Raw genomic sequence first — 57,671 nt, 5'->3', positions numbered from 1 at the left:
GGTGCCCACAGGAGGTCGGCGGTGCCGGCTTGGAGGCGGCCTCGGTAGACGTCGATCTTGTGGTCGATCAGTTCGAGGTTGTCCTGGAGTTCGGCGAGTTTCGCGAGGACCTCGGCGCGGTGGGATTCGAGGAGTTCCAGGCGGTCCTTCTCGTTACCGCGGCCGGCCGAGACGAGTTCGGCGTACCGGCGGATGGTCCGGATCGGCATACCGGTGGCGCGCAGCCGGGTGCAGACCTTGATCCAGTCCAGGTCCAACTGCCGGTAGCGGCGGCGGTTGCCGGCCGTTCGGTCGACGGTGGTGACCACCAGCCCGGCGCGTTCGTAGTACCGCAGGGTGTGGACGCTCACGCCGGTACGACGGGCGGCCTCGGCGATGCTCATCCCGGTCCCGGCGGGTTCATTGACTTCGAGCACGCTCTAAATCCTAGCGTCGTGGACATGAGTGCTCCACCGCTTCCGACCACCGCCCCGCGTGAGCTCAGCCGGCGCCGTCGCCTCGGCGTGCTCGCGATCTGCTGCGCCAGCATCATCGTCGTGGTGATGGACATGTCCATCGTCAACGTCGCCCTGCCGTCGGTTCGCGCCGACTTCGATGCCTCGATCTCCGAGCTCCAGTGGACGGTGGACGCCTACACGCTGGTCCTCGCGAGCTTCCTGCTCCTGGCCGGTTCCACCGCCGACCGGATCGGTCGCCGCCGGGTGTTCCTGACCGGGCTCGTCGTGTTCGGTCTCGGCTCCCTGCTCTGCGGCCTCGCACCGGGTGTCGGCTGGCTGATCGGCGCACGGACGTTGCAGGCCGTCGGCGCGACGATGCTGAACCCGGTCGCGATGGCGATCGTCGCCACCACCTTCCCGGACCGGACCGAGCGAGCCAGGGCCATCGGGGTGTTCGGCGCGATGTCCGGTCTGGCCTTGGCCTTGGGCCCGATCCTCGGCGGTGCGCTGGTCGACGGCTTCGGGTGGCGCGCCGTGTTCTGGATCAACTTGCCGATCGTCGCGGCGGCGCTGGTCTGCACCGCCCTGTTCGTACCGGAGTCCCGCGCGGCCCGCGTCCGCCGGGCCGATCCGATCGGACAGGTTCTGGTGATCCTCGTCCTCGGCAGTGTCGTCTCCGCGATCATCGAGGCCGGCGGCCTGGGCTGGACCTCGCCGGTGATCCTCGGTCTGCTGCTGGTCGCCGTACTCGCCGCGGTCGGCATCGGTGTCTACGAGCCACGCAGAGCTGATCCGCTGCTGGAGTTGGGGTTGTTCCGCAGCGTCCCGTTCAGTTCTGCCATCTTGATGGCACTCTTCGCCCTCTGCGGATTCGGTGCCTTCCTGTTCGTCACGACGCTGTACCTGCAGAACATCCGCGGTCTCTCGGCGCTCACCGCCGGGCTCTGCCTGCTCCCGGTGGGAGAAGTGATCATGGTCCTGTCGCCGTTGACCGGCCGCGTGGTCGGTGCGCGAGGTCCCCGCGTTCCGTTGGTGATCGCCGGCGCTGCCCTGGCCCTGGGCGCCGCCGCATCACTCTGGATCGAGCCGACGACGCCGCTTCCCGCTGTGCTGGCGATCTACCTGTTCTTCGGCCTGTTCCTGAGCGCGGTCAACCCACCGATCACCAACACCGCGATCTCCGGAATGCCCACGTCCATGGCCGGCCTGGCCGCCTCCGTCGCCTCGTCCGCCCGCCAGACCGGCACCACGCTCGGGGTGGCTGTCGCCGGCACGATCGTGGGCTCGGCTGCCAACCGGCAGGCCTTCACGGCCGCCGAACACCGAGTGTGGTGGACAGTCCTCGCACTAGGCCTCGGCATCCTCGGTCTGGCGTTCCTGAGCTCCACCGGGACAGCTGAGCGGTAGCCCGAACTTGGCCACGAGGCCGGGCGTGCCGAAGACGTGGATGTGGGTGAGGCCGGTCGAGGTGGGGGTGAGCACAGCAAGCCCGAAGGCCTGGTAGGTCCCACCGGCGTCGCGGAGATAGGCGGCAGCCGCCGGCTGACCGTTGGCCACCGTGCCGATCATCCGCCAGTCGCCGGGGGAGCCGACCGCCGTCGCCAGGAGGCGCAGACACGTCACGCGGCCGGAGAACCAGGTCGAGGTGCCGACCAGTTCGATGGCCGCGTCGGCGCGGAGGGCTCGTTCGAGGGCCGCGATATCGGCATTCTCGAAGCCGGCGATGTACTCGGCGAGCAGCGCCCGGGCCTGTGGGTCTGTTGGCTCGATGACGTCCGAGCGTTCCGGAGCCGTCTCGTCGAGGCGAGCCCGGGCGCGCTGCAGGGTGCTCTTCACCGCCGCGACCGTGGTGTCGAGCATCGTGGCGACCTCAGCGGCGGGGAAGGCGAGCACCTCGCGCAGGATCAGTACAGCGCGCTGCTTCGGCGGGAGGTATTGCAGAGCGGCGATCAGCGCCAGCCGCAGACTTTCCCGGGTGGTCACGATCGTCGCCGGATCGGAAACGACCAGCGCATCCGGGATCGGCTCCACCCACCCGACCTCGGTCTCGGTGCCGGCCGCAGCAGGGTCGTCGCTGGGACCACCGAGACCGGACGGGAGCGCCCGCCTGCCGCGCTGCTCGAGCGCGGTCAGGCAGGCGTTGGTGGCGATGCGGTAGAGCCAGACCCGCAGCGAAGAGCGGCCTTCGAAGGCCGCGTACGAGCGCCACGCCCGCAGGTACGTCTCCTGCACCAGATCCTCGGCCTCGTCCACCGAGGCGAGCATCCGGTAGCAGTGCGCCAGCAGTTCCTTGCGGAATGGTTCGGTACGGCGCTCGAACTCGGCCTTCCCCGTCATCACGGCTCCCTGTGTAGCACCGGCCGCAGCCACGCGGCCATCCGCTGAATGGCGTCGTCGGCCTCGGGAGCGCGGCCGGCCGCCATCTGGAAGGTGTGCTGCATGTCGGGGAAGACATCGAGCCGCGCCTCGACACCTGCCTTACGGGCGTGTTCGTAGAGCAGTCGCGCGTCGTCGACCAGCACCTCGTCCCCGCCGACCTGGATGTAGATCGGGCCGAACCCGGTCAGATCGCCGTGCAGCGGGTTGACCAGCGGATCGCGGGGATCGCCTCCCGCGCCGACGTACATGGTGGCGAGGTCGCGGACGAGATCCCGGTGGAAGAAGGCATCCCGGTCCCGGTTGGCGTCGTACGAGTCGCCGGTGACCTCCATGTCGACCCAGGGGGAGAACGGCAGCGCGGCGGCCGGTAGTGGCAGGCCCTGCTCCCGGGCGCGCAGTTGGGTGGTGATGACGAGCCCGCCACCGCAGGAGTCGCCGGCGAACGCGATCCGGGCCGGATCGACGCCCTGATCGAGCAGCCAGCGGTAGACCGCGGTCGCATCGTCGACCTGAGCCGGGTGCGTGTGCTCAGGCGCCAGGCGGTAGTCGAAGACCAGAGCCCGCGCGCCGACCGCCTTGGCGAGGTGGCCGAACATCTTCCGGTGCGAGTAGATCGACCCGCTGAGGAACCCGCCGCCGTGCATGCACAGCAGCACCCGATCCGGTACGGCGTCCTTCGGCACGATCCACAACCCGGACACCTCGCTGACCGAGAGGTAGTCCACATCGCGAGGCTCGCCCGTCAGACCGGCCCAGGCGTGGTCGGCGGTCTCTCGGTCGGGTTGCTCCGCCACCGGCAGTTGACTGGTTCGGCGAGCCGCCGCCCAGTGCCGTACGACCGCCTCTGACTGCTTGCTCGGCATCCTTGCCGTCCCTTCCTCGATGAGCATTCCCCTGTACAGACCAGGGGCGGGGCGAAAAGGAATCGGTGACGAGGTGTGCCTGGCGTGCTTGACTGGAGTATGAGTGCGCCTGGTGCCGGGCCGCCGCTGTCGGCCTCGGAAGAGCGGACGTGGGGGATGGTGGCTCACGTCGGGGTGTTCGTCGCGGCCTGGTTCGCGATGGGGTTCCTGTGCCCGCTGGTGATCTGGCTGGTGTACCGGTACCGGTCCGATTTCGTCCGCCGGCATGCGCTGGAGTCGCTGAACTTCCAGCTGTCGCTGCTGATCTACACCGCGATCGCGGTGGTGCTGATCCTGATCACGTTCGGCCTGGGCGTGCTGATCATCATCCCGCTGGTGGTGATCGGGGCGATCGCGGCGCTGGTGGTGATCGTCCTGGCCACGATGGCGGCCTCCAGCGGCCACGAGTACCGCTACCCGCTGACGATCCGGCTGGTGCGTTAATCCGGTTGGACCGGCAGTCACCCTTTTGGCAGAGTTCCGGGCGTGGAGCTGATCGGCCAGGGGATGGAAGGTGCCGTCTACGACCTCGGTGACGGCCGGGTCCGCAAGATCTGGTTCGATCGGCGGCCCGACGACGTACGGCCGCTGAAGGCGTTCCTCGACGAGTTGCCGCCGCTCCCGTTCCGGACGCCGCGGATCCACGCAATCACCGCGGACGCCGACGGGCAGGCGGTCAGCGAGGAGGACCTGCTGACCGGCACCGCATTGCACGAGACCGACGTCAGCGAGGAGCAAGCGCTCGACGCGTTCGTCGCCGTGGTCGAGGCACTCGGCACGACCGTCGCGGGTCCGGCGAGCAAGGCGCTCCCGGTCCTGAACCAGCCGTTCTGGCGCGACGACCTGTCCTGGGGCGAGGCGCTGGCAGCCCTGGTACGACGACGTGCCGCCGAATCACACCGCCATCTTGAGCGCGATGTACCCGACTTCGACAACCTCCTCGAGACCCTGACCGCCCGGCTGGCGACGATCGAGCCGGACCGGCTGAGCGTCGTACACGGTGACATCTGCCCGCCCAACCTGCTGATGGACGGGCCGCGGACGGCCGCGGTGCTGGACTGGGGTTTCTACTCGACGGCCGGTGACAACACCTTCGACGCCGCGCTGGCCGCCGGGTTCTTCGACATGTACGGCCCGGACGCGCAGCGGCTCGACAATCTGCTGCTCGACCGGTTCGAGCGGCTCGGGCACGACCGGCAGCGGATGTACCTGTACCGGGCGGCCTACGCCATCACCACCGCGACGATCTACGACGCCGACGCCGACGACGGTCACTACGTCTGGTGCGTCGGCCACCTCAACAGACTGCCTAGATGATCGACTCTCCGTCACGCAGGTGGTGAAGCGTGGAAGGGTCGGCGAGGATCAGCGGCAGCCGGCGCACATTCAGCGGTGAGACCAGCCCTGCCAGCTCGTCCGGTGCATGCCACGCCACGCCACGGATCTCGAAGCCGTCGGGTTGCAGTGTGTCCACCAGCGACGGGTCGTGAACGCCACCGTCGTACAGGATCTCGACGGCGTCACCCCAGCCCTCCCAGCGGGGTAGCCAGTCGATCGCGAGGACGCCGACCAGCGGCAAGGCGACTCCCAGTTCCTCGTGCATCTCCCGGGACGCCCCGGTCGCGGGATCCTCGTCCGGCTCGACCACGCCGCCGGGCAGCTCCAGATCCTTCTTGTAGCTGACCTGACACAGCAACACCCGGCCAGACGTGTCCCGCACGATCACGTGCGCGATCACTCGCTTCTTGGGCAGCGCCGAGTCCATCAGGGCGGTCCAGCCCGTCAACGTGTCCGGGCGCGGGTCGTCCTTCCGCATCCCGTACACAGCGACGTCGCGGCGTTCGTCGTCCACCAGTGCGGCACCACGCAGCACGCCCTCGCGCCGGAAGCCGGACCGGATCGCGACTCGGGCGGACGCATGGAGCTCCGGGTCCACCTCGACCTGCAGCCGCTCCAGCCCGAGCTCACCGAAGGCGTACTCGGTCACCAGCCGGACGGCCCGCTGCGCGACCTCGGGCCCGCCGTCCATCGCCCACGTGACCACCCCGACACCGTGGGTGGTCCGCCGGATCTCGACCGTGCCGACCGATCCGCCGTGCTCGACGTCGAAGATCACCAGGTGCGGATCGTCTTGCGACGGTCGCAGGGTCAACTCACCATCGGTCAGTGGATGTACGGCGGTCACCCGGTGAACGCTACCCGGTGCCGCCGAACACTCAACCTCACGGGTTGTAGCGGAGGTAGACCGTGGACAGGGGTGGAACGGACAGTTCGGTGCTGGTTTCCATGCCGTGCCAGCCGGGGCCGTGGGCGTCGACCGCGCCGAAGTTACCGACACCCGAGCCGCCGTAGACGTCGGCGTCGGTGTTGACCGCCTCCTGCCACTGGCCGCGGTACGGCAGGCCGAGCCGGTAGCCGTGGTGCGGGATGGCCGAGAAGTTGGAGACGCAGGCGATGGCGGGTTCGCCGTCGTCGCCGTACCGGACGAAGGAGAACACGTTGTTACCGGCGTCGTTGGCGTCGATCCAGCTGAACTTCTCCGGCGAGTGGTCGGTCCGCCAGAGTGCCGCGGTGTCGCGGTAGACGCCGTTCAGGTCGCGGACCAGTTGCTGCAGGCCGCGGTGATCGGCGTGGTCCAGCAGCCACCAGTCGAGCTCGCCCTTCTCGGACCACTCCGACTCCTGGCCGAACTCACAGCCCATGAACAGCAACTGCTTGCCCGGGTGCGCCCACATCATCGCCAGGTACGCGCGCAGGTTGGCCAGCTGCTGCCAGCGGTCGCCCGGCATCTTGCGCAGCAGCGAACCCTTGCCGTGCACAACCTCGTCGTGGGACAGCGGCAGGACGAAGTTCTCCGAGTAGGCGTACATCATCGAGAACGTCAGCTCGTGGTGGTGGTACTGCCGGTGGACCGGCTCGTGCTCCAGGTAGCGCAGCGAGTCGTTCATCCAGCCCATGTTCCACTTGAAGCCGAACCCGAGTCCGCCCAGGTGCGTGTCCCGGGTGACGCCCGGCCACGAGGTGGACTCCTCGGCCACGGTGATGACCCCGGGCACCCGCTTGTAGAGGGTCGCGTTCATCTCCTGCAGGAACGACACCGCCTCCAGGTTCTCGCGGCCGCCGTACTGGTTCGGCACCCACTGGCCCTCGGAGCGGGAGTAGTCGAGGTAGAGCATCGACGCGACCGCGTCCACCCGGAGGCCGTCGATGTGGAACTCCTCGGCCCAGTAGATCGCGTTCGCGACCAGGAAGTTGCGCACCTGCGGCCGGCCGAAGTCGAAGACCAGCGTGCCCCAGTCCGGCTGCTCGCCGCGGCGCGGATCCGGGTGCTCGTACAGCGGCGTCCCGTCGAACCGGGCCAGCGCCCAGGCGTCCTTCGGGAAGTGCGCCGGCACCCAGTCGACGATGACGCCGATCCCGGACTGGTGCAGCCGGTCGACCAGGAAGCGGAAGTCGTCCGGGTCGCCGAAGCGCGAGGTCGGCGCGAAGTACGACGTCACCTGGTAGCCCCAGGAGCCGCCGAACGGGTGCTCCATCACCGGCATCAGCTCGACATGGGTGAAACCCATCTCGTTGACGTAGGCAACGAGCTCGTCGGCCAGCTCACGGTAGGACTTGCCCTTGCGCCACGAGCCGAGGTGCACCTCGTAGACGCTCATCGGCTCGGCGTAGGACTGCGACGCCGTGCGCCGCTCGATCCACTCGGCGTCGTCCCACTCGTACGACGACTCGTGCACGACGGACGCGTTCGCCGGGGGAGTCTCGGCCAGGTTCGCCATCGGGTCGGCCTTCTGCCGCCAGACGCCGTCGCGTCCGCAGATGTCGAACTTGTACCGCGTGCCCGGGCCGACACCCGGGACGAACAGTTCCCACACCCCGGACGAACCGAGTGAGCGCAATGGATGCGCACGGCCGTCCCAGAAGTTGAAGTCCGCGGTCAGGCGGATGCCCTGGGCGTTCGGAGCCCAGACGGCGAACGACGTACCGGTGATGGTTCCGGCTGGGCCGTCGTACCGGCGGACGTGAGCGCCGAGCACGGTCCACAGCAGCTCGTGCCGGCCCTCGCCGATCAGGTGCAGGTCGACCTCGCCGAGCGACGGCAGGTAGCGGTACGGGTCGTCCAGCTCGATCGCGGGACCGTCGGTGTAGGTCACCTCGAGGCGGTAGTCGGGCACCTTGTCGAGATCGAGGACGCCGACCCAGATGCCTTCGAACTCATGCCGCAGCTCGAGCCGCTGGTCGTCGTACAGCACGGTGACGGACAGGGCGAACGGGCGCAGCACGCGGACGGTGACACCGCTGTCGCCGAGATGCGGCCCGAGCACCTGATGAGGATCGTGGAACGTCCCGCCGACCAGTCGCTCCAGCGCCGTCCGATCAACCGGAACCGCTGTCACCACAGGCTCTTCGGCCGCCACCACCGGTGCCTCGAAAGCCCCGGTCGCCGGCCCGGAGTTCTGCTCGCTCGATCCCATAAACCCCATCCTGCCCGATCCGTCGGTCATCTACCGCACCCCCGTACCCGTCGATGCCGGACGTACACAAAGGACGTCCACGACAGGACGTGCACAAGGAGTCAGGAGCGCGGGGCCGCAGTCGACTCGCGGACGATCAGTTCGGGGCGGAACAGCAGCGACTGACCCTTGCTCGGGGAGGAGTCCTCGAGCCGGGCGCGGAGCAGTCCGAACGCCTCGGCAGCCATCTCCGGCATCGGCTGTCGGACGGTGGTCAGCGTGGGTGCGTAGAGGTCGGCGAGCACGATGTCGTCGAAACCGACCACGGACACGTCCCGGGCGACCTCCAGACCGCCGTCGCGAATGCCGCGGCAGACACCGAGCGCGCACATGTCGTTGATCGCCACGATCGCGGTCGGCGGCTCGTCCAGGGCGAGCAGCTCGGCCGCGGCCGCGCGGCCCAGCTCCGAGGCCTCGACATCACCGAAGGCATCCGCGCCGCTGCCGCTCGGCGCCAGCAACGCCTCGGCCGGGTCGAGGCCCGCACGTTCCAGACCGGCGACGAAACCGCGGTGCCGTTCCTTGCGGTTGATGCTGGCCAACGCCCCGGAGACGAAGGCGATCCGGCGGTGTCCCAGCTCGGTGAGGTGCCGGGTGGCCAGCTCGCTGCCGACGGCGTTGTCGACGCTGATGCTCACCAGGGACGCGGGGTCGCCCGCCTGCGCGGTCCGGTCGAAGGCGACCAGCTGAAGCCCTCGCTCGACGAGCGGCATGACGTGCTCGAGGGAGGGGAGTGACGAGCACAGTACGACGCCGTGCACGCCGTCGGCCCAGAGTTCTTCGATGTAGTCGCGCTCGCGGCGGGGATCGCGCTCGGAGTTGCACAGCAGCACGTGATAGCCCTCGGCCAGTGCGGCCGACTCCAGATGCCGGGCCAGCGCACCCCAGAACGGGTTGCCGACCGACGGGACGACCAGCCCGATGGTCTGGTTGCGGCCCGTCCGGAGCTGCCGGGCGGCCCGGTTCGGCCGGTAGCCGAGTGTGTCGATCGCCGTCTCGATCCGCTGCCGGGTCTCCGGCAGCATCCGGTGACTCCGCCCGTTCAGCAGATTCGACACCGTGCTCGGCGAAACGCCGGCCGCCGTCGCCACCTGCTGGATCGTCACCTCTCCCATGGTCACCCCGCGCATTCTTCCCTGAAGCTCACTGTCCTGCCACCGCCCTGCGGCGATCTGGTGTAACGATGCAGCAGATTTCCCTCCAAGTCTAGAACGAAGTCCGGTCATGGCGAGGCCTTGACGTTCATGAATCTCCATCTCTAGCATCGGTGCATCGTTGCACCAGCCGTCATCACCAGCGCCGGTATCGGCGGTAGATCGTTGCACCAATCCATCCCGGTCGCAGCACCACGAAAGGGCGCGCCATGGAGTACACCCGCAGATCAGTCCTGTCCGTCCTCGGCCTCGGCGCGCTCGGCGTCGCCACCGGGTGTGCCGCCTCGCCCGAAGGCGGGCAGGCCGCGGCCGACGGACCGGCCGAGGGCGAGATCACGCTGCTGACCCCGATCTACGAGGGCAGCACCGGCAAGCAGTTGCTGGAGGGCAAGCTGCTGCCGGCGTTCAAGCAGAAGAACCCGAACGTCACGGTCAAGGTCGACTACACGACGTACGCCGCGCTGAACGAGAAGCTCACCACCGGACTGGCCGGCGGCCTGATGCCGGACGTGGTGATGCTCGGCGTCGGCTGGATCCCGCCGTTCGCGCACAAGAAGGTGCTCGCCCCGTTGCCGGAGTCGCTGGCCACCCGGTTCCAGTACGAGCAGCGGGTGCTGGAGCCGTCCCGGTACGACGGGACGCTGTACGCGCTGCCGTTGGTGCTCGACACCCGGATCGTCACCTACCGCAAGGACATGTTCGCCGAGGCGGGGATCAAGCAGCCGCCCAAGGACTGGGCCGAACTGCGCGCGATGGCCAAGGAACTGGCCCGCACGGACGGTTCCGGCAAGCTGAGCCGGGTCGGGTTCGACCCGTTCTCGATCGATCTGCGGCAGTGCTGGGAGACGTTCCTGTTCGCCAACGACGGCAACCTGTTCGACGAGTCGGGCCAGCAGGTCCGGTTCAACGACGAGCGCGGCGTCGAGGCGTTGCAGCTGTTCCTGGACGTGGTGAAGGACAAGTCGGCCGACTTCTCGTTCAAGACCGCGGCCGGTCAGCCCAGCACGCTGGCCCAGGGCCGGTCCGCGATGATGATGGCGAACAACTCCCTGTGGGTGCAGTTGCAGCAGCAGAACCCGGAGTTGCTGAAGGAGGACAAGGTCGGCGCCTTCATCCTGGCCAACAAGGTGCCGGCGATGTTGCAGGGCGGGACCCTGGTGGCCCGCTCGGCCTCGACCAAGCACGCGGCCGCGGCCCAGGCGCTGGTGGAGTTCCTGGGCACGCCCGAGACGATCCTGCCGACCGCCCAGCAGCGCGGTTCGGTGCCCGGTGTGCAGGACCTGCGGACCTCGGACTACGTGAAGAACAACGGCTTCGTGAAGCTTGCCCTGGACAACATGAACAAGGCCAGGTCCGAGGGCGGTACGGCGGCCTGGATGGAGATCCGGGAGAAGATCAAGACCACCCTGGAGACCGCCGTGGTCGGCCAGCGGACCGCCAAGGAAGCCATCGACGAACTGGCGAACCTGAGCAAGGAAGCGATCTCCCGGCTGTGAGCGGAACCGTTGTCTCGATGCCGGAGCGGGTGCGCGAGGCCGCGCCCGGTCCGGCCACCACCCCACCGCGTCGCCGGTTGTCGCGGGGCCGGCGGCGGGCCGGGTTGCTGATGGTCGCGCCGGCGCTGCTGCACTCGACGATCTGGATCGGCATCCCCCTGGTCGCCGCGGTGGTACTGAGCTTCACGTCGTACGACGTGCTGACGCCGCCGCGGTTCGTCGGCCTGGAGAACTTCCGCGACCTGCTCGGCGACGACGTGTTCCGCCGCGCGGTGCTGAACACCAGCGTCTACACCTTCTTCACCGTTCCGGTGGCGATGGGAATCGCGCTGCTGATCGCGTTGATGCTGAACACCAGGCTGAAGGGCCGGGCGATCTTCCGGACCGCGATCTTCATCCCGCAGGTGACCGCGACCATCGCGGTGGCGCTGGTCTGGCTGTGGATCTACGACCCGCGCAGCGGCCTGGCGAACGGGGTGCTGTCGTTCCTGGGTCTGTCCGGGCCGAACTGGCTGTCCTCGACCAGCTGGGCGATGCCGGCGGTGATCGCGGTCGGCATCTGGCAGGGCATCGGCCTGAAGATGCTGATCTACCTGGCCGCGCTGCAGAGCCTGCCGGCCGAGCTGTACGAGGCGGCGTCGGTGGACGGCGCGTCGAAGGTCCGGCAGTTCTTCAGCCTGACCGTGCCGTTGCTGAAACCGGCCACCTTCTTCGTCTTCGTCACCTCGGTGATCGGTGCGTTCCAGTCCTTCGACCAGGTCTACATCCTGACCGACGGCGGCCCGGCCAACAGCACCACGATGATGACGTACGAGATCTACAAGTCCGCGTTCCGGGAGTTCCGGATGGGGTATGCCTGCGCGCAGAGCCTGGTGCTGTTCGCGCTGCTGCTCGTCCTGACGCTGGTGAACCGGCGGATCACCGGAGGCGACCGTGGCTCGCGGTGACATCGGCCGGCCGAGCCCGGGCCGGATCGCGCTCTACCTGACCCTGACCGTGATCTCCGCGGTGATGATCGTCCCGTTCGTCTGGATGCTGCTCACCTCGGTGAAGACCCCGGCCGACATCGCCGCCGCACCGCCCCGGCTGCTGCCGACCGAATGGGCCTTCGGCAACTATGCCGACGCGCTCGAGGCCGCTCCGTTCGCGACGTACGCGCGGAACAGTTTCGTCATCGCGGCCAGCCACACCATCCTCAACGTGGTGATCGCCTCGATGGCCGGGTACGCGCTGGCGCGGCTGCGGTTCCGGGGGAGCACGCTGATCTTCCTCGGTTTCGTCGGGGCGCTGATGATCCCGACGTACACCAAGATCCTGCCCGAGTTCCTGATCGTGCGGTTCATGCCGCTGTTCGGCGGGAACGACATCACCGGTCAGGGCGGCACCGGGTGGCTGGACACCTGGTGGGCCCTCATCATCCCCGGCGCGGTCAGCCCGTTCTCGGTGTTCCTGTTCCGGCAGTTCTACCTCGACCTGCCGGTGGAACTGGAGGAGGCGGCGCGGCTCGACGGTCTCGGTGAGCTGGGCATCTACGCCCGGATCATGACGCCGCTGGTGAAACCCGCGTTCATCACGGTCGCGCTGCTCACCTTCGAGGGGTCGTGGAACAACTTCCTCTGGCCGCTGCTGGTGACCAAGAGCGACAGTCTGCGGGTGATCCAGGTCGGGTTGTCGGTGTTCCGCACCGAGAACGACACGCAGTGGGCCTTCCTGATGGCCGGTACGACGCTGGCCACCGTTCCGATGGTGGTGCTGTTCCTGATCGGGCAGCGCTACTTCGTCCAAGGTTTCGCGACCGCGGGCATCAAATGACAATCATCGAAGGAGACACACCTATGCCGCAGGAACTGCAGGGATCGCGCGCACTCGTCACCGGGGCCGGGCACGGGATCGGCCGGGCGATCGCGCTCGGCCTGGCCGCGGCCGGCGCGGACGTGGTGGTCCACTACGGCACGTCCGCGGACGCCGCCGCCCAGACGGTCGCCGAGATCGAGGCGCTCGGCCGGAAGGCGATCGCGGTCGGTGCCGACGTCACCAGGACGGCGGATGTCGACCGGCTGCTGGACGAGACGATCGCGTTCCTCGGCGGCCTGGACATCCTGGTCTGCAACGCCGGTCACCTGATCGGCCGGGTGAAGGTCGAGGAGATGTCCGACGAGCACTTCCAGCAGGTCGTCGACGTGAACCTCGGCGCCACCTTCCGCACCACCCGGGCCGCGATCCCGCACCTGGCGCAGTCCGCGAACCCGCGGATCATCACGATGGCGTCGCTGGCCGCGCACAACGGCGGCGGCCCCGGCTCGGTGATCTACGCGGCCGCCAAGGCCGGGATCCGCGGTTTCACCAAGGGCCTGGCCAAGGAGCTCGGCGCCCGGGGGATCACGGTCAACTCGATCGCGCCGGGGTACATCGCCCAGACGGCGTTCCACCAGACCTTCTCCACCGAGCAGGCGCAGGCGGCGATGATCGCCGGTACGCCGATCGGCCGGGCCGGCTCGGTCGAGGACGTGGCGAACGCGGTCCGGTTCCTGGCGCTGCCCGCGTCGGGCTACCTGACCGGGATCACCATCGACATCGACGGTGGCACATGGCCTCGCTGACCGGACATCCGCCGGCCGAGCGCGGTGGCTGGTGGCACCAGTACGTCTGCCCGGCGCACGGTGTCGAGCTCGAGCACGTCGGGTTCGCGTCCGGTGAGTTCCCGGCCGGCGGCGTACCGTGCGCGTACGGCTGCCGGGTGGACTCCGAGGCGGTGCGCGGGGCCTGGACGGTGCTCGCGCACCACTGGTGGGCCCGCCGGATCCGGTTGCTCTCGTACGACGGTGAAGGCGCGGACCTGCTCACGTCGTACGCGAGCCTCTACCTGGAACTGACCAGGGAAGGTGAGCACGAGCAGGCGCAGGGGTGGATGCAGCGCGGCCGGCTGTTCCACCAGGCGCTGACCGACGCGGTGTGGGGTGTGCCGATCGCCCACGCGGTCCGGAACCTGGCCGGCAACACCGACCTCAGTGACGCTCTGCCGATGCTCGACGACATGGTCGCCGGTGCTCGGCGGGCCCGAGACGCGATGGTTGCCCAGGACAAGTTCTCCTCGAACTACACGGCCTGGTTCAACGCGCTGGGTGTCACCGCTGGTCAGGCCGCGGCGGCTGTGCGCGAGGAGCCCTGGGGCGGCGAGAAGGAGTGGCTCACCGGTGAGCACGGGCAGTTCGCTCATCTCGAGGTCTCGACCGGCGAGGACGGCTGGGAGTGGGAGGCGAGCACGTACTACCACGGCTTCGTCCTCCGCGCGTACCTGCTGAGCCTGCGCGGTCACGATCCGGCCGCCGTACCCGATCGGCTCGAAGCAATGATCGCGGCGCTGGCCGGGATCGCCACCGACGGCGGCATCCTGCCGGCGCTGCACGACGGGCCGTATCTCCGGGTGCCGCTGGCGCTCGAATGGCTGGAGATCGTTGCCCTGGCGCGGCAGTTCACTGCGAACCACGGTCTCGACGCCGTCGCAGTCCGTGCTCGCGCGGAAGTGGGACCGGAGTACGACGGGCTGGAGGACCGGTACGACGGCTGGTTCGCCGGACCGCCTCGACCTGGCAACCCACGACAGCATCCGGCAGTCGAGCTGACGAACTCGTACGCGGTCATCCGGGTCGGCGGCATCCAGGCGGTGCTCGACCACGGACCGCACGGCGGCTCGCACGGCCACCACGACAAGCTCGCCCTCTACCTGTACGGCGCGACGACACCGTGGCAGCCCGATCCCGGCCAGGTCCCGTACGGCCATGCGGAGTGGCGTCGGTACTACAAGTCGGCCGCCGCCCACCCGACGATCCGCATCGACGGGTCGGATCCGGAAGAAGCCACCGGGACCGTGACGCATGCCGACGAGCGTTCGGTGACGGCGGAGGTCAGCGGCTGGTACGACGGTGTTCGCGCGGTGCGGCACGTCGAAGCCGGCGACGGCTATCTGGTCGACGAGGTGCGCGTCGAGGCCGATCGCGAGCGCGAGATCGTGCTGCGGTTCCGGCCCGACGTCGACCTCGCGGTGCGGGTCGAGGGCGACGAGGTGCACACCACGTGGTCGGGTGCCGAAGTGCTGCACGGGCACCACGTTGCCGAGGGCAACGCCGTACCGGTGACGCGGCCGGTCCCTGGGCCGGCTGATGATCCGCAGCGGACGCGGGTCGGCCTGGATTGGACCGTCGTCGGCACCACCGTGACCTTCCGCTCGGTCTACAGGGTCGGAGGTCGCTGATGCTGATCGACCATCGGCTCGACGAACTGCGTCCTCAGTTGGACGGCCGGTACGCCGCACACTGGCGGCGACTGGTGGAACAGTGCGACTGGTATCGCACCCAGACCCCGCCGGCCGAGCACCCGTCCGCCAGCATCACCTACCTCGGCCCGGCCGCCGCGAACCTCGCGCTGGCCTACCGGCTGACCGGGCACGAGCACTACCGCGTGGAGGCCGCGCGCTGGATCTCGGCGGCGATCGGGTTCCCGCACTGGGGCAAGGCGCACATGCCCGACCACGACCTCGACGCGGGCTGGCTGCTGCACGGCTTGTCGCTCGCGTACGCGTGGCTTGGCGACGACTTCGAGTTGGCCGACGAGTTGCGCGCGAAGCTGGAGTTGCAGGGCACCCGGCTGTACGAGTTCGCCGTCGAGTCCGAGGGGTCGTGGTGGAGTTCGTCGTACTGGCAGAACCACAACTGGATCTGCTACACCGGCCTCGCCGCGGCCGGGTACGCGCTCGGCCGCAAGGACTGGACCGAGCGGGCGAAGGCGAACTTCGCGACCGTGATCGAGTTGCTGCCGGCCGACGGCTCGGACATGGAAGGGGTCGTCTACTGGCGGTACGGCGTGCCGTGGCTGGCGACGTACCTCGACCTTCTGCAGGACCAGGAGGGCCTGGACTGGTGGGACCGATGCCGCTTCCTCGCGAACACGTTCTCCTACCGGCTGCAGCAGTGCGCACCCGGCTTCGAGGAGAACATCGACCACGGCGACTGCCACGATCGGCGCAGTGGGCACAGCGTCGCGCTGTACTACAAGCTCGCGTCCGCCTATCGCATCGGCGAAGCGCAGTGGCTTGCGAGCCAGGTGGCCGAGCGGTTCTTCTGGCGCGAGGCGTACGCGAGTGGCGTGAAACCCGGCGTCATGCCGGAGGCCTACCTGGAGCTGCTCTGGTACGACGACTCCGTGCCGGCTGTGGCACCCGCCGAGTCGACGCCGTTGTCGGCGTACTTCCCGGACCTCGGCCTGGTCACCGCGCGAACCGGTTGGGACGACCAGGCGACGATGGTGTCGTTCAAGGCCTCACCCGGTGGCGGCCACCAGGCGTGGGAGACCTCGCACCGGCTGGACACCGAACGAGGCTGGGACACGTTGAGCGCCGGGCACCACCACCCGGACGCGGGGTCGTTCGTGCTCACCTCGCACGGTGCGTTCCTCGCGGTCGACGAGGGCTACAGCAACCGTAAGCGCGCCGGCGACCACAACCTGATCCTGGTGGACGGGCAGGGGTTCGCCGACGAGGACCGCTACCACGTGTACAAGGGCGCGCCGTACGAGCGTCAGGCGCGGATGGTGGACGTCCTGGCCGCGGACGGTGTCGCTCACGCGACTGCTCGGATCGCGGCGATGTACCCGGCCGAGTTGGAGGTCGAACGGCTGGACCGGACGCTGGTGTTCACCCCGGCCGGGCGCCTGGTGCTGCTGGATCGCTGTGCTGCGCGCTCGCCCCGGGAGTGGACGTTCTTGCTGCACGCCGACTGGCCGTTGGAGTTCGACGGCGACGACGTCGTACTGCGGTCGGGGTCGGCGCAGGCCTGGGTCCGGGCGCATTCCCCGGTGGCCGTCTCGTCCGCGGTCACAGAGGTCGAGGCGAATCCGACCTCGAGTACGCCGAGTCTGCGGCTCACCCGGACGATGCACACGCTGCGCGCGACCGCGGAACGCAGTACGACCGCGACCTTACTGACCACGATCGAGCCGACGTCCTCGCTGCGGCCCGAGAAGGCGAGCGGCCGGCGGATCGACCTGACTCGCGGCGTTGGGATCGCGTTCGAGGGCGAGACCGTGCTGCTCGCCGATGACGACGGGTTCATCGAGGGCGAAGGGGTCTCAGCGCGCGCCAAGGCGGTGATCCGCTCCGAGGAGTCCGGATTGTCGCTGGTGGTCGAGGGCGAGCAGTCATGACGCGGCGGGCGCTGGACTGGCTGGGTTGGCTGGCGAGTCCGGTGATGGCCGGTGCCGCCTTCTCGATCCTCTGTCTCGGTGTGGTGACCTGGTTACCGGCGCTCGCCGCGGTCGGGTTCGCCCTCAACCGGTGGCGGATCGACGATGACACCCGCGTGTTCACCGGGGTCTTCACCGGATGGCGCCGGTACTGGCGCCCGTTGCTGCCGCACTCGATCCTGCTGACCGTGGCCGCGGTCATTGCCGCCAGCAACCTGATGTTCCTGTCCGGCCAGTCAGATCCGCTCTCTCTGATCCTGTTCATGATCCACGTCGGCCTGGTCGCGGCCGGCGTCACCTACCACCTCGCGCTGGCCGTGGCGGCGGGGCGCGACCCGTCCGGTGCGGCGTCCAGTTGGCGTCGTACGGCGTTCGGCCTCGCCTTCACGTCCGTTCCCCGCGGCACGGCGCTGCTCGGCGCCGCGATCGCGGCCCCCGTCTTCTCGCTCGTCGTTCCGGCGGGCCCACTTCTGCTCGGCACCACCGTTCCGGTGCTGGTCGGCCTGATCGTGGCCGACCACACCGAGCGTGCGACGTCCTAGTCTCAACCGCCCTCAGGAGGACCTCCATGTCCAGAAGACTGTCCCGAGCCGTCCCGATCCTGATCCTCGGCGCCGCGCTGGCGCTACCCGCCGTACCGGCGCATGCCGCCACCGACTACTACGTCTCCACGTCCGGCAGCGACTCCAACTCCGGGACGTCGTCCGGCGCGCCGTTCGCCACCATCCAGAAGGCACTCGACACCGCGCCCCGCGACGCGACCGTTCACCTTGCCTCCGGCACCTATCTGCAGGACGCCGTGACGGTGCGCTCGGGTGTCACCATCACCGGTCCGTCCACCGCCGTGGTCAAGGGAGCCGGCAACTCGCGCATCCTCCAGGTCCAGCACGACGGAATCACCTTGGACGGCTTCACCATCGACGGTCTGCACGGCTCGTCGTCCAGCGCCTCGGGCTACCGCGACAAGCTCATCTACGTCATGAGCACCAGTCCTGGTGACGGCGTCGGCACGCTGACCATCCGGGACATGTCCCTGAAGAACGCCGGTGGTGAGTGCGTCCGGCTCCGGTACCTGGTGACCAATGCCGACGTCCACGACAACACCGTCGGTCCGTGCGGGATCTACGACTTCAAGTTCGCCGGCGGCGGCAAGAACGGCGAGGGTATCTACGTCGGCACCGCGCCCGAGCAGCAGGGTGAGAACGGTGCGCCCGACGATCAACCCGACCGCAGCCGGAACAACCGGATCCACCACAACACCATCGCGACGGCCGGCAACGAATGCGTCGACGTCAAGGAGAACTCGACCGCGAACATCGTCGAGTACAACGACTGCAGTCAGCAGAAGGACCCCAGCTCCGGCGGCCTGGACGCCCGGGGGAGCGGCAACACCTTCCGCTACAACACGATCTACGACAACACCGGTGCCGGCGTCCGGCTCGGCGGCGACACCGCGACCGACGGCATCGACAACGACGTCTACGGCAACACCATCACCGGCAACGACGCCGGCGGTATCAAGTTCATGCGCACACCGCAGGGCCAGATCTGCGGCAACACGATGTCCGGCAACACCGGCGGCAACTCGGTCGGCACGTACGGCGCCGACTTCAACCCCACCGGGTCCTGCTGATGGGCTCGCTGTCCCGCCGGGGGCTCCTCGGCGGGGCGGCCGCCGGCTCGCTGACTCTGATCGCCGCGCCGGCCACCGCCACCGCGACGACCGCGGCCACCGCGCCGGGTGGGCGCCGCTGGGTTCCGAGCTGGGCGACCGCACAGACCGCTCCGACCGCGACCGACACGGACGCCACTGCGGGGTTCGCTGACACGACGATCCGCCACGTTCTGCGCTTGTCCGCCGGCGGCCCGATCCGACTCCGCTTCGCCAACCCGTTCGGAACCACTCCGATCATCGTCGGCTCCGTCACCGCGGGGGATCGGCCCGTGCTGTTCTTCGGCGAGAAGCAGGTGCTCCTGGCGGCCGGTGCGACCGTGCTCAGCGATCCCGTCGACCTCCACGTGCCCGACCGCGGCGACGTGGTGGTGAGCATCTATCTGCCCGGACCGACCGGACCACTGAGCTTCCATCGCAATGTCCACGCCACCGGACTGATCGGTACCGGTGACCTGACCGGCGCCGCGAACTCGGCGTACCAGCGGCAGACCAAATCGGTCTTCCTGATCACCGGTGTCGATGTCAGCAGCCGCGGCCGGCGGACGCTCGCGATCCTCGGCGACTCGATCACCGAGGGCGTCGGCACGCCGGACGACGCGAATCTGCGCTGGCCGGATCAGTTCGCGGCGCGTTTCCACCGCAGTCCGGCGGTGGCGAATCTCGGCATCAGCGGCAATCGACTGCTGCTTGACGACGGACGGTTCGGTCCCGGCGGACAGGCCCGATTCGACCGTGATGTGCTGGCGTTGCCGGGACTCGATGCCGTGCTGGTGTTCCTGGGGATCAACGACATCCAGCAGCCGCCGAGTCAGCTCGATCCCGCCGTGCTGCTCGCGGCGTACGGCCAACTCGCGCGCCGGGCCCGGGACCACGAGCTGAAGGTGCTCGGGGCAACGATCGGCCCGTTCAAGGGCTGGATTCGCTACACCGACGAGCTGGAGCACGTCCGGCAGCAGGTCAACGCCGGACTCCGGACCGGCCGCATCTTCGACACCCTCGTGGACGTCGACGCGGCGCTTCGTGATCCCGCCGATCCGGCCCGGCTCCGGCCTGACTTCAACAGCGGCGACGGGCTGCACCCCAACGCGGCCGGAGCACGTGCGATCGCCTCCGCCCTCCTTGCCTGAAAGGAATTCGATGCCTGCTCTCACCCTCCGCCGACGAACCGTTCTCGGCGGCATGCTCGGCGGCTCGGCCGCGTTGATGGCCGGCCCACTCACGCTGCCGGCCCGGGCCGACGAGTCCACCGACGAGCTGCGCCGCCGGTGGCAGACGCTGCTGACCGGCGGTCCCACCGTGGATCCCACCGATCCCGATCTCGCGGTCGCGATCGCGCGGATCGACAAGCTCGCCAAGTCCGCGCTGACCACCCTCGACCGGTCCGCGAACCGCACCACCCTCTGGCCCGATCTGGCCAGCACCACCCTGTCCAACCACGTCGCGTCGAACCTCCGCCGGATCAAGCAGATCGCGGTCGCCTGGGGCACCACCGGTTCGTCGTACGCCGGGAACGCGCAGGTCGCCGCGGACGTGCTCGGCGCGCTCGACTGGATGTACGCCAACCGGTACAGCCCGACGTTGCCGCGGTACGACAACGACTACGACTGGGAGATCGGCGGTGCCGCCGCGTTCGCCGACACGCTCGTGCTGCTGTACGACGTGATCGACCCGGCACTGCGGTCGAAGTACACGGCCGCGATCAACCACTACACACCCGATCCGAATCTCTGGCGGGCCGACCGGCAGATCGCGACCGGCGCCAACCGGGTCTGGATCGCGACAGTGGTCGCCGTCCGGGCCGTGCTCGACGGCGACACCGCGGCGCTCTCCCGCGTGCGCGACGCGATCAGCGATGTCGAGGGCGACGGCGCGAACAGCGTGCTCGCCTTCAACGACGCACCGGGCCGGACCGACGGGACCGGTGAGGGTTTCTACAGTGACGGCGCTTTCCTCCAGCACTGGAAGCACCCGTACAACGGCGGCTACGGGAAGGAGTTGCTCGGCACGCTGTCGTCGCTGCTCTACCTGCTCGGCGGTACCCAGTGGTCCGTCACCGATCCGGACCTGGACAACATCTACCACTGGATCGACGACGCGTTCGATCCGCTGATGGCCCGCGGTGACCTGATGGGGTCGGTCTGCGGCCGCGAGATCGCCCGGCCGAGCAAGCAGAACCACGCGCCGACCCAGACGGTGATCGAGGGCGCGTTGCGACTCATCCCGGCCGCGCGGCCGGACCGGGCCACCCGGCTCACCGCGCTGGTCAAACAGTGGATCACCGAGGACACCTTCCGCGACTTCCTCACCGTCACCGACCCGGCCTCACTGGTGGCGGCCCGGGCCGTGCTCGCCTCCGGTACGCCGGCCCGCGGCCCGCTCGTGCTGCACAAGCAGTACCCGCGGATGGACAAGGCCGCGCACCACCGGCCCGGGTTCACGATCGGGCTCAGTGCGTACTCGTCGCGGATATACAACTACGAGTCGATCCAGACCGAGAACCTGCACGGCTGGCACCTGTCCGACGGCATGGTCCTGGTGTACGACGACGACCTCGGCCACTACTCCGGCGACTACTGGCCGACCGTCGACCCGTACCGGCTGCCGGGGACGACGGTCGACACCCGGCGACTGGCCGACTCGTACGGGTTCCGCAGTACTAGTGCCGCCGACTGGGTCGGGGGAGCAGCCGTACCCGGCCGGACGATCGGCGCCTACGGTATGGACCTGCGCGGACACGGCACCGGCCTGACCGCGTTGAAGAGCTGGTTCCTGATCGACGACGTGATGGTCTGCCTCGGCTCGGACATCACCGGACCCGGGTCGGTCGAGACGATCGTGGAGAACCGCAAGCTCCGCACCGGGACCGAGACCTTCACCCAGGCACCCGGCTATTGTCACCTGGCCGGCACCGGCGGCTACATCTTCCCGGACAGCACACCGGTCCGGATGCTCCGGGAGAACCGGACCGCGACCTGGCGCGAGATCAACCTCAAGTACGGCACCGACACCCCGGTGACCAGGCCGTACCAGACCCTCTGGATCGACCACGGTGCCGCACCCGTTGCCCAGGGCTACTACTACGTCCAGCTCCCGACCGCGAGCCTCGGAGCGACCACAGCCTTCGCCCGGAATCGGCCGGTACGACGACTCCGCGCCGACTCGACCGTCCACGCCGTGCGGCTGCACGACGTACTGGCCGCGAACTTCTGGCAGGCCGGATGTGCCGCGGAGCTCACCGCAGACGGGCCGGCCTCGGTCGTGATGGCGCGCGGCACGGTCGCGATCTCCGATCCGACCCAGATGCGGACGACGGTCGCTGTCGACCTGGCCAAGCCCGGGCTGCGCTTCGTCGCGGCCGACGACAAAGTCCAGGTCGTCCGGCGGGGTGCCGGCTGGCGCCTGATCGCCGACGTCACCGACAGCCATGGCGGCACCCTGACCGCCACCTTCCGCTGAGGAGAACCCCTGATGCTGGTTGACATGCCCCTGGACCGGTTGCGCGAGTACCGGCCCGACCCGGAGGAACCCGCGGACTTCGACGCGTTCTGGAAGCAGACGCTCGACGACGCGGCCGGCAGCCCGATCGACGCCCGGTTCGCGCCGTACGACGCCCGGCTCGCGACTGTCGACGTACAGGACGTGACGTTCGCCGGGTGGGGCGGTCAACCGGTCAAGGCGTGGCTGCTGCTGCCACGCCATCGCAGTGGGCCGTCGCCCGCGGTGGTGCAGTACATCGGCTACAACGGCGGCCGCGGCATCCCCTACGAGTGGCTGACCTGGAGTGCCGCCGGTTACGCCCATCTGGTGATGGACAACCGGGGCCAGGGTGGTGGCGGCAAGACCGTGGCCGATACCGCCGACATCGCGCCGGACGGGCACGGGTCGTCGTCCCCAGGGTTCCTGACCAGAGGGATCGAGGACCCGTACCGGCACTACTACCGGCGGCTCATCACCGACGCGGTGCGCGCCGTCGACGCGGCGAAGGCGAGTCCGGACGTCGATCCCTCCCGGGTCGCCGTCATCGGTGGAAGCCAGGGCGGCGGCCTCGCGCTGGCCGTCGCCGGTCTCCGTGACGACCTGTCCGCGGCGATCGCCGACGTACCGTTCCTGTGCCACTATCGGCGCGCGTCGCAGATCACCGACAACGGCCCGTACGCCGAGATCGGGCGCTGGCTGAAGGGTCACCGGTTCGAGGTGGAGCAGGCGATGGCGACCCTGTCATACTTCGACGCGGTCAACTTCGCGGCCCGGGCGGACTGCCCGGCGTGGTTCTCGGTCGCGCTGATGGACAACGTCTGCCCACCCTCGACCGTCGTCGCCGCCTTCCATCGGTACGGCGGTCCGGCCCAGCTCGAGGTGTTCCCGTACAACGGCCACGAGGGTGGCGCCGAGTACGACGTACCGCGCAAGCTCAGCGCACTTGCGTCAGTCTTCGGACCGGGCTAGCGCCTGGGGGTATCACTGTTCGGCCAGCTGCGCGGCCGCGGCGAGCGGGATCGGGAGCCAGGACGGGCGGTTACGGGCCTCGTAGAGGGTCTCGTAGATCACCTTGTCGGCCAGGAACGCGCTCAGCAGCACCGACTGCTCCCGCGGATCCGTGCCCATCACCTCGGCGTATCCGTCGCAGAACGCCCGCTGGTTCCGGCTCGCCCACTCGGCTGCCCGGTAGGCGATCTGCTGGTCGCCCTGGTGGTCGGCCAGCAGGGACCGGGCCGCGTAGTCGAACGAGCGCAGCATCCCGGCGATGTCCTTGACCGGGGTGTCCAGCGCCCGCCGCTCGATCAGCGACTTGGCCGGCTCGCCCTCGAAGTCGATCAGCTTCCAGCCGTCGATCGTCCGCAGTACCTGACCGAGGTGGAAGTCACCGTGGATCCGCTGCACCGTCACCGGCTGGTCGTACGACGCCAGTGCGTCGAACGCTCGAGTCAGCCCCGGAGCGTACGGCGCGAGTTCCGGGATCGCCGCGGCCGCCACATCGAGCCGGCGTCGCATCGCCGCCGCATGTTCGACCAGCAGGTCCGGCTCCCAGATGTCGGTGCCGAGCGCCTTGGCCAGCTCGGAGTGGACCTGCGCCGTGCTCGCGCCGAGCCGGTGCGACTCGGCCGCGAAGTCACCGCCGACCTCCTCGGCGTGCAGATCGGCCTCGGCGTACAGATCCCGCACCGACGAGGTCGCGAACGCCCACCCGTCGGTCGCGTTCTTCTGGAACGCCGTCATCATCGCCAAGTCGCCGGCGTCGGTCCCGCCGCCCGCGCGCGGCCAGGATCCGCGCGCGGATCCGAGCACCTCGGGGACCAGTTCGGACCCCGACTCGGTGAGCGCCGACTCGATCTCGACCCCGGGATTGCTCCCGGGCTCGAGCCGGCGGAACACCTTGAGCAGTGCCACGTCACCGAACACCAGCGACGTGTTGCTCTGCTCCACCGTGAGGACGAGCGACTGCGCGTCCTCCGGTACGACGGTCGCGTGGTCCGGAGCGTGGACGGGATGGAACTCCAGCCCGTCCAGCTGCCGTCCGTGCGTCAGGCCGTCCAGCCAGTACGGCGTCGCTTCCTTGTCGTGCAGCGCGTCGTACACCCAGACCCGGGTGTCGGCCAGGTCCTGTTCCTCCCACTCGCCGACCAGCGCGTGGCCGAGGTTGTCGACCGGTTCGCGGTGGTAACTGAGCGGCAGCTGGTACACCCGGATGGGGAACTCCGACCCGGGCGGGCCGGAACAGTAGACGAACCCGATCCGGACCGCGGGCCAGGCGTCCTCGCCGGACAGCCACACCGAGGTGGCCATCGCGTCGACATGGACGTCGTGTCCCTTCTCGCCGAACCACCTCTGGCCCGAACAGAAGGACTGGACCTGGTCCAGATGGGAACTCACTACATGCTCTCCTCGTGGTCAGCCGGCTTGTGCACCGGCAGCCGGAACCAGTAGAAACCGTGCGCGCCGAGCGTCAAAAGGTAGGGCAACTCGCCGATGGTCGGGAAGTGCACCCCACCGAGCAGCTCGACCGGTTCCACGCCCTGCCACTGGCGCAGGTCCAGCTCGATCGGCTGCGGGAACCTCGACAGATTGTTCACGCACAGCACCACATCGTCACCGAACTCGCGGACGTACGACAGCACGCTGGGGTTGGAACCCCCCAGGTCTGTGAAGGTACCCATGCCGAAACACGGGTGCTGCTTGCGGGTCTGGATCATCCGGCGGGTCCAGTGCAGCAGCGACGAGGCGTTCTCCATCTCGGCCTCGACGTTGACCGCCTGGTAGCCGTAGACCGGGTCCATGATCACCGGCAGGCCGAGCTTGCCCGGTGTGGCGGTGGAGAACGAGGCGTTGCGGTCCGGTGACCACTGCATCGGGGTCCGGACGCCGTCGCGGTCACCGAGCCAGATGTTGTCACCCATGCCGATCTCGTCGCCGTAGTACAGGATCGGCGAACCGGGCAGGCTGAGCAGCAGCGCGGTGAACAACTCCATCTTGTTGGTGTCGTTGTCCAGCAGCGGGGCCAGCCGGCGGCGGATGCCGATGTTGGCCTTCATCCGCGGGTCCTGCGCGTACTCGCCCCACATGTAGTCGCGCTCTTCGTCGCTGACCATCTCGAGTGTCAGCTCGTCGTGGTTGCGCAGGAAGATGCCCCACTGGCAGGTGTCCGGGATCTCCGGGGTCTGGGCCAGGATCTCCGAGATCGGGAACCGCGACTCGCGCCGCACCCCCATGAAGATCCGCGGCATCACCGGGAAGTGGAACGCCATCTGGCACTCGTCGCCGCCCGAGGAGCGGTCGCCGAAGTACTCGACCACGTCGGCCGGCCACTGGTTCGCCTCGCAGAGCAGGACGCGGTCGGAGTAGTTCGCGTCCACCTCCTTGCGGACCCGCTTGAGGAACTCGTGGGTGCGCGGGAGGTTCTCGCAGTTGGTGCCCTCGGTCTCGAACAGGTACGGCACCGCGTCCAGCCGGAACCCGTCCACGCCGAGGTCGAGCCAGAACTTCAGCGCCTCGATCATCGCGTCGCCGACGGCCGGGTTCTCGAAGTTCAGATCGGGCTGGTTGGAGTAGAACCGGTGCCAGAAGTACTGGCCGCGGACCGGGTCCCAGGTCCAGTTCGACGACTCGGTGTCGACGAAGATGATGCGCGCGTCGCTGTACTTGTCGTCGGTGTCGGACCAGACGTAGAAGTCGCCGAACGGACCGTCCGGGTCGCTGCGCGACGCCTGGAACCAGGGGTGCTGGTCGGAGGTGTGGTTCATCACGAAGTCGACGATGATCCGGATCCCGCGCGTGTGCGCGGCCTCCATGAACGCGGCGAAGTCGGCGATCGTGCCGACCTCGGGCATCACCCCGGTGTAGTCGGAGATGTCGTAGCCGCCGTCGCGCAGTGGCGACGGATAGAACGGGGGTAACCAGAGACAGTCCACCCCGAGCCACTCGAGGTAGTCGAGTTTCTCGGTCAGGCCCTGCAGATCGCCGATGCCGTCGGCGTTCGAGTCCTTGAAGGACCGCACGAGGACCTCGTAGAAGACGGCCCGCTTGAACCACAGCGGGTCACTCTTCGTCAGTCCGTGGTGCTGCTCCGGCAGCATGTCGGTCACGCTCACCTCCATCGGGTGTCTCCAAACCTAGCGGTACTGCGGCCTGCCGCCACGGACCGTGGCGACAGCGTGGGTGGACTTTCCCGGGCATGCACTGGTTTCCCATACCCCAAAGCGGGGACCGTAAAAAGAAGACCGTGCGATGTGTCCGGTGGGTGTCCGGGGATGTGGTGCACGCCGTCGGTGGGTGATCCGTCCTGGCGTTCGGCTCAGTGTGACGGCCTTTTGCCAGTACAAGCAAATAGGGGCCTGATCCCCCTATCCCACCCGCCGAAACTCAGCGCTTCCGACCCCGCTCCTCCCGCGCCCGGCCGCTCAACTTCCCCCCACGCCGCCCAGACGCCCGCCCCTTCCCAGCCCGCGGACCAGTCGCCCCCCGAGCATCCGCAGTGGGCCGCAGAACCTCCTCAGGACTCAACTCCTGCCCGCGCCCCTTCTCCGGCTCCACTGACGACTCTGAACTCATCGGGGCGTCTCGACCACGACAGTGAGTTGTTGGGGCACGCCGACCTCTTCGGCCAGGACGGCCATCCCGGCGCGCAGGTCTTCGATAGCGGCCTCCCTGGTATCGCCCTGGCCGTTTGCGAAGGCGTCCGGGAGCAGGGCGGCCTGGGCGCACCACACGCCGTTCTCGTCCTGTTCGATGGTGTAGGGGACGGTGACCTCGTGCTTCACGGTCACTCTCCTTCGGCCGGGGTCAGTCGCGGGGGTTGGGGGACTTGCGGGGGCGGCGGGTGTATTTGGTGAAGCCGGCGCGTTCGGCGTCGGACTCGGAGCGGAACCAGACCTCGGGTTTGGTCCGGCCGTAGTACGGCGAGTCGGGGGTGTGGAACAGCATCGACTGGGCGTTGCCCTTGATGGTGAACCCGTCCGGCGGACCTTGGTGCGGTACCGCTTCGGCCGAGCCCTCACCGTAGCGGCCGGGCGGCACGACGGCCTGCACCTGCGGCTCGGTCGCAGCTGTGTCTTCGTCGACGTCCTGGTCGAACAGCGTCGGCGTCGCGATCCGCTCGGCGTCCATCCGCCGGTTGAACGCCGGTGCGGGTGCCTGGGGTACGTCGGCCACCGGAGCGGGCCGGGGTACGTCGGCCACTGGAGCGGGCCGGGGTCCGGGCGGTGCGTCGACGGCGTCTGCTGCGTCGACTGCTCCGACTGAAGCTCCGACGAGGACTTCTTCCTTCTCCTCGACCGGCTCCTCGGCGGCGGATTCGGCCGGTGCGGGCTGCTCGCGTCGTACTAGCAGGAACCACGTGATCGCCGCGCCGAGCAGGAAGGCGAGCAGGGACCACAGCCAGTTGTGCCGCAGCAGCCAGCTCATCGGCGCGCCCCTCTCGCCGGCAGCAGCCGGTGCAGCAGCCAGGCGGCCGCGCTGCCCAGCAGGAACGCGACCAGCAGCAGGATCCAGGTCTCCGCGATCAGCCAACTCATGAGGCCCCTTGCAGTACTCGAAGCTCGACCCGGCGATTGGCGATCCGGCCGGCCGGGGTGTCGTTGGAGGCGACCGGGAAGGCCTCGCCGTAGCCGTGGGCGAGGAGACGGCCTGCCGGCACCCCGAGCCGCACCAGCGTCGCCCGGACCGCGGCCGCGCGTCGCTCGGACAGCGGCAGGCTGCTGGCGGGGGAGCCGAGGTTGTCGGTGTGACCCGCGATCTCGACGCGGACGGCCGGGCACGACTTCAGCAGTGCCGCGGCCCGGACCACCGACGGCTTGGAGTCATTGTTCACGATCGACGTACCGGACAGGAAGATGATCGAGTGCTGCCGGCTGAACTCCGACAGCCGGCTCTGGAACGTCCGGCACGCCTCACTGACCTCCGGCTTCGGCGGTGCCGGGGTCTGCAGTTGGTCGGCGATCACCGCACCGGGGACCGCCTTCGCCGCGGCGCGCGCCACGGTCGCTTTGGTCGCCTGGTCGGGCACCTTCCCGGTCAGCGTGATCGTCGTACCGTCGTACCGCACCGACGCGTCGCCGGTCCCGATCGCGAGGGCGTGGATCAGCGCGGACACCGCGGTGGCGTCCTGCAGCCCGTTCGCCGCGTCGATCGTGATCCGGTCGTCGAACTCGCGGTCGGGACCGAGCACCGTGTCGACCTGGGCGGCGATCGCCTCCTTGACCGCCTGATCCTTGACCGGGGCCTGGACGCGGATGGAGTTGTCCGTCCGCCCGACCTCGAACGACGCGAGAGCCGGCGCTTCGGTCGGTGACGGTGACGGCGAGGGCGTGCCGCCACCACCCTCGACCCGGACCGCGCGAACGCCCTCGACCCCGTCGACGACTTTCTTGACCACGGCGGGATCGACGCCGGCCGGTACGGCGACCGTCGCATCGCGACCGTCCACGTCGACCTCGGCACCGGTGATCCCGCGGGCCTGCAGCGCCGTCAGCGATCGGTCCCGGAGGTCGTCCTCGGTGGTGCCGGCCTTGGCCGGAATGAGCACAGCGGTCAGCAGCACGGGTACGGCGAGGGCCGCGAGCAGCCAGACGACGACCGGCCGCCGAACGAGTCCGGGCACTGTTCCTCCGTCGGATGCGGTCAAAAGTGACCGTGCGCGAGGACATTACTCCGCTGTCCGCTCCGTCCGCACACCACGTCCAGGGAGCGTCGCGATGATCACGAGAACATTTTTATTCGGGTTTCTTCTTTTCTTAACTGCACGTGCTCGGTAGGGTGCGGACAGTTCCTCTCCGCCCCCAGGAGGTACGCATGAGAATCCGAGTTCTGGCCGTCGCCGCCGCGATGGCCCTGTTGGGGGCGGGCGCCGTACCCGCGGCCGCCCGCTCCGCCGAACCGAGCGGGACCCAGGCGGTCGCCGCCGGAAAGAGAGTGGTCGGGTACTTCACCGAGTGGGGTGTCTACGACCGCAACTACCACGTGAAGAACATCAAGACGAGCGGCTCGGCCTCGAAGCTGACCACGATCGTCTACGCGTTCGGCAACACGGCCGGCGGCCGGTGCGCGATCGGCGACTCGTACGCGGCGTACGACAAGTTCTACGACGCGGCCGGCTCGGTCGACGGCGTGGCCGACACCTGGGACACCGGTGCGCTGCGCGGCAACTTCAACCAGTTGCGGAAGCTGAAGCGCGAGTTCCCGAACATCAAGGTGGTCTGGTCTTTCGGCGGCTGGACCTGGTCCGGCGGGTTCAGCGAGGCCGCGAAGAACCCGGCCGCGTTCGCCGACTCCTGCCACCGCCTGGTCGAGGACCCGCGCTGGGCCGATGTGTTCGACGGGATCGACATCGACTGGGAGTACCCGAACGCCTGCGGCCTGAGCTGCGACACGTCCGGGCCGAACGCCTTCAACAACGTGGTCACCGCGCTGCGCACCAAGTTCGGCTCGTCCGCACTCGTGACGGCGGCGATCACCGCCGACGGAACCAAGATCGACGCGACCGACTACGCGGCGGCGGCCGGCAAGCTCGACTGGCTGATGCCGATGACGTACGACTACTTCGGTGCGTTCAGCCCGCACGGCCCGACCGCGCCGCACTCGCCGCTGACGTCGTACAACGGGATCCCGACCGCCGGGTTCCACAGTGACGCGGCCATCCAGAAGCTGAAGTCGAAGGGGATCCCGGCCTCGAAGCTGCTGCTCGGGATCGGGTTCTACGGCCGCGGCTGGACCGGCGTCACCCAGGCCGCACCCGGTGGCAGCGCGACCGGTGCGGCGCCGGGGAAGTACGAGGCCGGGATCGAGGACTACAAGCTGATCTCCACCCGCTGCCCGTCGACCGGAACCGTCGGCGGTACGGCGTACGCCTTCTGCAACGGGCAGTGGTGGGGGTACGACACACCCGCCACGATCCGCAGCAAGATGACGTACGCGAACCAGCAGGGACTCGGTGGCGCGTTCTTCTGGGAGCTGTCCGGTGACACCACCGACGGCACCCTGATCACCGCGGTCAAGACGGTCGGCTGATCCCAGCGGACCGCCGGCCGGGCCCGCCGCCCACGGCCGGCCGGCGGTCCTCTGTACTGCGTCCGGGTCCGCCGCGTCGTTCCCCGCGGCGGACCCGGACGCACTTTCTTGCTGCCTGCGGTCGTGTCCTGTCTCGGACAGGTCGCATATGTGCCAGCCCGGCGTACCGGGAATCCCTTGACTTACTTCGCGTCGTAAAAGGTACTTGTGCCTGGTGATTGACCAGGAGGGGACTCGAATGGAGAGGTCGTCGGATTCGTCGTTGATCATCGGGGTGGCCACGTCCACGGCCGAGCGGGTGCAGCTCGTCCGGCTGCTGGGTGGTGCGGAGGCGCTGTTGCTGGTGTCCAGCGCGGACCAGGCGCGCGCGTTCCTCGAACTCACCGAGATGACGTCGCCGGCCGGTCCCGTCGTCCTGACGCCGACCGTGCTGCCCGGTACCGACCAGCCGGCCGTTGCCCAGATCGAGGCAGTGCCGCGGTCCGTGTCCGCCGTTCCGGTCGCGGTATCCGCGCCGGCCGCCGTACCTGAGGTGGAGACCGAGTTGTACTTGGACGTGGACCGGCGGGTCGTGCGCTGGAAGGACCGTGAGGTGCCGCTGACCCGGCTGGAGCACGACTTCCTGCACTGCCTGGTCAAGGAACCCGGCCGCGTCTGGACCTACCAGCGTCTGCACCACGCCGTCTGGGGCAACGAACACCTCGGCCACGGCTCCCACATCCACTCGGTGGTGAAGCGCCTGCGCCAGAAACTCGCCAACCTCGGCGCCACCGTCACTATCCACGCCGTCCGCGGCGTCGGCTTCCACCTCCTCCCGACCGCGTAGCCACACCACAAAGAACCGGCCCCACTCAGAAGATCTGAGTGGGGCCGGCCCTTACTGCATGACTACCGGATCGACTTCAGAGCGAAGTCCTCTGTGACCGGTTCGCCTGCGAGCAGGCGGGTGGTGCGGGTTTGGGGCTTGTAGCCGTCCTTGGCGGCGATCAGGGTGAGCGGGTTGTTGCGACGGTCCAGCCAGTAGGCGTACTTGCCGTCCTTGTCGGTGATGAAGGTGTACGACTGCGCCCACGAGTCGACCTGGACGATCGCACCCGGGAGCGGGGCCGTGACACCGGACGAGCTGACGCCCGAGACGGTGCCGAGCAGCTTGCTCCAGGTGGTCGGCGGGGTGACGTTCATCGTCACGGCTACCGGTGCGACCTGGTACGGCGTGTTCTCGCCGATCGTGACCGACCCGCTGTAGGTGCCGGGCTGGTCGACGCTCGCCGTGAGCGTGACCTTGACCGTCGTCGACGCGCCCGGGGCCAGCGTGGCCTCGGTCTTGTCGATGGACAGCCAGCTCACGTCCGCCGACGACTCGGCGCAGTCCTCGAGACCCGGCAGGGCCTCGCTGTCCACCGTGGCGGTGAAGCCACCGGAGGAACCGCCGACCTTGTAGAAGCCGCAGGCCGCACCACCGCGGTACCGCGGCAGGTTGGCGTTCGGCAGTGCCGACCAGGAGTCGGCGGCCGGATCGTAGGCGAAGCCGGCGTTGGTAACCGCACCGGCCTGGACCCCACCGACGACGAGCAGCTTGCCGCCGGCGACGGCGTACGACGCCGCCCAGTGGTCCGCCGGCGCCTCGGCGACCGGGGACCAGGCGTTGGCTCCCGGGTCGAAGACGTACGCCGACTTCAGCGAGTTCGTGCCGTCGTTACCGCCGGCACAGTACAGCTTGCCGTCGATGGCGCCGCAGGACGCGAACGCGACCGACTTCGGGTAGTTCGGCAGCGTCTCCCAGCTGTTCGCGGTCGCGTCGTACCGGACGACCGTGTTGCTCATCGGGAGACAGCCGGAGGTCGTGCAGCCACCGACGGCGTACAGCTTGCCGTCGACGACAGCCTGACCGGCCGCGGCCCGCGGAGCCGGGTTGGCGGCTACCGAGGTCCAGGCGTTGGCCGCCGGGTCGTACGACCAGGTCGCCGCGTCCGGACCGGCGGCACCCCAGCCGGAGCTGGCGATGATCTTGCCACCCACGACGCCGACGGTGATGGCGTTGCGAGCGCCCGGCAGCGGGGCGATGGCGGTCCAGGCCAGGGTCGCCGGGTCGTACACGTAGCTGTTCCCGGTCGACGCACTACCGTTGCCACCGGCAATCGAGTAGGTCTTGCCCTCGAGGCTGACCACCCGGTTGTCCATCACCGTCGACGGGTAGTCGGCGATGTCGACCCACGGAGCCGCCAGCGGCTTCGCGGCGGCCGGCGTACCGGCCGTCTTGCCGGACAGCAGCTGAGCGAACGAGGTCGGAACCTCGAGCCGCTGCAGCGGGGCGCCGGTGCTGTTCAGCACCTGCGTCTTGCTGGTGGTGGTGCCGTTGGCGTTCTGCAGCTCGAAGCCGCCGTCGCGCTCACCGAACTTCACCTCGACCGGCGCACCGCCGGTGTTGGTCACGGTGAACGACTTGGTCACCTTGCCGGTGGGCAGCTTCAGGTTGCCGGTGACACTGCCCGGGGTGACGGCCAGCTTGCCCGCGGCCAGCGAGTAGTCGGCCGTGGTGGTCCAGTCGGCCTCGACCGGAACGGTCTGCGCCGAGCTGACGTAGTTGCCGGCCTTGGCGGTGAAGCCCTGGTCGCCGGACTCCGAGGAGTACAGCCAGTAGAAGCCGTCGTTCAGGCCGGTGTCCTCGGGCGTCGCCACGGTGGTACCGGTCTCCGCGGCGTTGCCGTCACGGGTGACGACCGCACCGTTCACGAAACCGTTCGTGTTGGCGTCCTTGACGTTGCCGACGACGATGCCGCCGCCGTTCGGCTCACAGGTGACCTGGCTGCCGATCAGCACGCTGTCGACGATCCACCACCACTCGTACTGCGCGTTGTAGTAGTGGAACCGGACCTGCACGGCGGACTGGCCGGCCGCCTGCGGGATCGCGATCTCCTTGACACCGCGGACGTCCGCGGCCTGGGTGAGCACGGTGCTCCAGGTGGCCCCGCCGTCGATCGACAGGTCCACGTCGGCCTTCTCGCCGCCGAGCCAGTTGAGGTCCTGGTTGAACCGGATCACCGGAGCGGCGACCGCGGTCAGGTCGACCACCGGGCTGACCAGCGAGGTGTCCTGCGAGCCGCCGGGGCCGTACCGGTCGCTGTCGATGATGGCGAACTTGCCGGAGCCGCCGGCCAGGTTGCCCCGGTTGCCCGGGTCGTTGAACTGCCAGACCTGGCCGTTGCCCTTGTTGTCGACGACGCTCCAGTTGCCCGGCTTGGCACCGGAGTCGAACGTCTCGTAGACGCCGTCCGAGCCGTACTTGTACCCCGGCGCCGTGGTGCAGGCGTCGGCGCGAACCGGGACCGCGACGTTCTTGGTCAGGTTGCCGGTGCCGACCGTGATCGGCTGGCTGACCGTCTGGTAACCCGGGTACTGCGACTCGATCTTCAGGGTGTACGACGCGCTGGACGGCACCTTCAGGCTGAAGCGGCCGTTGCTCGGCGTCGTGTAGTCGAACACGCCACCCGGACCCTCGACGCTCACCTTCGCGTACAGCGGCCAGCCGTGGCCGGAGCCGTCCGAGATGGTGCCGCCGACGTTGACCTGCGGAGCGCTGGCCAGGGCGTAGTTCTTCGTGGTGGTGGCGCCGGTGGTGATGACGGCGGTGTCGGTCTGGGTCTGGTACCCGAACGACGCCACGGTCAGGTCGTAGCTGCCGGCCGGCAGCACGGACGAGAACGCACCGGTGCTGCTGGTGGTGAGCACGCGGTCGGGCTGACCCGCGGTCTTCACCGTCACGCTCGCGCCGGCCAGCGGAGCACCGCCGGTCGCCGCGGTCACCGTGCCGGCGAGGGTGCCGGTGTCACCGATCGGCGCGGCGTTCAGCAGAGCCAACGCGTCCAGACGGCCCTGGCCGTAGACGTTGTTGTTCTCCGTGGTGCCACCGCACTGGCTGTCGGCCTTGTCGATCGCGGTCCCGTTCAGCAGTGCCCGGGTCGCGTCGATGTCACCCTTCAGCGCCGGTGCGGCCGACCACAGCAGGGCGACGGTTCCCGCGAGGTGCGGAGTGGCCATCGACGTGCCGTTGAAGCTGCCGTAGGTGCTGCCGGGCAGGCTGGACCGGACGTTGACGCCCGGGGCCGAGATGTTCGGCTTGATCGTGCCGTTCTGACCGACACCACGGCCGGAGAACGACGCGATGTTGTTGTTGATGTCGTAGGCACCGACCGAGTAGTTGCTGGTCAGGGAGCCCGGCGACCCGCTGCTCTGGCAGCCGAGGGTCCCGCTGTTGCCGTTGGCCCAGGCACCGAAGATGCCGGAGGCCTTCCAGTTGTTGGTGATGTCCTCCATGAACGGGTCGTTCGACGGCAGCTGCGAACCCCAGGAGTTGTTGATGATGTCCGGCCGCTTGCTCGCGTCCGGGTTCTGGCCGTTCAGGTCGGTCGGCTCGAGCATCCACTGACCGGAGTCGATCAGCGCCTGGTCGCTCGGGCAGCAGCCGTTCGCGGCGATCCACTTGACCGCCGGCGCGACACCGATCTGGTTGCCCGCGCCGTCGTCGCCGACCATGGTGCCCATCGTGTGGGTGCCGTGGCCGTTGCCGTCGGACGGTGCGCTCGGCGAGGTGCCGGCCGCGTCGAACCAGTTGTAGTTGTGGTTGAACGTCCCGTCGCCGTTGTTACCGCGGTAGGAGTTCACCAGCGCCGGGTGGTCGTACTGCACCCCGGTGTCGATGTTGGCGATGACGATGCCGGCGCCCTTGTCGCCGTACTGCGCCCAGACGTCGTCGGCGTTGATGTTGGCGATACCCCACTCGAGCGCGTTGATCTCGTTCGCCCGCTCGGCCGGGGTGATCTTCGGCACCTCGACGACGGTCGGGTTGTAGAGACCCTCGACCTCGGTGTGGTTGGCCAGGTTCTGCGCCAGTTCGAGCGTGCCGCTGCTGATCCGGATCGCGTTCGTACCCCAGAAGGCCTTGTACTTCACCTTCTGCGCGTCCAGTTCGGCCCGGACCTTCGCCTGGCTCGCCGCGGCGGTCTTCTTCAGTGCCGCGGCGACGGCGGTGCCGCGCTCGTTCCAGTCGGTGATCGTGCTGGCGGCGGACAGGTCGGCCTTGGCGGTGAACCGGACCCAGTAGTCGGTCGCCTCCTTGGCGTCCTTGCCGTCCAGCTTCGCCATCAGCTCCGGCTTGATCTTGCCGGTCGGCGTTGCTTCGGGTTTGGTCGGTGGTGTGGCCTGGGCCTGGCCGGCGGCGGCCATCCCGGTCGCGACGACTGCCACCGTCGCCAGGGCACCCACCAAGGATCTGGCGAGTCCCCTTCGTCGTAGATGTGACATCTCTGCAGCCCCTCACTGGTAACGACCCCGAGTTGACTCCCCCGAGTCATCTGGTGCAGAGGTGCAGGCTCCGTTCGCGGTGGCCGTCATCAGGCGGATGAACCGGTTCTGCGAACGCTGCGTGCCCCCCAGGTCGCGGCATGTGACACCGTGAGCCTGACGTGGACCTTATGTGTCAGAACAACGTGGTAACAAGCACACTTCGTGAGCAAGATGTGACTAGCCGTCGCACCGATCCAGGCAAAGTGGTCAAAGGTTGTCAGTCCGTTGACGATCCAAGGCAGAGGTTGACATTGTGATCAGATGGTCACCGCCCGTGTCCCCGCCCCTGCGGACGCCGATCTGACCGCGACCGATCTGACCCCGACCGACCGGAAGCCGTTCCCGCTGCTGATCGCGGTCGCGGCCTCACCGGAGGAACGGGTCCGGCTCGCCGAACTCGTCGACGACGTCGCGCCCCTGCTCCTCGTGTCCAGTCTCGAAGAACTCCGCCGGCTGCTGGTCCCGTCGCAGCAACCGCCGCCGGTCCCCGAACGCCCGGAGCCGCCGGAGCCCGCGGAGGTCGACTCGACGGCCACCAAGGCCGCCGCGGGTGAGCCCGATGCCGACGTCCTGACCATCGACCGGGCCCGGTCGGTCGCTCGCTGGCGCGATCAGGAGGTGCAGCTCACCGAGCTCGAGCACGACCTGCTCACCCGGCTGATGTCGGCACCGCTGCGGGTCTGGACGTACGACGCCCTGCACCAGACCGTCTGGCGCAACCGGCACCTGCGCGGCACGGCCGACATCCACTCGGTGGTCAAACGTCTCCGCCGCAAACTCGACGACCTCGGCACCACCGTCACCATCGACGCCGTCCGCGGCACCGGCTTCCGTCTCACCGATCACCAACGCCCCACCATCACCAATCTGCGCGCGGGGTAGTTTCTCCCGATGTGACGTTCTCAGCGCTGAGCCATCTCGAGTGCCCCAAGTGCGGTCAGACGCACGACGCCGATCAGGTGATCGGGCTGTGCCCGTGCGGATCGCCGTTGCTGGTCCGGTACGACGTACCTGCCGTGACGCTGACCAAGGCCGAACTGGCGGCGCGGCCGCCGGACCTGTGGCGGTACCACGAGCTTCTGCCGGTGCGTGCGCCGGAGAACGTGGTGACCCTGGGGGAGGGGATGACACCGCTGCTGCCGATGCCGCGCTACGGCCGCGAGGTCGGGGTCGAGCGGTTGCTGATGAAGGACGAGGGACTGATCCCGACCGGCACGTTCAAGGCGCGGGGTGCGGCGGTCGGGGTGTCGCGCGCGTACGAGCTCGGCGTACGCCGGATCGCCATGCCGACGAACGGGAACGCCGGCTCGTCCTGGGCCGCGTACGCCGCCCGGGCCGGGATGACGGCGTTGATCGCGATGCCGATCGCGGCACCGGAGATCTGCCGGCGCGAGGTGAAGGTCGTGGGTGCCGAACTGCACTTGGTCGACGGGCTGATCGGTGACGCGGCGGCGTTCATCCGCGAGCAGGAGGGGTACTTCGACGTCTCGACGCTGAAGGAGCCGTACCGGATCGAAGGCAAGAAGACGATGGGGCTGGAGATCGCCGAGCAGCTCGGCTGGCAGTTGCCCGACGTCATCCTCTATCCGACCGGCGGCGGGGTCGGCATCATCGGCATCTGGAAGGCCCTGGTCGAGCTCCGCGAGCTCGGCTGGATCGACGGGCCGCTGCCGCGACTTGTCGCCGTCCAGTCGACCGGCTGTGCGCCGATCGTCCAGGCCTACGAGAAAGGTCTGCCGGAAAGCGAGCCCTGGCCCGATGCCAAGACCGTTGCCTTCGGCATCACCGTGCCAAAGGCGCTCGGCGATTTCCTCGTCCTGGAAGCGATCGCGGACACCGGCGGCTGCGCCGTTGCCGTCGACGACGAGACCATCCTCGCCGAGCAGCACCGCCTCGCCGAGCTGGAAGGCGCCTTCATCTGCCCCGAAGGCGCCGCCACCTTCGCCGCGGTACGGCGGCTGCGCGAATCCGGCTGGATCCGTGCCGGTGAACAGGTCGTTGCCCTGAACACCGGCCTCGGCCTGAAGTACCCGGAGACCGTCCCGCTCTAGGCCTGTGTTGTCAGGCTTGGCCGCGGCGGACGGCGAGGATGTGGGCGGGTTCGCCGTTGGGGTCGAGCTTGATGTAGTTCTGCTGGCCCCAGCGCCAGGTCGCGCCGCTGATCTCGTCGTACACGGTGAAGGTGTCCTCGGGGCGCATGCCGAGCGCGGCCATGTCGAGGTGGACCATCGACTCGCGGACCGAGTGCGGGTCGGTGTTCACCACCACGAGGACGGTGTCGCTGTGTCCGTCCGGCCCGGTGATCCGCTTCGAGTAGCACATGATCGCCTCGTCCTCGACCGAGTGCAGCGTCAGGTTGCGCAGCTGCTGCAGGGCCGGGTGCCGGCGGCGGATGTTGTTCAGCAGCGTCAGGTACGGCGCCAGCGTCCGGCCCTCCGCGGCGGCGGCCTCCCAGTCCCGCGGGCGGAACTGGAACTTCTCCGTGTCGAGGTACTCCTCCGAGCCCGGCCGCAGGGCGACGTGCTCGAACAGTTCGTACCCGGCGTACACACCCCAGGTCGGTGACGCGGTCGCCGCGATCGCCGCCCGGATCTTGAACGCACCCGGCCCGCCGTACTGCAGGTAGGCGGTCAGGATGTCCGGCGTGTTGACGAAGAAATTCGGCCGCAGGAAGTGCGCGGTCTCCTGGGTCAGCTCCTGCAGGTACTCCTCCAGCTCCCACTTCTCGTTGCGCCAGGTGAAGTACGTGTAGGACTGGTGGAAGCCGACCTTGGCCAGCTCACGCATCATCGGCCGCCGGGTGAACGCCTCGGAGAGGAACACCACGTCCGGGTCGGTCTTGCGGATCTCGCCGAGCAGGTACTCCCAGAAGTTGACCGGCTTGGTGTGCGGGTTGTCGACCCGGAACACGGTCACCCCGTGCGAGATCCACAGCCGGACGATCCGCAGTACCTCGGCGTAGATGCCTTCGGGATCGTTGTCGAAGTTGATCGGGTAGATGTCCTGGTACTTCTTCGGCGGGTTCTCGGCGTACGCGATCGAACCGTCCGCGCGGACGCTGAACCACTTCGGGTGCTCGGTCACCCACGGGTGGTCCGGCGAGGCCTGCAGGGCCAGGTCGATGGCGACCTCGAGGCCCAGCTCGCGGGCCCGCCCGACGAAGTAGTCGAAGTCCTCGAAGGTGCCCAGCTCGGGGTGGATCGCGTCGTGCCCGCCCTCGGCCGAGCCGATCGCCCACGGCGAACCGGGGTCACCGGGCTTCGGGTCGAGGGTGTTGTTCGGGCCCTTGCGGAAGGAGTGTCCGATCGGGTGGACCGGCGGCACGTAAAGGATGTCGAAACCCATCCCCGCCACCGCTTCCAGTCGCTGGGCCGCCGTACGGAAGGTGCCGGACGTCCACTGCCCGGTCTCCTCGTCGTACTTCGCACCCTCCGAACGCGGGAAGAACTCGTACCAGCTGCCGTACAGCGCGCGCTCCCGGTCGACCCACACCGGGTAGGTCTCCGACGAGGTGATCAGCTCGCGCACCGGATACCGCCCGAGCGCGGACCGGACCTGCGGCGAGATGCCCGCGGCCAGCCGTGCCTCCGGCGGCAGCGCGCCGTTGGCCAGCGCCTGTGCGGCATCGGTCAGCGTCGCCCGATCAGCCCGTACGGCGGGAGGCACGCCGGCGGCCGCACGGTCGAAGAACGCGGCCCCCTCGGCGAACATCAGGTCCACGTCGAGACCGGCCGGCACCTTGATCTCGGCGTTGTGCCGCCAGGTCCCGTACGGGTCGCTCCAGCCCTCGACCGCGAACGTCCATGCGCCCTGCTCCTGCAGGGTGACGTCGACGGTCCACCGGTCCGTGCCCTGACCGACCGGTGCCATCAGCATCCGTCTGGTCTGGCCGGTCGGCGAGGTCAGCACGACGTTCGCGTTCACCGCGTCGTGGCCCTCGCGGAAAACCGTGGCCGCGATGGTGAACGTCTCGCCGACCGATGCCTTGGCCGGATACGCTCCGGCGTCGACGGTCGGGGTGACGTCGGTGATCGGGATGCGCCCAGTCATGGCGTAGACGAACCTTCCCTTACGAATAGTGTGCCGGGCCCGATTGCGGATCCGGCGGATGGGACGGCGTACCTGGCGAACTACAGGACTGACGTTATCGGTTCCCAGCTCCGGCACGTGAACACCTGGCGGTCACGGTTCGGTCCACAGCGTGGAACACCAATGATCAGCCTTCGAAAAGGTCCTGCAAAATCTTGCCTGCGTTGCAAGATCGATGCATGCCGGAGGTGCCTCGCTGGGCCGGGGCCGGTACGGTGTCCCGGTGCGAGCGATACGACGATTTTCCGTCCGCCCTGTCCTGCCCGAGCAGCTGACCGGGCTGGGCACCCTGGTGAACAACCTCCGCTGGGCCTGGCACCCGGAGACGCAGGACGTCTTCGAGGCCGTCGACCCACAGCTGTGGCGGAGCACCGGCGGTGACCCGGTCAAGCTTCTCGGTGAGGTCCCGGCGGCCCGGCTCGACGAGCTGGCCAACGACCAAGCCTTCCTCCGCCGGCTGGAGCTGGCCGTAGCCGATCTGAACGGCTACGTGACCGACGACCGCTGGTTCCAGACCGACGCCGGTTCACCGATCAGCTCGGTGGCCTACTTCTCCCCGGAGTTCGGCATCACCCACGTGCTGCCGCAGTACTCGGGCGGCCTGGGCATCCTGGCCGGTGACCACCTCAAAGCGGCCAGTGACCTCGCTGTACCGCTGATCGGTGTCGGCCTTCTCTACCGGCACGGGTACTTCGCCCAGTCGCTCAACAGCGAGGGCTGGCAGCAGGAGCGCTACCCGCTGGTGGACCCGGACGGGCTGCCGATCAGCCTGCTCCGCGACGGCCCCGAGTCAAATGCTGCACCCGCGACTGTGACATTGACCCTGCCCGGCAACCGGCAGTTGCATGCCCAGATCTGGGTCGCCCAGGTCGGCCGCGTGCCGCTGCTGATGCTCGACTCCGACATCGAGGCGAACGAGCAGCCCGAGCGCGAGGTGACCGACCGCCTGTACGGCGGTACGACGGAGCACCGGCTGCTCCAGGAGTTGCTGCTCGGCGTCGGCGGTGTCCGCGCGGTCCGCGAGTACTGCCGGATCACCGGCCACCCGGCCCCGGAGGTGTTCCACACCAACGAGGGCCACGCCGGCTTCCTCGGCATCGAGCGGATCCGTGAGCTGGCCGCCGACCAGGGCCTCGACTTCGACACCGCGCTCGAGGTGGCCCGCGGCGGGACCGTGTTCACCACCCACACCCCGGTGCCGGCCGGGATCGACCGGTTCCCGGTCGAGCTGATCCAGCAGCACTTCTCGCCGGACGCGTACGGCGAAGGGGTGCCGGTCGACCGGATCCTCGAGCTCGGCGCCGAGGACTTCGAGGGCGGCGACCCGGGCGTCTTCAACATGGCGATCATGGGGCTGCGGTTGGCCCAGCGGGCCAACGGCGTGTCCAAGCTGCACGGTGTGGTCAGCCGGGGGATGTTCTCCGGGCTGTGGCCGAGCTTCGACGCCACCGACGTACCGATCACCTCGATCACCAACGGCGTGCACGCGCCGACCTGGGTGCCCCGGGAGATCCACAACCTGACCTACGCCGCGACCGACACGGCCGATGCCGACGGCATCTTCGCGGGGCTGGACAAGACCACCGACGCGCAGATCTGGGAGACCAAGCGGATCCTGCGGCAGCGGTTCATCGACGACACCCGGGCCCGGGTCCGGCAGTCCTGGCTGAACCGCGGCGCCAGCGAGGCCGAGCTCGGCTGGGTCGACTCGATCCTCGACCCGGACGTCCTGACCATGGGCTTCGCCCGGCGGGTTCCGTCGTACAAGCGGTTGACGCTGATGCTGCGCGACCCGGAGCGGCTGAAGTCGCTGCTGCTGCACCCGCAGCGGCCGGTCCAGATCGTCATCGCGGGGAAGGCGCACCCGCACGACGAGGGCGGCAAGAAGCTGATCCAGGAGATGGTCCGGTTCGCCGACGACCCGGAGGTCCGGCACCGGATCGTGTTCGTGCCCGACTACGACATCGCGCTGGCGCAGCCGATGTACCCGGGCTGCGACGTCTGGCTGAACAACCCGCTCCGCCCGTACGAGGCGTGCGGCACGTCGGGGATGAAGGCGGCGCTGAACGGTGCGCTGAACCTGTCCATCCGCGACGGCTGGTGGGACGAGTGGTACGACGACGAGTTCGGCTGGGCGATCCCGTCCGCCGAAGGGATCGAGGACACCGACCGCCGTGACGACCTCGAGGCGCACGCGCTGTACGACCTGATCGAGAAGCAGGTCGCGCCGCGGTTCTACGACGGTGACGTCCCCGGCCGCTGGATCGAGATGCTGCGGCACACGATCAAGGAGCTCGGCCCGAAGGTGCTGGCCACCCGGATGGTCCGCGACTACGTCGAGCGGCTGTACGTGCCGTCCGCCTTGTCGTCGCGGTCGTTGAACTCGACGTACGACGGTGCGCGCGACCTGGCCGCGTGGAAGAAGAGGGTCCGGGCGGCCTGGCCGCAGATCCGGGTCGACCACGTCGAGCTCCAGGGCCTGGGCGACGTACCGCAGCTCGGGACCAACGTCGGCATCCGTGCCTTCGCGGCGCTCGGCGACCTCAAGCCGCAGGACATCGACGTCGAGGTGCTGCACGGCCGGGTCGACTCCAACGACGAGATCAAGGACCCGGTCCGGGCGTCGCTGTCGCTGGCGGAGACGTACGACGGCAACCGGCACCGCTACGAGGGTGAGCTGAAGCTGGACCGCACCGGCCCGTTCGGTTACACCGTCCGCGTCGTACCGAAGCACCCCGGCCTCGCCAGCCCCGCCGAACTAGGCCTGGCCGCCGGCCCCTCCGACCCGGAGGACCCATCCACCCCGGACCTCCCAGCCGGCTCCGAGTTCTAACGCAACTGGCCCCGCCTGCCTCACCAGGCGGGGCCCTTGCTTTTCACTTCTTCCCGCGCAGCAGCCCCCACGGCTTGAACACCGACAGGACCACCGCAACCATCAGCAGCGTCGGGGAGACGATGGGTGGGTAGATCATGTCGCCGAGTGGTACGGCGAGGTCGTTGGCCTCGCCGCGGTCGGCGAGTTCGGCCACGCCCGGTCGCAGTGCGACCAGCACCAGCGTGCTCAGCAGCAAGTTGATGCAGAGCTTCACGACGACCCACCAGTACTTCGTCAGCCCGTACTTGCTGCCCATCGCCAAGAGCACACCCGTCACCAGGCATGTGAGCCCGGACACCGTCATCGGCCACACCGTCACCAACTCGAGTACCCGGAAGCACAGAGCCTTCGTGCTCTGATCGTCCGTCCCCATCGCGGTGAACGTCAGTACCGCCATCACCACGTCGATGCCGAGCCACGACCCGACGGATACGATGTGCAGCACCAGCACGGCCTTCCGTGTCCTCGCACCCAGCCGCCACGGCTTCACCGCCGTGCCAGCCTCCAACGTCGCGCTACTCATCTCCCTCTCCCGTCATCAGCTCGGATCAACACACCTACGATCCTGAGCGACAACGGGTACGGCGCGCGTCGGCTGAACGGAGACTCTTCGTCTACACCGCTGGGCGTACCAGCTCGATCCAGGTGTACGGAGCGCCGGTGGGGGAGGTGACGAACGAGCGGCCGGCCGGACGCAGGTCCGGGTCGGTCTGGTAGCGGTCGGCAAGCTCCTTGGTGGCGGTTTCATCACCGTTGTCAGAGGCAACCAAGAGGGCGGCGATCTCGTCGGTGAGGTGTACGTCCGCGCCGTCGAGGGAGTCCGACATGGCGCCCCAGTTGTCCCAGAGGAGGAGCTCGTCGCCCTGGAGGTGGGCGAGTTGGAGGTGGACGTAGTTGCGGACGAACCAGCCGCCGCTGATGGGTGAGCCGGGGTCGATGCCGAACAGGTCCGCGTTGAGATCGCCGGAGCGTACGCCGAGCCACACCTCCGCCGCCGAGAGGAACGGACCCCGCGGCGACTTCAGGAACGGACCGCGCGGCATGTCCTGGATGTCGAAGGGGTGCCCGCCGGACGGGTCAAGTTGGGCGTCCGTCATCACCCAGCGGTCGCCGTTCCAGTACTCGACGACCACGTGATCGTGGTTGTAGCCGCCGCGGAAGTAGTCCGCGAACCCGACCCGGCTGCGGGCCGGGATCCCCTTGTGCCGAAGGGCCGACACGGTCAGCAGCGTGTAGTCACGGCAGCAGCCGACGATCCGGTCGACGGGCTCGCGCGGTTCGGCCAGCGGCGTACCGTTGCGCTTCTGGTCGGTCGTCAGCATCGCCTCGACCCACCGGTGGTCGATCTCGGCGAGCCGCTCGCCGGTGAACTCGATCCCACCACCGCGGTAGTGGATCACCAGGTTGCGTACGACGGCCGCGATCCCGGCGACGTCGTCCGGCAACGCGTCGAAGAGCTGGGCGTGTACGCCCGGGTCGCTGTAGTCGGTCTGCACCGCGTAGTCCATCAGAGCTTCCTCTCGAGAATGGGTTGAGCGATGTCGACGGCCGGCTGGTCGCGGGGGAGCAGGTGACAGTCGGGCAGGTAGACCTCGCGCGGCGGACCGGCGGTCGCCTCCCCGGTCGAGCGGACCCAGTCCCCGACGAGGTCGTACGCGAGCATGATCCGCGGGTACACGCACTCGTCCATCGTGATCGTGGAGTACGCCTCCCGGTGGGCCGGCTCGACCCGGATCGCGATCGACCCGGACGGATCCACCAGCCCCTCGAACGGCACGCACACCTCGACGGTCGCCTCGGCCTCCGGCGTCACCGCACCGTGGTAGATCACCCACGACCCACCGGGCAGCGTCGCCCCGGCGGACTCGAGGTACCTGCGGATGTCGTCGGTCGAGGTCACGATCACCCCGATCAGCGACTGCTGGTCCGTGTCCGACCGGATCGACGCGATCTTCGTCTCCGGTACGTCGCGGACCAGCACGGGCCGCGGTGACAGCCCGGGGGCTCCCGACCGCGAGAGTCGATCCCGCAGGTACTCCAGCGTCGCCCGCCGGGCCGCGGTGGTCGCCTCCTCGGCCGCCCACCACCGGTCCAGCCGGATCAGTCCCTCCTCGTCCGATCCCGCCAGTACTTCGGCGATCGTGGTCAGCGGCATGTCCAACTGCCGCAGCACGCTGATCCGCCGGGCCCGCTCGAGCTGCTCCTCGTCGTACAGGCGGTACCCGTTCGACGGGTCGACCTGGGCGGGCGGGAGCAGCCCGGAGACGTCGTACAGCCGCAACGCCTTGTGCGAGAGCCCGGTACGCCGCCCGAACTCGCTGATCGTCAACACGCGATCATCCAAACCCCTGCCCCAGGGGCAAGGTAAAGCCCCCGCGGGGTTGGGGTTGTCATACCGGGAACGCGTGCAAGTCTGGCTCGACCCAGCCGCGTCGCGCGGCCGGTGAAGCGAGGGTGCGCGAGTGGTAGAACCGCGTCAGCAGCCGCTTGTCCATCAGCCCGGGGTTGCGCTGCAGCAGGTCGTCGAAGCTCTCACCCGGCACCTCGGCCAGGTGATACGCCGTCAACTCAACCCACGCGCGGCTCACCGTCGCGTTGTACTTCTGCGGCGCCCCGGCGTACCGCGCGGTCCGCTGGATCCCGTCGCTGATCAACTCGACCGCCTCGCCCGTCCCACACTGCCGTACGGCGAGCCACGTCAGCTTCACGTGCTCCCGATGACCGAACCGCTCGGCGGACGCCATCACTTCGCCCATCAAATCGTCGAACGTACTCATACCGCCCCCAATGCCGCCAACACCCGCCGTGCCTGCTTCACCGAGCCGGCCGCGATCCCGGCCAGTGCTCGCTCTTCCACTTCCGCGAACGCCCGCTGCACCCGCGCTGCGCTCTTCACACCAGCTGAAGTCAGCGAGATCTCCACCGCCCGCCGATCACCCGGCCGCGGCGCCCGCGTGATGTGCCCCTTCTGCTCCAGCCGATCCAGTACGCCGGTCAGCGTCGTCGGCCGTACTCCGGCCGCGACCCCGAGCTCCGTCACCGTCCGCCCGCGGCCGTCGGCCAGGTTCGCCAGCACGTTCAGCTCAGAAGCCGTCAGCCCCAGGTCGGCCAGCTCCGTTCCCAGCACCTGCAGCGTCACGTGTGTCGCACGCTGCAGCACCACCAGCAACAACTCATCTTCCACGGATCCAGATTATCCGGATCCGTAGTATTTAGCCAGAGGCTTTCGCCGGCAAAGCGACCAGGAGAGCGTCGGCGTGGCGGCGGTAGCCGAGGTTGTTGGGGTGGAAGCTGTCCGGGGCGAGCAGCCCGCGCCAGGGTGGGCGGGCATGGCGGGAGACCTGAGCGACGGAGAGTCCGCGGCCGGTCGCGGTGGTGTTGATGAACTGGTTGATGCCGGCGACGTACGGACTGCACACGCCGCCGACGGTCCAGAACCGGTCCGGCACGGTCAGGTCCATCATCACCGACGAGGACGGCAGTCGCTCGATCACCTGGCGCAGGTGAGTGCGGAACCGCCTCGGCGGGGTGGCGAGGATGTCGTTGCTGCCGATCCCACACGTCACCAGCTCGGCGCCGAGTCCCTCGATCAACGGAAGCTGGTCGTCCAGCACGTGACGGGTCTGGGCACCGGAGCGGGACAGATTGACCACGCGCCACGGACGTCCGGTCCGGCGTAATGCGTTCAGCACCTGGCCGACGTACCCGTGCAGCGGTGACGACGCGCCGAGCCCTTGCGCCGTCGAGTCGCCGAGCACAACCCACAACGGCCCGTCGGCGGCGAGGGCCTGTTCGTTCTGCCGGGTCCAGAAATCCGCGTAGGTCCGGGCCTGGACGTCCAGGTATGCGACGCCGTCGAGCCATCGGCGGACGGCGTTCCCGGAGGAACTCCGCTCAGCCTCGCCCCATCGCGTCACCGCTCGGTGCAGCGCGCCGATCGGGGTCGTCCGTTCGCGGGCCTCGCGGCGCAGTAGAAACATCGGTCCCCCCAGACGTGAACAGCAGGTGACCGACGAATGTACTGGAGGAAGGTTAACGACCCCTCAGAGTGCGCGGAGCAGCGCCAGACAGCGCGGGGCCAGCGGGACGGTGGCACCGGCCTCCACCTCGGTGACCATCGAGTTGCTGGTGTCGAGGACGACCTCGTACGCCGGCGCCCAGGACGCATCCGGTACGACGACCTGCCGCACCTCCGGTGTCGCGTTCAGCGCCATCAGGAACGAGCTGTCCTTCAGAGCGTTGCCCTCGGCATCGGTCGCCCGCAGCGCGTCACCGGCCAGGAACATCCCGATCGTCCTGAGGTTGCCGTCGTACCAGTCGGCCTCGGTCATCTCACCGCCGTGCGGCGCGATCCAGGACAGGTCCTTGCGGCCACCCGAGACGACGGGCTGTCCGGAGAAGTAGTGCCACTGCCGCAGTACGGGGTGTGCCGCTCGCAGTGCGATCAGCTTCTTCGTCAGCTCGAGGTGATCGGACCAGACGCCGGGCAGCGACCAGTCGAACCAGGAGATCTCGCTGTCCTGGCAGTAGGCGTTGTTGTTGCCGTGCTGCGTCCGCCCGCACTCGTCCCCGGCGGTGATCATCGGTACGCCGGTCGACAGGATCAGCGTGGACATCAGGTTCGCCATCTGCCGTTTGCGCAACGCGATCACGGCCGGGTTGTCGGTCTCGCCCTCGACCCCGCAGTTCCAGGACCGGTTGTCGTCGGTGCCGTCCCGGTTGTCCTCGTGGTTGGCCTCGTTGTGTTTGTGGTTGTAGCTGACCAGGTCGCGCAGCGTGAACCCGTCGTGCGCGGTGATGAAGTTGATCGACGCGTACGGGTAGCGGCCGTCGTCGCCGTACAGGTCGCTCGAACCGGACAGCCGGTAGGCGAGGTCCTTCACACCGTCGGAGGTGTTGCGCCAGACGTCGCGCACACTGTCGCGGAACTTGCCGTTCCACTCCGACCACGGCGTGCCGAAGTTGCCGACCTGGTAGCCGAACGGGCCGATGTCCCACGGCTCGGAGATCAGCTTGACCCGCCCGAGCACCGGGTCCGCCGCCACCTCGGCCAGGAACGGATGGTCGACCGTGTCCACCTCGTGCCGCTCGTTGCGGATCAGCGTCACGGCCAGGTCGAACCGGAACCCGTCGACGCCCATCTCCTCGACCCAGTACCGCAGCGAGTCCATCACGAGCCGGCGGACCTGCGGATGCGAGGTGTCGACCGAGTTGCCGGTGCCGGTGACGTCGTACATCGTGCCGCCGTGGCTGAGCCGGTAGTACGCCCGGTTGTCGATACCGCGGAAGCTCAGCGTCGGGCCGTCGAAGCCGCCCTCGGCGGTGTGGTTGTAGACCACGTCGAGGATCACTTCGATGCCGGCGGCATGGAACGCGGCCACCATCGCCTTGAACTCCGCAACCTGCTCACCGCGCGAACCCGACGACGAGTACGGCGCATGCGGCGCGAAGTAGCTGAGGCTGTTGTAACCCCAGTAGTTCGGCAGCCCGCGGGCCGCGATCGCCGGCTCGGTGAGGAAGTGGTGGATCGGCAACAACTCGACCGAGGTGACGCCGAGGTCGACCAGGTAGTTGATCACCGAGGGATGAGCCAGACCGGCGTACGTGCCGCGCTGATGCTCGGGTACGTCAGGATGCAGCTTGGTGAACCCCTTGGTGTGCAGCTCGTACACGACCGTCTCGCCCCAGTGCACCGGACGACTGATCGGGGGAGGCGGCTCCGACGCGGCGACGACCACGCTCACCGGGACGTGACCGGCCGAGTCGCCGTCGGACGAGTCGTAGATCAGTGGACTGGAGTGGTCCAGTGAGCCGTCGACTGCTCGCGCGTACGGGTCGAGCAGCAGCTTGGACGGGTTGAACCGGAGTCCGTGCGAGGGATCGAACGGTCCGTGCACGCGGTACCCATACCGTTGCCCGTGGCCCACTCCGGGGACGAAGCCGGTCCAGCACTCACCGGTATGGGCCAGATCCAGGTTCCGCTGACTGCCGTCGTCGGCGATCAGCGCCAGCTCGACGCGTTCGGCGGCTGGGGCCCACAACGTGAAGGTCGTGCCATCGGTCTGGACCACTGCCCCCAGGTGGAGTCCGGTGTCGAGAGCACTCGGGGCGGCGGTCGCTTCGGTCACCGGCACATTCTGCACACTCGGGCGTGGGTTATCGATAAGAGAGGTGTATATGTTCGTGAGACGGTAGTTGCGAACGCCTGCGCGCAGTGATACGCAAGGACCGTTACTAATTTACCGGGCTCCACCAGCGCCGAGTAGGGGATTTCATGTCGGAAGAGTTGGCCGGTCTGACCGTCGGTCTGATCGGTGCGGGCAACATCGCACATTTGCATGTCGCCGCCTGGAAGGCGCTCGGCGCCCGGGTGCTGGTGCACTCGGTCGAGGGCGCCGAGACGCTCGCGGAGCAGTACGGGCTGGAGGTGACGGCCTCCCTGGACGACTGCCTCGCCGACGCGGAGTTCGTCGACGTGGTGACGCCGTCGGTCACGCACAAGGAGGTCGCGCTGGCCGCGATCAAGGCCGGCCGGAACGTGATCTGCGAGAAGCCGCTGACCTTGACGGCCGCCGATTCCCACGAGGTGATCGCGGCCGCCGACGCCGCCGGAGTGAAGGTGTACCCGGCCCACGTGGTCCGGTTCTTCCCGGCGTACGTCGCCGCGCACACGGCCATCCGGGACGGACGCATCGGTGAGGTCGCGGTGGCGCGGTTCTTCCGGCAGGCGTCGTCGCCGGCCGGCGGCGGGTGGTACCGCGACGTCGCCCGGTCCGGCGGCGTGATCATGGACCTGATGGTGCACGACCTCGACCAGGCTCGCTGGCTGTGCGGCGAGGTCGCCACGGTGTACGCCGTGCAGAACCCGCCGACCGTGGAGGGGGTCAGCCCAGTCAACGTCGCCGCCCACGTCACGCTCACCCACACCTCCGGCGCGATCAGCCACTGCCGGGCGACCTGGGCCGCGGCGGGGACGAAGTTCCAGTCCGGCTTCGAGGTCGCAGGCTCGATCGGCCAGTTGAAGTACGCCTCCGGCGCTGACTCCGGCTACGCGGAGGAACTGCAGGACGGCGCGGCGGCCGGTGACCTGCTGATCCCGGCCAACACGCTCGGCGAGAGCCCGTACCTCACCCAGTTGCGCGAGCTCGCGCTGGCGCTGCGCGGCGGGCCTGAACCGCGGGTCCTCGCCGCGGACGGCGCGGCCGCGGTCTACCTGGCCGAGGCCGCCCGCGCGTCGATGGAGACCGGCCAAGTGATCGACATGAAGACCTTCGACCCGACTGGAGCAGCGGCATGACCCTCAAGGTTGCGATCGCCTCGTTCGCGCACACCCATGCGGCGTCGTACGCCTCGTTGCTCGGTGCGATGCCGAACGTCGAGGTGCTGTCCGCCGATCCCGACGGTGCGTCCGCCCCCGACCCGGGCCCGCGCGGCGCCGACTTCGCCGCCGAACTCGGCATCCCCTACGTCGACTCGTACGACGAGCTGTTCGCCTGGGGCCCGGATGCCGTGGTGGTGACGAGCGAGAACGCACTGCACCGCGAGCTGGTCGAGCGAGCGGCAGCGGCCGGTGCGCACGTTCTCTGTGAGAAGCCGCTGGCCACCGACGTCGCCGACGGCGAAGCGATGGTGGCCGCCTGCGAAGCGGCCGGCGCGATCCTGATGGTCGCCTACCCGGTGCGCTTCTCGCCGTCGTACCTGCGGCTGCGCGCCTCCGTGGAAGCCGGGTTGCTCGGCGACGTGTTCGCCATACTCGGCACGAACAACGGAAAGATCCCGTACGCGGCTCGGCAGTGGTTCACCGACGCCAAGCTGGCCGGTGGCGGAGCGCTGGTCGACCACACCGTGCACTGTGCCGACCTCATCGACGGTCTGACCGGCGGAGCATCGGCCAAGCGGGTGTACGCCGCGGCCAACCACGTGCTGCACCAGGACAAGGGTGTCGAGGTGGAGACCGGTGGCCTGGTGACGATCAACTACGACAACGGGCTGCTGGCAACCATCGACTGTTCGTGGAGTGTGCCGGACAACGGTCCGACCTGGGGTGGCGTGTACCTGCAGGTGACCGGCACCAACGGATCGGTGGAGATCGAGCCGTTCCTGCCGCACGTCACCGGCACCGATGCATCCGGCGAGGTCTACCTGGCGATCGGCGACAACTTCGACGCCTCGCTGCTCGCGACCTTCCTCGCCGCGGTGCGCGAGTCCGGCCCGGCGGAGGCCGGAACGACGCCGGCCGTCGTACCGCAGCCGGATGGTGCGGTCGGCCTGCGCACACTGCGGATCGTCGACGCCGCACGCCGGTCGGCGGTGTCGGGGCAACCGGTCGATCTGTAGCCTCCCCGCAGTACAAGTACGGCGAGTGGTCCGGTACGGTTCCGGGGATGTGACCGATGGGTAGGCCTGTTGGATGCCTGGAACCGTAAGGAGCGACGTGATGGGCGAGTTCGTCAACCTCACCGTGAGTGAAGGTGTCGGCACGATCCGGCTGGACCGGCCGAAGATGAACGCGCTGAACGTCCAGGTCCAGGAGGAGATCCGGGCCGCCGCCGTCGAGGCGACCGCGAACGACGACGTCTGCGCGGTCGTGATCTACGGTGGCGAGAGGGTGTTCGCGGCCGGCGCGGACATCAAGGAGATGGCCGACATGTCGTACGCCGACATGGTCAAGCGCTCCGGTCCGCTGCAGTCCTCGCTGTCCGCGGTCGCCGCGATCCCGAAGCCGACGGTCGCGGCCATCACCGGGTACGCCCTCGGTGGTGGCTGCGAACTGGCCCTGTGCGCCGACTACCGGATCGCCGCCGAGGACGCCAAGCTCGGCCAGCCGGAGATCCTGCTCGGCATCATCCCGGGCGCCGGCGGGACGCAGCGGTTGTCCCGGCTGATCGGTGCGTCCAAGGCCAAGGACCTGATCTACACCGGGCGGTTCGCGGATGCCGCCGAGTCGCTGTCGCTGGGGCTGGTCGACAAGGTCGTGCCCGCTGCCGAGGTGTACGACGCCGCGGTCGCCTGGGCGTCGCAGTTCGCCGGCGGTGCCGCGCTCGCGCTGCGGGCCGCCAAGGAGGCGATCGACTCCGGGCTCGGCGTGGATCTGCAGACCGGGCTGGAGATCGAGCGGCAGCAGTTCGCCGCCCTGTTCGCCACCGAGGACCGCGCGATCGGGATGAAGTCCTTCGTCGAGAACGGGCCTGGCAAGGCCGAATTCAAGGGAATCTGAATGACCACCTCCGCTCACAAGCCGGCCGCCACCGCCGAAGAGGTCGAGGCGGCCTGGAACGACAACAAGCTCGCCCAGGTGCTGTACCACGACTGGGAGGCCTCGACGTACGACGAGAAGTGGTCGATCTCGTACGACGAACGCTGCGTCACCTACGCGCGGGACCGGTTCACCGCGATCGCCGGGTCGTCCGGCTGGCCGTACGGCAAGTCGCTGGAGATCGGTGCCGGCACCGGCTTCTTCACGCTGAACCTCAAGCTGGCCGGCGTACTGGCCGAAGCCCATGTCACCGACCTCTCGCCGGGCATGGTCGAGGCGGCCGAGAAGAACGCGAAGACCCTCGGGTTCGCGGTCGAGGGCCGGGTCGCCGACGCGGAGAAACTCCCGTACGACGACAACACCTTCGACCTCGTCATCGGGCACGCCGTCATCCACCACATCCCGGATGTCGAACTCGCCTTCCGCGAGATGCTGCGGGTGCTCAAGCCGGGCGGCCGGTTCGTCATCTGCGGCGAACCGACCCGGTACGGCGACTTCGTGGCCCGGCGGTTGTCCCGTTTCACCTGGTGGGCGACGACGAATGTGACCAAGCTGCCGGCGTTGGCCGAGTGGCGCCGGCCGCAGTCGGAGCTGGACGAGTCCTCCCGGGCTGCCGCGCTGGAGGCGGTGGTCGACCTGCACACGTTCGACCCCGACACGCTGGCCCGGATGGCGGCTCGCGCCGGGGCGGTCGACGTACGGACAGTCACCGAAGAGCTGTTGGCCGCTTGGATGGGGTGGCCGATCCGGACCTTCGAGGCCGCCGTACCGGAGCAGAAGCTCGGGTTCGGGTGGCGGATGTTCGCGTACAAGTCGTGGCTGCAGCTGTCGAAGGTGGACAAGGTTCTGTCGGCGGTTGTGCCTGACGAGCTGTACTACAACGTCTCGATCACCGGTGTGGCCCAGACCGGGGCGGCGGGGCGGGGAAGCAATTCAGAGCAGTAGGGTGACTGGATGCGGTTGCTGACCGCGGCGAATCTTCGCTGGGTGGTGCGCCATCGAGCGTGGACGCCGTACTACCTGAAGCGCTACTGGCGGTTCGCCTGGTTCAAGCTGCGTCACCCCGGCGTCATCACCGAGGGATTCGTCTTCCTGGGCAAGAAGCTGGAGATCGTGGCGCGCCCCGGCCACGGCCGGATCATCCTCGGCAAATGGGTGCACCTGGGTGACGAGACCCGGCTGCGCGCGCACGAGGGCACGCTGCGGATCGGCGACAAGGTGGTGTTCGCCCGCGACGTCACGGTGAACTGCTACCTGGACATCGAGATCGGCGCCTCCACGCTGATCGCGGACTGGACCTACATCTGCGACTTCGACCACAAGACCGAGGACCTCGGCCTGCCGATCAAGGACCAGGGCCTGGTGAAGTCGCCGGTCCGGATCGGCCCGGACTGCTGGCTGGCCACCAAGGTCACCGTCACCCGCGGAACCGATATCGGTCGCGGCGTGGTGATCGGCGCGAACAGTGTTGCCCGTGGCAACATTCCTTCGTACGCCGTCGCCGCCGGGGTGCCGGCCGTGGTCGTTGCCGACCGCACCGCCCGGTACGCCGCTGACGTCACCCGCCGGGCCTACCTGGCCGGGCTGGCCGAGGCGAACGAGCGCACCGCGGCCAGGCTCCGGGCCGGTGTTCCACTCGATCCGCCGAGTAGGAGCGCCGTACCGGGGGAAGCTGAGGGTGACGGCGACGACGCGGCTGGTGAACACTGTGCTGGTGAAAGACGGGACGACGAGGGGTTCTCAAGTTACTCACCGGTCGGGCACTATGTCCCACACGTTCGGCAGAACGCCGACCGATTGACCGTCGGAGAGGAGACGCAGCGTGGCTGAGCAGACCGGGACCGACCAGTCCGGACGGTCCCTGCTCGATCAGGCGGCGGCCGACGACTCGATCACCCAGGCGCGGATCCGCGCGGTCGACCCGGTTCCGCTCGTGCCGGAACCCGGCGGCGCTACGTTGGAACCAGCGCTTGAAACGGGTGCTGAACCGCCGGCGGCGGTTCGTGCGGTGGGTGTGAACCGAAGGCTGGACCCAGAAGTGCAGGCAGTGGACGGCAGGACAGCGGCACCGGGCCCGTTCGCGGGTGCCCGGCGCAGGTTGTCGCCGCGCCCTGTCCCGGTCAGCCGGCGGAGGAGACCGCCGGCCCAGGAGACCGCGACGGCGACGGACGAGGAACCGACCCCGGCTGAGGAGATGGACGACGTGGGTACGCAGGACGAGAAGGCGGCTGACACCTCGAAGGCGGTGACGCCGCCGGCCGAAGCAGCCGACAGCACCGGCAAGGGTGAGACGACCGGCCGCGGGGCGACCGCGACGGTGACCAAGCCGGCCCGGCCGAAGACCGCGGCGGAGATCGTCGCCGAGCAGCGGGCCCGGGAGAAGGCCGCGGCCGAGTCCCCGGCTCCGGCTGCTGAGGTTGCGGCCGGCAAGGATCCGGCGGAGACCGCGGTGACCAGACCGGTGGTGCCGGTCGCGTCGAAGACGGGTGCCGGCGGCAACAAAGCGGCGCCGGGCAAGACGGCGGCCGCGTCGACCGGGACCGGGAAGGGTAAGCAGGCGCTGAGTTCGGTGGGCTCCGGAGTGCGGAGGCTGCGGAACCTGATCGCCTCACTGGTCTGGCTCGTCGCGGTGATCGCGGCGGCGGTGCTGGCGCTCGGCGCGCTGTTCACCGCGCTCGATCAGACCAACCAGAGCAACGAGATCGTGCGCTGGGTGCTGGAGCGCGGGCACGACCTGGTCGGCCCGTTCAAGGATCTGTTCCGGCTGGAGACCGCCAAGAACACCCTGCTGGTGAACTGGGGTATCGCCGCGCTGGTCTACCTGATCGCGGGCAAGATCATCGAGCGCTTCGTCCGCCCTTAGGTCGCGCGACAAGGATCAGATCGAGAGATTCGTCCAGTTCGCCTGGGCGAATCTCGAAGTCGTCGTACCTCGTGCTTCGCACCAGCTCGCTGAGGTCGTCGGTCCATTCCTCGTGCCCGACCGCCAGCTGGGCGTCGACACAGGACCCGTACGTCGCTTCCCACGAGACGAGCCGCCGGCCGTGGTGGAGTCCGAGTGCGTGCGTGATCTCGAAGTCCGGCTCGGTGAGCTCGACGAACTCGGCGGCGGTCAGTTCGTGGGTGTGGTACCAGTTGCCGCTAGGAAAGGTGAGCCGGTTCGGCGTGCTGAGGACGAGGATGCCGTCCGGCGCCAGGATCCGCGCGCACTCGCTGACGAACCGCGGCTGCTCCCACAGATGCTCGATCGTCTGCAGTGAGGTGATCAGGTCGAAGGTCGCGTCGGCGAACCCGGTCTGGACGAGGTTGCCGCGCACCACATTGACCTGTGGATAGACGCGGCGGACGTGCCGAAGAGTCGTATCTTCATAGTCGAGACCGGTCACGGAGTCCGCCCCGGCCAGGCGGAGTTGCTCCGCGCCGTAGCCCTCGCCGCAGCCGGCGTCGAGGACGCGCCGGGTCTCGAGCGGATTGTTCGCTACCAGATTGGCCGTGATCCAGCGGTAGGCAGCCTCGTGGCGCGCGAACCAGTAGTTCTCGTGCCAGATCCCGGGTGCTGTTCTCTCGCCGGTGAGCGGTAACGTCTCGGTCACCCGAGTCAGCCTAGTGTGCGATTGCATGTCACAGCCGTGTCCACTTGTTCTGCGTAGTCCGGTTCGGCTAAGCAGGTCAGGGTCAAGGTTCGTGCGGGCTGCGGCGAACTGTGATGGGACTCGCACGGGATTATGTTTCTCGCGAGTAACATCCGTGGCAGGCTTGGGAGAGACCGTTAACCAGAAGGGGTCCCACACGCTATGAAGATCGTCGTCTGCGCGAAGTTCGTGCCGGATGCCACCGCGGACCGCCGCTTCCGCCCGGAGGACAACACGGTGGACCGTGCCGGTGTCGACGGGCTGCTGTCCGAGCTGGACGAATATGCCGTCGAGACCGCTCTCACTGTAAAAGAGAACGACGGGGACCCTGGGGACACAGTGGTGACCATCCTCACGGTCGGCCCGGAGCAGGCCGCCGACGCGGTGAAGAAGGGTCTCCAGATGGGTGCCGACGCCGGGGTCCACGTGCTCGACGACGCGATCCACGGGTCCGACGCGGTGGCCACCTCGCTGGTGCTGTCGAAGGCGCTGGCCAAGCTCGAGGCCGATCTGGTCGTGTTCGGGATGGGGTCGACCGACGGCTCGATGGGTGTCGTCCCGGCGATGGTGTCGGAGCGGCTCGGGCTGCCGGCCGTGACGCTGGGCTCGGAGGTGACCGTCGACGGCCAGACCGTGCGGATCCGGCGGGACGGCGACACCGCGAGCGACACGGTCGAGGGCACCCTGCCGCTGGTGCTGAGCGTTTCGGACCAGGCCAACGAGCCGCGGTACCCGTCGTTCAAGGGCATCATGGCCGCGAAGAAGAAGCCGGTGGAGACCTGGTCGCTGGCCGACCTGGAGCTCTCGGCGGATCAGGTCGGCGGCTCGTCCGCGTGGACCGAGGTGGTCGAGGTGACGGCCCGTCCGCCGCGGACCGCCGGCACGATCGTCACCGACGAGGACGGCAGCGGCGCTGCCCAGCTCGTCGAGTTCCTGTCCACCAACAAGTTCCTCTGAGGGGCGATCAGTTCATGTCGAACGTTCTGGTTCTCGTTGACCACACCGGTGGCAAGGTCCGCAAGACGACTGCGGAGCTGCTCACCATCGCCCGTCGGCTCGGTGAGCCGGTCGCGGTCTACATCGGCGAGGGTGTGCAGGACGCGCTGCCGGCGCTGGGGCAGTACGGCGCGACCAAGGTGATCGCGCTGACCAACCCGGAGCTGACCCAGTTCCTGGTCGCGCCGAAGGCCGAGGCGCTGCAGCAGGTCGCGGCCAAGATCGAGCCGGCCGCGATCCTGATCTCGTCGTCCGCGGAGGGCAAGGAGATCGCCGCCCGGCTGGCGGTCAGGCTGGACTCCGGCCTGATCACCGACGCCGTCGACGTCCAGGCGGGCGATGGCGGCCCGGTGACGACGCAGTCGGTGTTCGCCGGCAACTACACGGTCCAGGCGAAGGTCACCCACGGCACGCCGATCATCACGGTCAAGCCGAACGCGGCCACCCCGGAGGCGGCCGAGACCTCGCCGGAGGTGGAGGAGTTCGACGTGTCGATCTCCGACGTCGCGAAGACGGCGCGCATCACCGAGTCCAAGCCGCGCGAGGCGACCGGTCGTCCGGAGCTGACCGAGGCCGCGATCATCGTGTCGGGCGGTCGTGGGACCGGCGGTGACTTCGGTCCGGTCGAGGCGTTCGCCGACTCCCTCGGTGCCGCGGTCGGTGCGTCCCGGGCGGCCGTCGACTCGGGCTGGTATCCGCACGCCTACCAGGTCGGCCAGACCGGTAAGACCGTGTCGCCGCAGCTGTACGTCGCGGCCGGCATCTCCGGCGCCATCCAGCACCGGGCCGGTATGCAGACCTCGAAGACCATCGTGGCCGTCAACAAGGACGAGGAAGCCCCGATCTTCGAGCTGGTCGACTTCGGCGTCGTCGGCGACCTGCACAAGGTCCTCCCCGCCGCCACCGAGGAAGTCACCAAGCGCAAGTCCTGACCACCCCGGCTGGGTCCCTTCCCCCCGGGACCCAGCCACCCCATCCGGAGCTCACCCCTCAAGCTCCGGCCCCCGACGGCCCGGCTCGGCCCCCCTCCCGAGCCGGGCCGTCGCATGTCCGGTACGTCGTGGGTTCGTCGAGCAGGATCAGGTCCGTGCCCTGGCCTAGCTGCGGGCTCGTCCGCGCGGGGTGATGCACAGCGCTTCGGTGGGCGGTCGACTGGTGGACCCGAGGGGACGGAGACACCGGTGAGC

The 57,671-nt window shown here is 68.8% G+C and carries 48 protein-coding genes (1 of these 48 cut by a window edge); 27 read left to right on the top strand and 21 right to left on the bottom strand.

All coding sequences use genetic code 11. The annotated features are described in order from the left end of the window. Positions 1 to 416, bottom strand: the 5' portion of a protein-coding gene (locus ACGFIF_RS23640) for a MerR family transcriptional regulator (RefSeq protein ID WP_393157298.1). The gene continues 28 nt to the left of window position 1, outside the view; 416 of the gene's 444 nt are visible here — the first part of the coding sequence; its start codon is at positions 414 to 416; its stop codon lies off the left edge, out of view. A 24-nt stretch (positions 417 to 440) separates the two neighbouring features. On the opposite strand from ACGFIF_RS23640, the gene ACGFIF_RS23635 reads away from it, so the two are divergent. Beyond that, entirely contained in the window at positions 441 to 1,844 is a 1,404-nt protein-coding gene (locus ACGFIF_RS23635) for an MFS transporter (protein ID WP_393157297.1), read from the top strand. On the opposite strand, the gene ACGFIF_RS23630 is transcribed toward ACGFIF_RS23635, so the two are convergent. Both ACGFIF_RS23630 and ACGFIF_RS23625 read right to left on the bottom strand, forming a co-directional pair. After that, positions 1,785 to 2,774 carry a sigma-70 family RNA polymerase sigma factor gene (locus ACGFIF_RS23630; protein ID WP_393157295.1) on the bottom strand — a complete coding sequence of 330 codons (990 nt, stop codon included), beginning with the start codon at positions 2,772 to 2,774 and terminating at the stop codon, positions 1,785 to 1,787. The two genes, ACGFIF_RS23635 and ACGFIF_RS23630, sit on opposite strands and share 60 nt — an antisense overlap. Next, positions 2,774 to 3,679 carry an alpha/beta hydrolase gene (locus ACGFIF_RS23625; RefSeq protein WP_393157293.1) on the bottom strand — a complete coding sequence of 302 codons (906 nt, stop codon included), beginning with the start codon at positions 3,677 to 3,679 and terminating at the stop codon, positions 2,774 to 2,776. The genes ACGFIF_RS23630 and ACGFIF_RS23625 overlap by 1 nt, the downstream gene beginning before the upstream one ends. Positions 3,680 to 3,763: 84 nt before the next feature. Between ACGFIF_RS23625 and ACGFIF_RS23620 the strand changes: the two genes are divergently transcribed. Both ACGFIF_RS23620 and ACGFIF_RS23615 read left to right on the top strand, forming a co-directional pair. Beyond that, the gene (locus tag ACGFIF_RS23620; RefSeq protein ID WP_393157292.1) at positions 3,764 to 4,162 is read left to right on the top strand and encodes a DUF4870 domain-containing protein; all 399 of its coding nucleotides are present in this window, start codon (positions 3,764 to 3,766) and stop codon (positions 4,160 to 4,162) included. 42 nt (positions 4,163 to 4,204) lie between these two features. Continuing rightward, a complete protein-coding gene (locus ACGFIF_RS23615) occupies positions 4,205 to 5,035 on the top strand; it encodes a phosphotransferase family protein (RefSeq protein ID WP_393157291.1) in 831 nt (276 codons plus the stop codon). Here the strand turns inward: ACGFIF_RS23615 and ACGFIF_RS23610 are convergent. The 3 genes from ACGFIF_RS23610 to ACGFIF_RS23600 form a co-directional block, all read right to left on the bottom strand. Then, positions 5,028 to 5,903 carry a GNAT family N-acetyltransferase gene (locus ACGFIF_RS23610; RefSeq protein WP_393157289.1) on the bottom strand — a complete coding sequence of 292 codons (876 nt, stop codon included), beginning with the start codon at positions 5,901 to 5,903 and terminating at the stop codon, positions 5,028 to 5,030. The two genes, ACGFIF_RS23615 and ACGFIF_RS23610, sit on opposite strands and share 8 nt — an antisense overlap. Before the next feature lie 37 nt (positions 5,904 to 5,940). Continuing rightward, positions 5,941 to 8,193, bottom strand: a complete 2,253-nt coding sequence (gene glgB, locus ACGFIF_RS23605) for a 1,4-alpha-glucan branching protein GlgB (protein WP_393157287.1) — start codon at positions 8,191 to 8,193, stop codon at positions 5,941 to 5,943. Positions 8,194 to 8,294: 101 nt separating this feature from the next. Then, a complete protein-coding gene (locus tag ACGFIF_RS23600; protein WP_393157664.1) occupies positions 8,295 to 9,347 on the bottom strand; it encodes a LacI family DNA-binding transcriptional regulator in 1,053 nt (350 codons plus the stop codon). A gap of 248 nt (positions 9,348 to 9,595) precedes the next feature. On the opposite strand from ACGFIF_RS23600, the gene ACGFIF_RS23595 reads away from it, so the two are divergent. The 11 genes from ACGFIF_RS23595 to ACGFIF_RS23545 are packed head-to-tail and all read left to right on the top strand — an operon-like array spanning position 9,596 to position 23,240. Next, the gene (locus ACGFIF_RS23595) at positions 9,596 to 10,882 is read left to right on the top strand and encodes an ABC transporter substrate-binding protein (RefSeq protein WP_393157285.1); all 1,287 of its coding nucleotides are present in this window, start codon (positions 9,596 to 9,598) and stop codon (positions 10,880 to 10,882) included. Then, on the top strand, positions 10,879 to 11,829 hold the full coding sequence (locus tag ACGFIF_RS23590) for a carbohydrate ABC transporter permease (protein WP_393157284.1): 951 nt from the start codon (positions 10,879 to 10,881) through the stop codon (positions 11,827 to 11,829). Before ACGFIF_RS23595 ends, ACGFIF_RS23590 begins: the two co-directional genes overlap by 4 nt. After that, on the top strand, positions 11,816 to 12,694 hold the full coding sequence (locus tag ACGFIF_RS23585; RefSeq protein WP_393157282.1) for a carbohydrate ABC transporter permease: 879 nt from the start codon (positions 11,816 to 11,818) through the stop codon (positions 12,692 to 12,694). Before ACGFIF_RS23590 ends, ACGFIF_RS23585 begins: the two co-directional genes overlap by 14 nt. A 23-nt stretch (positions 12,695 to 12,717) precedes the next feature. Beyond that, on the top strand, positions 12,718 to 13,482 hold the full coding sequence (locus ACGFIF_RS23580) for an SDR family NAD(P)-dependent oxidoreductase (RefSeq protein WP_393157281.1): 765 nt from the start codon (positions 12,718 to 12,720) through the stop codon (positions 13,480 to 13,482). Continuing rightward, a complete protein-coding gene (locus tag ACGFIF_RS23575; protein WP_393157279.1) occupies positions 13,470 to 15,134 on the top strand; it encodes a heparinase II/III family protein in 1,665 nt (554 codons plus the stop codon). The genes ACGFIF_RS23580 and ACGFIF_RS23575 overlap by 13 nt, the downstream gene beginning before the upstream one ends. Then, positions 15,134 to 17,080: a hypothetical protein gene (locus tag ACGFIF_RS23570; protein WP_393157278.1), complete on the top strand. Its 1,947-nt coding sequence runs from the start codon at positions 15,134 to 15,136 to the stop codon at positions 17,078 to 17,080. Before ACGFIF_RS23575 ends, ACGFIF_RS23570 begins: the two co-directional genes overlap by 1 nt. Continuing rightward, positions 17,077 to 17,661, top strand: coding sequence for a DUF624 domain-containing protein (locus ACGFIF_RS23565; RefSeq protein ID WP_393157276.1), 585 nt, complete (start codon positions 17,077 to 17,079; stop codon positions 17,659 to 17,661). The genes ACGFIF_RS23570 and ACGFIF_RS23565 overlap by 4 nt, the downstream gene beginning before the upstream one ends. Positions 17,662 to 17,687: 26 nt before the next feature. Beyond that, on the top strand, positions 17,688 to 18,752 hold the full coding sequence (locus ACGFIF_RS23560) for a DUF1565 domain-containing protein (protein ID WP_393157275.1): 1,065 nt from the start codon (positions 17,688 to 17,690) through the stop codon (positions 18,750 to 18,752). Further along, on the top strand, positions 18,752 to 19,921 hold the full coding sequence (locus tag ACGFIF_RS23555; RefSeq protein WP_393157273.1) for a GDSL-type esterase/lipase family protein: 1,170 nt from the start codon (positions 18,752 to 18,754) through the stop codon (positions 19,919 to 19,921). The genes ACGFIF_RS23560 and ACGFIF_RS23555 overlap by 1 nt, the downstream gene beginning before the upstream one ends. A gap of 10 nt (positions 19,922 to 19,931) precedes the next feature. Next, positions 19,932 to 22,250, top strand: coding sequence for a polysaccharide lyase 8 family protein (locus ACGFIF_RS23550; protein WP_393157271.1), 2,319 nt, complete (start codon positions 19,932 to 19,934; stop codon positions 22,248 to 22,250). 12 nt (positions 22,251 to 22,262) lie between these two features. Next, a complete protein-coding gene (locus tag ACGFIF_RS23545; protein WP_393157270.1) occupies positions 22,263 to 23,240 on the top strand; it encodes an acetylxylan esterase in 978 nt (325 codons plus the stop codon). A gap of 12 nt (positions 23,241 to 23,252) precedes the next feature. On the opposite strand, the gene ACGFIF_RS23540 is transcribed toward ACGFIF_RS23545, so the two are convergent. The 5 genes from ACGFIF_RS23540 to ACGFIF_RS23520 all read right to left on the bottom strand — a co-directional run bounded on the left by ACGFIF_RS23540 (position 23,253) and on the right by ACGFIF_RS23520 (position 28,887). Continuing rightward, positions 23,253 to 24,665, bottom strand: coding sequence for an aminoglycoside phosphotransferase (locus ACGFIF_RS23540; protein ID WP_393157269.1), 1,413 nt, complete (start codon positions 24,663 to 24,665; stop codon positions 23,253 to 23,255). Beyond that, entirely contained in the window at positions 24,665 to 26,386 is a 1,722-nt protein-coding gene (treS, locus tag ACGFIF_RS23535) for a maltose alpha-D-glucosyltransferase (protein WP_393157267.1), read from the bottom strand. The genes ACGFIF_RS23540 and treS overlap by 1 nt, the downstream gene beginning before the upstream one ends. Positions 26,387 to 26,836: 450 nt before the next feature. Continuing rightward, entirely contained in the window at positions 26,837 to 27,049 is a 213-nt protein-coding gene (locus ACGFIF_RS23530) for a type II toxin-antitoxin system HicB family antitoxin (RefSeq protein ID WP_393157266.1), read from the bottom strand. A 22-nt stretch (positions 27,050 to 27,071) separates the two neighbouring features. Then, positions 27,072 to 27,692: a hypothetical protein gene (locus ACGFIF_RS23525; RefSeq protein ID WP_393157264.1), complete on the bottom strand. Its 621-nt coding sequence runs from the start codon at positions 27,690 to 27,692 to the stop codon at positions 27,072 to 27,074. A 106-nt stretch (positions 27,693 to 27,798) separates the two neighbouring features. Continuing rightward, on the bottom strand, positions 27,799 to 28,887 hold the full coding sequence (locus tag ACGFIF_RS23520; protein WP_393157262.1) for an OmpA family protein: 1,089 nt from the start codon (positions 28,885 to 28,887) through the stop codon (positions 27,799 to 27,801). 191 nt (positions 28,888 to 29,078) lie between these two features. On the opposite strand from ACGFIF_RS23520, the gene ACGFIF_RS23515 reads away from it, so the two are divergent. Beyond that, positions 29,079 to 30,293, top strand: coding sequence for a glycoside hydrolase family 18 protein (locus ACGFIF_RS23515; protein ID WP_393157261.1), 1,215 nt, complete (start codon positions 29,079 to 29,081; stop codon positions 30,291 to 30,293). A gap of 238 nt (positions 30,294 to 30,531) precedes the next feature. Beyond that, a complete protein-coding gene (locus ACGFIF_RS23510; RefSeq protein WP_393157259.1) occupies positions 30,532 to 31,119 on the top strand; it encodes a winged helix-turn-helix domain-containing protein in 588 nt (195 codons plus the stop codon). Between the two features lie 62 nt (positions 31,120 to 31,181). Here the strand turns inward: ACGFIF_RS23510 and ACGFIF_RS23505 are convergent, their stop codons facing one another. Beyond that, complete coding sequence (locus ACGFIF_RS23505; protein ID WP_393157258.1) at positions 31,182 to 35,537, bottom strand: S8 family serine peptidase; 4,356 nt, start codon at positions 35,535 to 35,537, stop codon at positions 31,182 to 31,184. A 360-nt stretch (positions 35,538 to 35,897) separates the two neighbouring features. Between ACGFIF_RS23505 and ACGFIF_RS23500 the strand changes: the two genes are divergently transcribed. Both ACGFIF_RS23500 and ACGFIF_RS23495 read left to right on the top strand, forming a co-directional pair. Further along, positions 35,898 to 36,518 carry a winged helix-turn-helix domain-containing protein gene (locus tag ACGFIF_RS23500; protein WP_393157256.1) on the top strand — a complete coding sequence of 207 codons (621 nt, stop codon included), beginning with the start codon at positions 35,898 to 35,900 and terminating at the stop codon, positions 36,516 to 36,518. An 11-nt stretch (positions 36,519 to 36,529) separates the two neighbouring features. After that, on the top strand, positions 36,530 to 37,687 hold the full coding sequence (locus ACGFIF_RS23495) for a threonine synthase (RefSeq protein ID WP_393157255.1): 1,158 nt from the start codon (positions 36,530 to 36,532) through the stop codon (positions 37,685 to 37,687). 10 nt (positions 37,688 to 37,697) lie between these two features. On the opposite strand, the gene ACGFIF_RS23490 is transcribed toward ACGFIF_RS23495, so the two are convergent. Continuing rightward, positions 37,698 to 39,686 (bottom strand): alpha-1,4-glucan--maltose-1-phosphate maltosyltransferase, encoded by a 1,989-nt coding sequence (locus ACGFIF_RS23490; protein ID WP_393157253.1) that lies wholly within the window; start codon positions 39,684 to 39,686, stop codon positions 37,698 to 37,700. A gap of 262 nt (positions 39,687 to 39,948) precedes the next feature. Between ACGFIF_RS23490 and glgP the strand changes: the two genes are divergently transcribed. Then, positions 39,949 to 42,558 (top strand): alpha-glucan family phosphorylase, encoded by a 2,610-nt coding sequence (gene glgP, locus ACGFIF_RS23485; RefSeq protein ID WP_393157252.1) that lies wholly within the window; start codon positions 39,949 to 39,951, stop codon positions 42,556 to 42,558. A gap of 43 nt (positions 42,559 to 42,601) precedes the next feature. Here glgP and ACGFIF_RS23480 read toward each other — a convergent pair whose 3' ends face one another. From ACGFIF_RS23480 to glgX, 7 genes are all read right to left on the bottom strand, one after another. Further along, the gene (locus tag ACGFIF_RS23480) at positions 42,602 to 43,123 is read right to left on the bottom strand and encodes a hypothetical protein (RefSeq protein WP_393157250.1); all 522 of its coding nucleotides are present in this window, start codon (positions 43,121 to 43,123) and stop codon (positions 42,602 to 42,604) included. A 91-nt stretch (positions 43,124 to 43,214) separates the two neighbouring features. Continuing rightward, positions 43,215 to 44,108 carry a transglutaminase-like domain-containing protein gene (locus ACGFIF_RS23475; protein WP_393157248.1) on the bottom strand — a complete coding sequence of 298 codons (894 nt, stop codon included), beginning with the start codon at positions 44,106 to 44,108 and terminating at the stop codon, positions 43,215 to 43,217. Further along, positions 44,108 to 44,932 (bottom strand): MerR family transcriptional regulator, encoded by an 825-nt coding sequence (locus ACGFIF_RS23470; protein WP_393157246.1) that lies wholly within the window; start codon positions 44,930 to 44,932, stop codon positions 44,108 to 44,110. Before ACGFIF_RS23470 ends, ACGFIF_RS23475 begins: the two co-directional genes overlap by 1 nt. Before the next feature lie 58 nt (positions 44,933 to 44,990). Next, positions 44,991 to 45,377 (bottom strand): hypothetical protein, encoded by a 387-nt coding sequence (locus ACGFIF_RS23465; RefSeq protein ID WP_393157244.1) that lies wholly within the window; start codon positions 45,375 to 45,377, stop codon positions 44,991 to 44,993. Continuing rightward, the gene (locus tag ACGFIF_RS23460) at positions 45,374 to 45,784 is read right to left on the bottom strand and encodes a MarR family winged helix-turn-helix transcriptional regulator (protein WP_393157243.1); all 411 of its coding nucleotides are present in this window, start codon (positions 45,782 to 45,784) and stop codon (positions 45,374 to 45,376) included. Before ACGFIF_RS23460 ends, ACGFIF_RS23465 begins: the two co-directional genes overlap by 4 nt. A 28-nt stretch (positions 45,785 to 45,812) precedes the next feature. Continuing rightward, positions 45,813 to 46,580 (bottom strand): SGNH/GDSL hydrolase family protein, encoded by a 768-nt coding sequence (locus ACGFIF_RS23455; protein ID WP_393157241.1) that lies wholly within the window; start codon positions 46,578 to 46,580, stop codon positions 45,813 to 45,815. Between the two features lie 63 nt (positions 46,581 to 46,643). Next, the gene (gene glgX, locus ACGFIF_RS23450; protein ID WP_393157239.1) at positions 46,644 to 48,728 is read right to left on the bottom strand and encodes a glycogen debranching protein GlgX; all 2,085 of its coding nucleotides are present in this window, start codon (positions 48,726 to 48,728) and stop codon (positions 46,644 to 46,646) included. Between the two features lie 146 nt (positions 48,729 to 48,874). Between glgX and ACGFIF_RS23445 the strand changes: the two genes are divergently transcribed. The 6 genes from ACGFIF_RS23445 (at position 48,875) to ACGFIF_RS23420 (ending at position 54,719) form a co-directional block, all read left to right on the top strand. Next, complete coding sequence (locus ACGFIF_RS23445; RefSeq protein WP_393157237.1) at positions 48,875 to 49,897, top strand: Gfo/Idh/MocA family protein; 1,023 nt, start codon at positions 48,875 to 48,877, stop codon at positions 49,895 to 49,897. Beyond that, complete coding sequence (locus ACGFIF_RS23440; protein ID WP_393157235.1) at positions 49,894 to 50,937, top strand: Gfo/Idh/MocA family protein; 1,044 nt, start codon at positions 49,894 to 49,896, stop codon at positions 50,935 to 50,937. Before ACGFIF_RS23445 ends, ACGFIF_RS23440 begins: the two co-directional genes overlap by 4 nt. 100 nt (positions 50,938 to 51,037) lie before the next feature. Next, the gene (locus tag ACGFIF_RS23435; protein WP_393157233.1) at positions 51,038 to 51,817 is read left to right on the top strand and encodes an enoyl-CoA hydratase/isomerase family protein; all 780 of its coding nucleotides are present in this window, start codon (positions 51,038 to 51,040) and stop codon (positions 51,815 to 51,817) included. Beyond that, positions 51,818 to 52,801 (top strand): class I SAM-dependent methyltransferase, encoded by a 984-nt coding sequence (locus tag ACGFIF_RS23430; protein WP_393157231.1) that lies wholly within the window; start codon positions 51,818 to 51,820, stop codon positions 52,799 to 52,801. A 9-nt stretch (positions 52,802 to 52,810) separates the two neighbouring features. Continuing rightward, a complete protein-coding gene (locus ACGFIF_RS23425; RefSeq protein ID WP_393157230.1) occupies positions 52,811 to 53,686 on the top strand; it encodes an acyltransferase in 876 nt (291 codons plus the stop codon). Next, positions 53,679 to 54,719, top strand: coding sequence for a hypothetical protein (locus tag ACGFIF_RS23420; RefSeq protein ID WP_393157228.1), 1,041 nt, complete (start codon positions 53,679 to 53,681; stop codon positions 54,717 to 54,719). Before ACGFIF_RS23425 ends, ACGFIF_RS23420 begins: the two co-directional genes overlap by 8 nt. On the opposite strand, the gene ACGFIF_RS23415 is transcribed toward ACGFIF_RS23420, so the two are convergent. Next, positions 54,694 to 55,449 carry a methyltransferase domain-containing protein gene (locus ACGFIF_RS23415; protein ID WP_393157227.1) on the bottom strand — a complete coding sequence of 252 codons (756 nt, stop codon included), beginning with the start codon at positions 55,447 to 55,449 and terminating at the stop codon, positions 54,694 to 54,696. The two genes, ACGFIF_RS23420 and ACGFIF_RS23415, sit on opposite strands and share 26 nt — an antisense overlap. Before the next feature lie 201 nt (positions 55,450 to 55,650). Here ACGFIF_RS23415 and ACGFIF_RS23410 point away from each other — a divergent pair, with 201 nt between their 5' ends. Both ACGFIF_RS23410 and ACGFIF_RS23405 read left to right on the top strand, forming a co-directional pair. Continuing rightward, positions 55,651 to 56,445, top strand: coding sequence for an electron transfer flavoprotein subunit beta/FixA family protein (locus tag ACGFIF_RS23410; protein ID WP_393157225.1), 795 nt, complete (start codon positions 55,651 to 55,653; stop codon positions 56,443 to 56,445). Between the two features lie 14 nt (positions 56,446 to 56,459). Beyond that, positions 56,460 to 57,416, top strand: coding sequence for an electron transfer flavoprotein subunit alpha/FixB family protein (locus ACGFIF_RS23405; protein WP_393157224.1), 957 nt, complete (start codon positions 56,460 to 56,462; stop codon positions 57,414 to 57,416). The last annotated feature ends 255 nt before the right edge of the window (positions 57,417 to 57,671 follow it).

Origin of the sequence: Kribbella sp. NPDC049174 (assembly GCF_043197365.1) — a bacterium.
In the GTDB taxonomy this organism is placed as follows: domain Bacteria; phylum Actinomycetota; class Actinomycetes; order Propionibacteriales; family Kribbellaceae; genus Kribbella.
Note: the sequence above shows the minus strand (reverse complement) of the source record. Positions and strands in the feature narration are given on the sequence as shown.

Bases quoted from the DNA above. Each gene is read 5' to 3' on its own strand.
- ACGFIF_RS23635 (WP_393157297.1), top strand. From the start codon at position 441: ATGAGTGCTCCACCGCTTCCGACCACCGCCCCGCGTGAGCTCAGCCGG.
- ACGFIF_RS23630 (WP_393157295.1), bottom strand. From the start codon at position 2,774: ATGACGGGGAAGGCCGAGTTCGAGCGCCGTACCGAACCATTCCGCAAG.
- ACGFIF_RS23625 (WP_393157293.1), bottom strand. From the start codon at position 3,679: ATGCCGAGCAAGCAGTCAGAGGCGGTCGTACGGCACTGGGCGGCGGCT.
- glgB (WP_393157287.1), bottom strand. From the start codon at position 8,193: ATGGGATCGAGCGAGCAGAACTCCGGGCCGGCGACCGGGGCTTTCGAG.
- ACGFIF_RS23600 (WP_393157664.1), bottom strand. From the start codon at position 9,347: ATGGGAGAGGTGACGATCCAGCAGGTGGCGACGGCGGCCGGCGTTTCG.
- ACGFIF_RS23595 (WP_393157285.1), top strand. From the start codon at position 9,596: ATGGAGTACACCCGCAGATCAGTCCTGTCCGTCCTCGGCCTCGGCGCG.
- ACGFIF_RS23580 (WP_393157281.1), top strand. From the start codon at position 12,718: ATGCCGCAGGAACTGCAGGGATCGCGCGCACTCGTCACCGGGGCCGGG.
- ACGFIF_RS23575 (WP_393157279.1), top strand. From the start codon at position 13,470: ATGGCCTCGCTGACCGGACATCCGCCGGCCGAGCGCGGTGGCTGGTGG.
- ACGFIF_RS23570 (WP_393157278.1), top strand. From the start codon at position 15,134: ATGCTGATCGACCATCGGCTCGACGAACTGCGTCCTCAGTTGGACGGC.
- ACGFIF_RS23565 (WP_393157276.1), top strand. From the start codon at position 17,077: ATGACGCGGCGGGCGCTGGACTGGCTGGGTTGGCTGGCGAGTCCGGTG.
- ACGFIF_RS23560 (WP_393157275.1), top strand. From the start codon at position 17,688: ATGTCCAGAAGACTGTCCCGAGCCGTCCCGATCCTGATCCTCGGCGCC.
- ACGFIF_RS23555 (WP_393157273.1), top strand. From the start codon at position 18,752: ATGGGCTCGCTGTCCCGCCGGGGGCTCCTCGGCGGGGCGGCCGCCGGC.
- ACGFIF_RS23550 (WP_393157271.1), top strand. From the start codon at position 19,932: ATGCCTGCTCTCACCCTCCGCCGACGAACCGTTCTCGGCGGCATGCTC.
- ACGFIF_RS23545 (WP_393157270.1), top strand. From the start codon at position 22,263: ATGCTGGTTGACATGCCCCTGGACCGGTTGCGCGAGTACCGGCCCGAC.
- treS (WP_393157267.1), bottom strand. From the start codon at position 26,386: ATGGAGGTGAGCGTGACCGACATGCTGCCGGAGCAGCACCACGGACTG.
- ACGFIF_RS23525 (WP_393157264.1), bottom strand. From the start codon at position 27,692: ATGAGCTGGCTGCTGCGGCACAACTGGCTGTGGTCCCTGCTCGCCTTC.
- ACGFIF_RS23515 (WP_393157261.1), top strand. From the start codon at position 29,079: ATGAGAATCCGAGTTCTGGCCGTCGCCGCCGCGATGGCCCTGTTGGGG.
- ACGFIF_RS23510 (WP_393157259.1), top strand. From the start codon at position 30,532: ATGGAGAGGTCGTCGGATTCGTCGTTGATCATCGGGGTGGCCACGTCC.
- ACGFIF_RS23500 (WP_393157256.1), top strand. From the start codon at position 35,898: ATGGTCACCGCCCGTGTCCCCGCCCCTGCGGACGCCGATCTGACCGCG.
- ACGFIF_RS23490 (WP_393157253.1), bottom strand. From the start codon at position 39,686: ATGACTGGGCGCATCCCGATCACCGACGTCACCCCGACCGTCGACGCC.
- ACGFIF_RS23480 (WP_393157250.1), bottom strand. From the start codon at position 43,123: ATGAGTAGCGCGACGTTGGAGGCTGGCACGGCGGTGAAGCCGTGGCGG.
- ACGFIF_RS23475 (WP_393157248.1), bottom strand. From the start codon at position 44,108: ATGGACTACGCGGTGCAGACCGACTACAGCGACCCGGGCGTACACGCC.
- ACGFIF_RS23465 (WP_393157244.1), bottom strand. From the start codon at position 45,377: ATGAGTACGTTCGACGATTTGATGGGCGAAGTGATGGCGTCCGCCGAG.
- ACGFIF_RS23455 (WP_393157241.1), bottom strand. From the start codon at position 46,580: ATGTTTCTACTGCGCCGCGAGGCCCGCGAACGGACGACCCCGATCGGC.
- ACGFIF_RS23445 (WP_393157237.1), top strand. From the start codon at position 48,875: ATGTCGGAAGAGTTGGCCGGTCTGACCGTCGGTCTGATCGGTGCGGGC.
- ACGFIF_RS23440 (WP_393157235.1), top strand. From the start codon at position 49,894: ATGACCCTCAAGGTTGCGATCGCCTCGTTCGCGCACACCCATGCGGCG.
- ACGFIF_RS23435 (WP_393157233.1), top strand. From the start codon at position 51,038: ATGGGCGAGTTCGTCAACCTCACCGTGAGTGAAGGTGTCGGCACGATC.
- ACGFIF_RS23430 (WP_393157231.1), top strand. From the start codon at position 51,818: ATGACCACCTCCGCTCACAAGCCGGCCGCCACCGCCGAAGAGGTCGAG.
- ACGFIF_RS23425 (WP_393157230.1), top strand. From the start codon at position 52,811: ATGCGGTTGCTGACCGCGGCGAATCTTCGCTGGGTGGTGCGCCATCGA.
- ACGFIF_RS23410 (WP_393157225.1), top strand. From the start codon at position 55,651: ATGAAGATCGTCGTCTGCGCGAAGTTCGTGCCGGATGCCACCGCGGAC.
- ACGFIF_RS23405 (WP_393157224.1), top strand. From the start codon at position 56,460: ATGTCGAACGTTCTGGTTCTCGTTGACCACACCGGTGGCAAGGTCCGC.